Origin of the sequence: Hymenobacter montanus (assembly GCF_014699115.1) — a bacterium.
Taxonomy (GTDB): domain Bacteria; phylum Bacteroidota; class Bacteroidia; order Cytophagales; family Hymenobacteraceae; genus Hymenobacter; species Hymenobacter montanus.
Map to the genome: position 1 here is coordinate 57,672 of NZ_JACXAD010000019.1, position 55,991 is coordinate 113,662.

The window sequence follows — 55,991 nt, forward strand, 5'->3', positions numbered from 1 at the left end:
TTTCCTTGCGTAACAACATTTCTGCTTTTCAGCAAAAGCGTTGTTCTGCCTTTCTGCTTTTCTATTACTTTTGGCTCCACGCCCCGCTGGTCCCTGTGACCGGCCGCTACTCACGCCCTCAACCCCGCACCAACTATGTCCAAGGTTATCAGTTTTGCCACCCAGAAGGGGGGCTCCGGTAAATCCACCCTGGCCCTCGTGCTCGCCGCCCCGCTGGCCACCGAGTACGGCCTGCGCATCGCCGTGCTCGACTGCGACTACCAGCAGAGCATCGTCAAGACCCGCGAGCAGGTCGACGCGGCCAACTTCGCCAAGCTGCGCGAAACCAACCCCGACGCTCAGTACCCCTACGATGTGTACCCGTGGCAGCTGAGCCGGATTTTTGATTTCATCGACAACCCCGAGCACAACTACGACCTGATTATCATCGACGTGCCCGGCCGCGCCGACGGGGACGACGTGTTCAACGCCCTGACGGCCTGCGACGCGGTAATTGTGCCCCTGGTGTCGGACTACCTGGACCGGGCCTCCACGGCCGAGTTCATGACCATCCTGGAAGCCATCAAGAAAGCGGCGGATGATGCGCAGATTGACTTCCAGTACTACGGCCTGCCCACCAAGCGCGTGGCGGGGCAGCGGGAGGAAAAGGAAATGGACGACTACATCGACGGGCTGGGCCTCTCGCGCTTCAATTCCTACCTGGGCCACCGCAAGGCCTACACCCGGGCCTCGACCCTCTACAGCCTGCTCAACCCGGCCTGGGCCCGCTACGCCGGCGGCACCAAGGACACCAGCGACGAAATCCGCCGCGTGTGCGAGGAGCTCATCGAGCGCCTGGGCCTGCCCGACCGCCGCGCCACGGCCGCGGCTTCCGTATCCACCGCTTCAACCTCCGCGAAATAATGGGCTTCGAGAAACCACAAATCACCCCGCGCCGCCGCATTGAAGTGCCCGAAGAAGCCCGCCAGCAGGCGCGGGCAGGAATGGGGGGGGAGGCCACCCGCACGGCCACTGCGCCGCCGGCCCCGGTAGAGCCCATCGCGGCGCCAGCTGCGGTAGCGGCTCCGACTCCAGCGCCCACCCCAGCAGAAGCGCCGGTAGCACCAGCGCCTGCCGCCGCTGCTCCAGCAGTTCCAGCGGCTGCACCCGTACGAGCCTCCACACGGGGACGGAAGCCCGCCGCGGCCGCTGTGCCTGCGCCGGAGGTCGAAGTGCCGCTACACACGGTCCAAATCGCCAAATCCGTGGTGCAGGAGATTAAGATGAGCCTGCTGCTGGCCACACCGGGTCCGGACACGCCCACGACCATCAAGAACTACCTGGAAGCTGCTCACCGGCACTACGACGCGCACCTGCGCAAAACCGGCAAGCTGCCGCCAGCCAAGTAGGGGAGGGGTAGAAAGAGTTGAACCAACAAAGCCAGCCTCTTAGGGGGCTGGCTTTGTTTTTTGGGCAGTGGGGGAGGGGCTAGTGGTGCCCCGATTGAAGTCGCCGCTGGTTATTTTTTGGGATGGGATTACTTGGCCCTTAGGGTTGATAACAGATTCTCCAGGTTGTTCAAGGACATCTTCATGCCCGCGGTGAAGCCCTCGAGGATTCTTTCCATCCGTTCAAGGGATTCATTGTACACCGTGATGCGCACGGTGGTGGTGCCGTTTTGCTCACTGAACGTATGATTCCACTCCGACCCGGGCAGTTCAACGTTTTCGTCTTTGTCGGCAAACGCATTGTACATGCTAAAGTGGGTCTTGGGCGTAATGGCAGTGTATTCCTGCACGGCCCAGCGCTCCTCGCCTGCGGGGGTGACCATCGCATAAAACCGCTTTCCGCCCACGCGGAAGTTCTGGTATCTGGTTTTGGCGGTCATGGGGTGCGGGGGCAGCCATTGGTCCAATAGGTCGGCCCTGGTGAACGCGTCCCAGACCAAGGACAGGTCCGCGTCAAATTCCCGGGTGATGGTGACGGTGTGGGCGGCTTTGTCAACTGCAAAATCAAAGGCTACCGTGTCGCTCATTTTTTCTGGTTTTTAAGGGTTGATAATACCTGGTCTAGTTGCGTGAACCGCGTTTCCCACAGCTTTCGGTACTGGCTCAGCCAGTGGTCCACTTCCTGCAGCCGTTCCAGCTGCAGGGAGTAGTGAATCTCGCGGCCGTGTTGCTGCTGGGTGACCAGTTCACATTCCGTTAGAACCCGAAGGTGTTTGGACACCGCTTGCCGGCTGGTCTGGAAGTGTTCGGCAATGGCGTTGGGGGTCAGTGCCTGCAAGGCAATCAAGGCGATGATAGCCCGCCGGGTCGGGTCGGCGATGGCTTGGAAGATATCTCTGCGCATGGGGCCAGGAAATTTTTATGAAACCGATTGGTTGCAAATTTATGTGCAACCAATCGGTTTCGCAAATAGCTTCGCAATCATTTTTTCCGAACTTGTCTAAACAAGTGGCTGGCGCACGGTGAAAACTGGACGCCCCTACAAAAGCGACACAGTCAGGCAATAGAGAACAGCCGGCAATACACTTATAAAAGCCATCTCTCACATTTTATAAGCGAGGTTACCGAAGCCGCTCTCTGCAGCAGTGCGGTTTGCGATTTATTACCTGGGGCTAAAAAATGCAATAAATCTGCCCAGCAGGCCCAAAACGGGGTTTGTAAAGACTAAAACCGATGCTTTACTGCCGTTGCTGAGCTAGGGTTTTGCTTATAAAACGTGCTAGTTTGCCCTTTACCGGGCTTGGTCTGCTTATAAAACGTGGTAATTCACTATTAGTCAAAAGTTAGTATAAAGTTAGTAACATTAGCCGAGTCCGTGAAAAAAGTCGAAATGACTTATAAAAAGTGGTGCAAGGCTTTCAGACGTCCATGGCTCAGTGGCAACTGAGGTTACTTATAAAACGTGGTTTTAAGCGGCTATTATGCTGTGTTCACTTAGAATAGTGCAATCCCTGTGGCCATCAGGCCCGCCTGCTTTTTTTGTTGTTTTCTTGTTTGTCCTGGCCCGAGGTTTGAATCATCTCCCTAAAAGCTATTCCGGTTGCGCATCAACAATCTTTGTGAGTTTATTTGTTTTTCCTTGTTTATTTGTAGGGCTCACAAGTACCTGATAATCAATAGTATATAATGATATAAAACCACTTTTTATAAGCGAAAAACCACTTTTTATACCTTTTATTACCACGTTTTATAAGTCAACTCTCACGTTTTATAAGTCTATGGACCACGTTTTATAAGTAAAAAACCACGCCTAACTACCACTGTGGTTTTTTATCTGCCGGCAACTTACATTTGCTTTATCCCGCGTCCTTATGTCCTAGTCTATGAAGCCTGAAGATACTGCCGTTGTACTTGTGGAGCCGGCCCCGGTGCCCGTTGTCCGCCAGCACAACGCCATCACGCAGGCCCGCTACGACTACACGGCGTGTCAGCTGGACATCTTCTTCTACCTGCTCTCCCGGCTGCGCCGGGATGACACGCCGGACCAGGAGTACACCATCTACGTGAAGGACGTGGAAGCCCTGACCGGGCGGCAATGGAATTACCAGCAGCTGCGCGAGGCGACGGCCGATATGGGCTCGCGTATGTTCGAGGTGGAAAACGAGCGCACCTACCAGCAGCTCTGGATGTTTCAGCGGGTGGAATACATCAAGGGTAAGGGCTGCCTGCAGATTCAGCTGGCGGCGCCCATCCGGCCTTTCCTGTTCAACCTCAAGGAAAACTTCACCTCCTACCAACTGCACTCGGCCCTGAAGCTGAGCAGTAAGTATGCCAAGCGCATCTACCAGCTCGTGAGCCAGTGGAAGGACAAGACGTCGACGCGGACCTACCCGCTGGACGAGTTCAAGCAGATGCTCCACCTGAAAGACCCCAAGGGCAAGGAGCCAGAGCTATTTCAGAACATCAGCCAGCTCAAGGCCCGGGTACTCGACATCGCCGTGCGCCAGGTCAGCGAGCATACCGACCTCAAGATTGACTACGAGCTGGTGAAGAAGGGGCGGGCCTACGATGCCGTGCGCTTTACCATCGCCCGCCAGCAGCCCCAGCAGCTACCCATTCCCTTTGAGCAGCCGGCGGAGGACGCCCGTGCACACGCGGCCCGGCAGCACCTGGAGGCCCTCGGCATCAATCAACCGCAGCTGGTGGCCACCATCCTCGGCGACCCCAAGCACCTGGACCAGCTCTTCAAATTCACGTACCAGCTGAAAACCGATAAGGTCAAGGCGACGAAGAACCCCGGGGGGCTGTTCCTGAAAATCTGCGGCCTGCGTTAGGGTTGTGCTATGCCTTCTCCCTACACCTACCGGGGCATCAGCTCCCGCGCGTATGCAGACCTTAACGGCGGCATAGTAGCTGACCGGCTTGGCGTACCTGCTGGTTTGAGAGGCAGCCTGCTGACCTTTCTGCACCGGGGCATGGGGGTGATGAACTTCACCTGTTTGGGCGGCGAAATCACCTATTCTGTAGGCCCGCTGCCGGCTGGCTACCACTTTGCGGTGCGCTGGCCCGTTTCCACGGTTAAGGCCAACCTGGTCTCGACCTGGCTCGGTGAACTGCACCAGGAGCAACAGCCGGCGCCCGGTGCCACGCAATGGAAGCAGGTCGTATGCACGTACCTGGCAGGGTTGCTAAGCAGTGGCGCAGCGGTTCAGGTAAGCTACGAGCCGGGCGATGCGCAGACCGGCTACGGCAACCTGAACCTGACGGCGGAAATCACCACCGAGGCGCTGACCGCCGCGGCGACCCAGGAAGATACTGGCCCGCCTCCGCAGCTGCCTGACTTGTTGCCGGCTCCATTTCTGGTACCCTATGAGCTGGTGGCGGGCGTGATTGGCGAGAACCTGGCCGCCGCACGGGCCGTGTACGGCCAGGACCATACCGCCTTACTAGCGCTGCTTTTACCCCTGACCGGGCGCGAGCTGATGGCTGACGTGCTGGTGGGGTTTACCTATCACATTTACCTGAAGCAGCCCAACCGGGCCTACCCGTTTCTGCGGCGCGCGGCGGACAACATCCGGCTCCTGGACCGGCGGGTGGCCAAGTGGGTGTTGGACCTGGTGGGCAGCATTGAATTCCAGCACCTGCGCTGGCCGGAGCAGGCCGAAGCCACCCTGGTACAAAGCATGACCGTTGGCAATGAGTACGCCCTGCTAAAGCTGGCGTACCTCTACCTGCAGCAGGCCAGTGCCGTGAATCGCAAGCAGGCGCACGAACTGGCCCGGTACGGTGAGTTGCTGCTCTCCGTCTCTCAGCCCGACAAAGGTGGCCTTGGTTAAAAGTTTGGTACAAAGGTTAAACGAGCGGGGCCGCTGGAGACTTCCAGTCGAAGGCAAAAAGTGCCTCCACGTCGAAGCGGAGGGAATCTTTCAGGGCGTCTTCCGAGAAATCGAACTCGCCGTGCAGGTTGACGTGCTGCCAGCTCACGGGCGAGCTGGCGGCGATGGCATCGGCCACGGCTTGGTGCTCGTTTAACCTTTGTACCCACCTTTTAACCAAGGCCAAAATCGGTTAGCTGCCGACCTCAGCTACGATGTAGCTTCCAGGGGCACCATAAGCAACGACTGGCATCATGCTGGTCTATTTCCAGAAGGGTTTTGCCTTAATCCGGGCCGTGGGCCATTGCCACGCGTGTCGCAGGAGCCGGTACCCCGCGGCGCAGGTGGCCGCCGGCCCGCCCCAATACACGTGGGCCCCGGCCAGGCGGCGCAGGCCCTGCGCTTCCGCTGCCTGCAGGTACTGCGCCGCCGAGAAGGAATCCACGACCTCCACCCGCAGGGGCAAGCCGCCGTCCAAGTCGGCAAACACGTCGTTGCGGTGCCGGGCGTGGATGACGCTGATGCAGGGCACCGCGGGCGGCAGCTGCCGGCGCAGCGCGTAGAAGTGCGCCAGGCAGGACACGTCCCCGAGAAACACGTGCGCGGGGGCGGCGGGGTCGAGGAGAAACTTGCCGCCCGGTCCGTAGAAATGCACTGCGTCACCGGGACGGCACTGCGCGGCCCATTGCGCGCCCGGCCCGTCGGAGAAAGTGCAGACCGCCAACTCCAGTTCGTGCCGCCCCGCGTCGTGGCCCCATACGGAATACGTGCGCTTGCGCAGGTTGGCCGCGTCACCGGCCGCAGCCAAGCCAAAGAAGACGTTCAGGGTCTGGCCGGGGATGTAAGCCCAGTGCTCCAATGCCGGCCCGGTGAGGGTGATGCGGTAGGTGTGGGTAGCTATGCGCTCGGCGCGCCGAACGGTCGCTTGCTGGGTCACCTGCCGGGCCAGGGACGTGAAAATGCTCATGGACTACTAAAGGGTTACCCGCTAGTCGAATAGCGGGCCGTGAGACCGTATCCATCGGCCTGGCCCCGTCGCAATTCGGCGCCATTTTGCCTTCGGCACCTAAATACTGGCCTCGTGCGCATTCGACACTTATGCGACGCCCCATATCCGGCTTCATTCGGCCACCTCATTTCAGCAAGTTTAGCACCAGGACGGCGCACGCACTTACCGGAAGGTCTCAATGGTTCGCTCCGGCCGGCCCAGTTCGGCCCACGTTTCTTCGGCAATGAATTCTTCTTTAAAATCCTGAAAATAATCGCCCATCATGCCCAGCAGCTTGAATTGCGGGACAACAATTCCTATCGCTTTGATGAGGCGGATGGGAAATTCTGAGACCTTCAGCACCGGGCGGAACAACCGGCTGTACCGAACCAGCGCCTCGTGCATGGTCACCGCTTCCGGTCCTTGCATGACGTAGTCTTTGTTGCCCTCGGCGTTGCTGGCCATGGCCTTGCTCACCATGCGGGCATAATCCTTTCCCGCTATCCAGTAGAGGGGATGGCGGATGGGTTTGAATCCCTTCAACGCCGACCCTTTGTGAAACATGAATTCCAGGCTTTCCATAAACCACGACGGGTGAAAGAAGCTGTACGCGATGCCAGATGCTTTTACCAGTTCGTGCCCTTTTCCGCGGATTTCGTTCACGAAAATGGTTTTGCCCGGTGCGAAGTCCCGGCGGTAGGCGCCCAGGCCGGATATCTTAAAAATGCGCGCTACCCGGTTGCGTTGACACGCCTCGATTATGTTTTTCACCCCGTCCAGTTCCGGTTGGAATCGGGCATTGGGGGTTGCCGTGGATAAATTGAGGTACACCGCTTCCACCCCTTGCAAGCCTTTTACCAGGCTATCTACCTGTTCCAAATCCGCCCTCACCAACTCGACTTGGGCCGGTAGCAGCCGTTTGGCTTTGACAACGTCCCGGACCAGTGCCTTTACTGCGAAGCCATCGGCGACCAGTTGGCGGATGACGAGGGGGGCGAGATTACCGGTGGCCCCGATGACCGCTATGTTTTTCATATCACTCGCTTAGGTTTGTTTACCGGTTTATTTAGCGCTTCCCGTTATCACCAGCTGCCCGCCAGCGGGCAGCACCACCCCGTTGCCCCCCGCGGCCCGGAACGCCTCCGAAAAGGCCTGCGCCGTGCCGTGGTGCGACACCACGAATGTTTCCCAGAGCCACGATGACCGGTACATGTAATGGTCGGGGATGGCCAGGGGAGCGCCGGCCGCACGGGCCACTTCCGCGGCTTCCGCGGGCGAGAGGCTGAGTTGCTTGAACACGGGCTTGATGCGCAGGTCGTTGACGGGCAACAGGGCGATGTCCACCGGACCGGCCGCACGGGCGAGGCTGGTTGAAATGCGATGGCCGACCACCAAAATCTTCCAGTCGCCCGCTTCGATTTTCCAGGCCGTCTCGTAATCAAAGGCGGTCGGTTTCGTGTTGTCCCGGGCCTTCACCGCCGTGATTTTGAATACGCCAATGGTCACCGTTTCTCCCTCGTTGACGGCCCGGACATCGCTCAGGCCTGCCGCCAGCGCCTTGGCGTGCTGCTTGGTGCCGCTGGGGATGACGAGGGGTACCTTCGTAAGCGCGGAGTTTTTGATGCCTTCCAGGTCAAAATGGTCGTAATGGTCCATCGTCGAGGTGATGGCCGTGAGGGCCGGCAGGGCGTTCAAGGCAAGGCCCAGTTTTTCGGATGGCGGGTACTCTTTGGTTTCGGTAAACCACGGGTCGGTGAGCAGGGCCTGCCCGCCGTATTCGATGAGCACCGAGGCGTGCACGACACGGGTGATGGTTATTTCGGCGGTATGCTTGGCCGGAATGGCGACGGAAAGCGGCAGTTGCCGGTTACCCGTTTGGGTCATCTTAAGAGTCGGGCTACAGCCGGTGAGCACGGCTACGATGCCCAGCACCAACAGAGAAGGTGCCGTTGACGAAACGATGGATGGCTTACGGAGTTGCATGATTTTCAATTGGTCATGCAAACCTAGCGGGCGTCGCTGGCCCTCAAATTGACCTATGGTAAGAAATGCGTTAGCCGTGGACCATCTCTTTGCGGATGCGGCTCAGGCTTTCGGGCGTGATTCCCAGGTACGAGGCTATCATGAACTGCGGCACCCGTTGCACCAGGCCTGGCCGCTCTTTCATGAAATCGGCATAGCGCTTTTTCGCATCGTCCTTTACCAGCGAGACGCTGCGCCGGATGAGGCTTATGGCCGACTGGTCGGCTAGTGTTTTCCCCAGCTTCATGAAATGAAACGAGGACTCAAAAAGCATATTGAGGTTGTCAAAGCTAATGGCCAACGCCGCGGTGTCTTCGAGCGCTTGGATGAAGAAGGAGGTCTTTTGCCGGGATAAAAAGCTCTGTAAGTCAACGATAAAATCGTTTTCAGCCGCGAATTGCCGAATATGTTCTTTGCCGTCCTGTAACAGATAAGATTTTACAAGCCCCGAGTTAATAAAATACAACTGGTTGGAAACCTGGTCCTGCGATAAAAGATACTCTGTTTTCTTAAAGAAGACTGGCGTAAAAAAAAGCAGGGCACGCGCAAGGTCATCTTCCGGAACACGAACGAGGCCTTTGAGTCTTGTTTCAAGTTGGGAGCTTTCGGCAATCAAAGGGTTGAACAGCTAGGAGGCAAAAAATTGCCGGGTACATGATGTATAAAGGGTGGCTGAGTCGGCCCGGGTACCGTCTGCGGGTAGTTGCTTTTGGGCGTCGCGCCGGCCGCTGCCGGCGCGCAGGTGCTGGATTCGAGGTTCAGGGGCAGCTAATGAATGAGGTTGCGGGCGCGCCGGCTTGTTGTTTCTACCCCGCAACATTGGTATTAGTCAAAAGTTTGGCCCAAAAGGTAATCGGATTGGGCAATACCAGGTTGTATGGTAGAATTGCTGTTATCTCAACAAATCCATGCTCTGGGCCCCAGCGGACCGCCTCGTTTAACTTTTGTACCAAACTTTTAACCAAGGCCAAAGGTCCCTCCCCGCACGATGCTGACCACAGCCGGGCCGGCTACCACATCGTGGCGTCGGTGTACCTGTGGAATGTCGACCTGGAAGCCGCGACGCGCACTCACGCCCCCTTTTTAGGGGATACAAACTGGTGTCTTCGACACCGCAAGCTGGTCGAGGCCTACCTGCTGCTGGCTTTAGTCCTCAACGACGGCGATTTCATCAACAACCTCGTGCTTGATTACCCCATTGTTCGGCAGGAATTCGCGCTGGTGCTCGGGGCTTGGCAGCACAATGAGCAGCGACCGGAAGTGCAGGGGTTCAGCATGGCCATGATACCCTACATCAATCAGATTCGGGGAGCTCGTCGCCGGTATTACGACTAATTTTTGCCGCCACTAAGCCCGGAAACGGGTGGCTGACCTGAGAAGTTAATGCGCAATATGCTGGACGCAACGCGGCATTATTGCGCATTATATTGCGCCTTATGGCCAAAGAACCCGTCGTCCTGCTACCTCGCCTAGTGCAGCTGCTGGCCCAATCGGGTGAGAACATCCGACTGGCCCGTCTGCGCCGCAAGCTCAGCGCGGCGCTCGTAGCCGAGCGCGCGGGCATCAGCCGTAACACGCTGCATGCCATTGAGCAGGGGAGTTCCACAGTGAGCATGGGCGGCTACCTGCAGGTGTTGTTCGTGCTGGGGCTGGAACAAACCATTCTGGAGCTAGCCGCCGACGATGTGCTGGGCCGTAAGCTGCGGGACGCCGGGCTGCATGTTCGGGCGCGGGCTCCCAAACAGCCTGCTCAACAGTAACTTTTGACCCAATAGGTCTGCCATTGGCATGCCTCATGTTATACCTTCTCGGGTATAATTTATTCTAAATTGCGTAATTTTATACCCGTTCGGGTGTTAAATTTTTCTTTACATTCGTGATTACCCCCGAACGGGTATAGCCTATGACCTCTCCGCTGGCCGCCTTCGTTAAGCAGCGCCGCAAGCTGCTGCAGTTGTCCCAGCCCGACCTGGCCGCGAAAGCGGGGGTGGGGCTGCGCTTCGTGCGCGAGCTGGAGCAGGGCAAAGCCACCCTACGGCTGGACAAGGTCAATCTGGTACTGCGCCTGTTTGGCCATGAACTGGCGCCCGCCCCGCTGGACCGCGCGCACTTGGTAACCGAGCAACCATGAGAAAAGCCGAAGTCTACCTGCACGCGCAACTAGCCGGGCACCTGACGCAGGACGAGCAGGGCTACACCTTCGCCTACGCGCCGGCCTACCTGGCCACGGCCGGCGCGGAGGCCGTCAGCCTGACGCTGCCGCTGCGCCCGGCGCCCTACGTGGAGCGCGTGCTGTTTCCTTTTTTCGACGGGCTCATCCCGGAGGGCTGGCTGCTGGAGGTGGCGGAGAAAAACTGGAAGCTAAACGCCCGCGACCGGATGGGCCTGCTGCTGGCCTGCTGCCGGGACTGCATCGGCGCCGTGAGCATTCTCCCGCTGGAAACCGAAGACGAGTCATGAGCCGCTGCCTGTCCTGCTATCAGACCCTGCCGGAAGGCGCCGGCCCGGACTACCACCCGGCCTGCAGCCGCCGCCTGTTCGGGAAGTCCGTGCCGCCCGTCTTTCCCTACACCGAGGCCGAGATGCTGGCTTTGGCTGAGGCCGTCGTGCGCCAGCACATCACCGTGACGGGCGTGCAGCCTAAGCTGTCACTGACTATTGCGCCGGCGGGCACGGCCGGGCAGCCCCCACGCTTTACCATTGTGGGGGCGCTGAACGGCGAGTACATCCTCAAGCCGCCGACGCCCCGTTACCCGCATTTGCCGGAAGTAGAAGACCTGACCATGCACCTGGCGTCGCTGGCCAAACTGCCCACGGTGCCCCACGGCCTGCTGCGCCTCGAAGGCGGCGCCCTGGCCTACGTCACGCGCCGCGTCGACCGGGTGAAGGGACAGAAGCGGGCCATGGAAGATATGTGCCAGCTCACCGGGCGGCTGACGGAAAATAAGTACGACGGCTCCCACGAGCAGGTGGCCAAGGCCATTCTGCAGTACTCGGCCAATCCTGGCCTGGACGTGGTCAACTACTACGAGCTGGTGCTGTTCAGCTTTCTGACCGGCAACGCCGACATGCACCTGAAGAATTTTTCGCTGCTGCAGACGCCCGGTCTGGGCTACGGCCTGGCGCCGGCCTACGACCTGGTGGCCACGGCCCTGGTGAACCCCGCTGACACCGAGGAACTGGCCCTGACGCTCAACGGCAAGAAACGGCGACTGCGGCAAGTCGACTTCCGCCAGGCCGCCGCGAGGGCGGGCATCGACGAGAAGGTAGTGACAGGCATGCTCACGCGCTTCGTCAGGGCCCGGGCGGCCTGGGAGTTGTTTATCGACCAGAGCTTTCTGCCTGTGGCCCTGCAGGAGCAGTTTCATGCCTTGCTGGCGCAGCGGTTCGCGCAGCTGGACCTGACGTAGGGGCGGACTTGGTAACGCCGGTCAAGCGGATGCGGTATCGTCTTCCGCCGTCCGGGCGGCCTCAGCGCGCACCACGGCAAACAACTCTTCTTCCGACACCTGGAGCACCCGCGCCAGCTGCTGCAGCTCGCCGACGGTGCAGGTGCCGGGGCTGCGCTTGCGGGTGTCGTAGGTGCGGGCCGACACGCCCCAGGCTTCCACGATGCGCTTGCGGGTGCCGGCTACTTCCAGCAGCTCAGCTAGCGTGACAGGATAGTGCACGCGGGGCGGACTGGTCAGGGGTTCAGTGAAGGCAACGGTAGGAGGGGGTATTTTAGACATCAGGGCTAAGCTAAAAAGGCACAGAATAGAGTGCCTAATGTAGCTCTACGTTGTCCTTCGCCTGTATGGCCAAGTATGCCGGGCTGAATCAGTTGGTTACACATCGACAATGCCGCCCAGCTTTTTGTATGGCTCGTTCTGCATGATTCGGCAGCCTTCTATGATGTTCTCTACTTCGGCTTGGTACGCAGTGCCGGCGTAAGCCAGATTACGGGCAGCCAGTAACACCTCTCGTGCCTTCTCCTGCACTAGCTGTTCCTGATGAGCGTGGTTTGCGTGACGTGGACGCTTGGAGGGAAGCGACTGCTGCAGCCTGGCAATCTCGTTGTAGTGCCGGTGTAAGGCCATTACTTGTTCGTGAAGAGTGGTGCTCATAATGAGTGCATAAGGGCAAAAGCGCGGAGCGGCCACCAAATCTACCCATTCGCACGCACGGCAGCAGGCTTGGCGCTTTAAATCATCTTGATAATTTCCGAAACCGGGTCATATCCTTCGTCTGTGAAAGCTAGTATAGCACCCGAAACGGCCCCTTCTTGCGTTACCAAGCACTGCAATGCCGCCTCGACATCCAAGCCATCCGGGAAATCACGCTCAGCTATCTGCACTACTCTGGTCGCCCCATCGGGCATGGTCAACTCCCAGATATAGACAATGAAATACTCCTGCTCATCGACCAACCCGGCCCAACTTAGTTCCGGTCCTGAATGGGTGTCCTGGTAGTCCTTCCACCTGACCAGCCAGTAAGGGTCCTGCACCAGCTTCTCCTCGAAAAGCATGCTCATCCCTAGCTGTCGCATCATGTGCGAGAAAACATCCCGCGGCCCAAAGCTATGGAGGCGTCCACCCAGGGGGGTATTTTCATAAGCTTCACGGCTGGCCATGCCTTTGGCAGCCAGCATCTTCAACTGCGGAAAAGTCAAGTCGTCGTAGGGAACGGCCGTCAGGCGTTCGTAGGACAGTGTATTTTCTACCAGATGTAGCATCAGGGAGAGTCGGTCATCAATCCACTGAACGTACTGGCTGCCGTCTTCCTGCATGAGGTCGTACACCGACACCCGTAGGATGGATGCAATTTTGACCAGCGTCTCCACGGGCATTGCCGTGACCCCGGACTCAAGCTTGCTGTATGTGGAGCGGGCCATGCAGAGCTGCTCGGCCATGTGCTCCTGCCTGATATTTTGCTGCTTGCGCAGCTGCTTGATAGTGGCGTGTAGTTTCATACCGGAAAATGTTTTGGGCAAAGCAAGCGGGTAGTAAACGCCCTACCCAAAATGTTCCGTTATGTCACCTTTTTCTGCGCTTATCGGGAAAACGGCGGCTAATCAGGCAGGATTTGCGAGTGCATTCGTGCCCCTGAAAGAGTAGCGGCTCGCTGAGCTGCTTCTCTCGCTAAGGCTTTCTCTTCCCAGCACCCGCACTCGGCCACCACCAGGGCCAGCCACTGCCTAAGCCGGAACGTGTCTGTGGCCTGGCAGATAAGCGACTCGGCCGCCTGTCGCCGTTGCGGCGTAAATGCCGGATGTTGCAGAATGCAGCGCAATTCCACGCGAATCGCCTCTAACTCACGGCTACGTTCTGCAAGCGAGGAACCGGGAAAACGGGACTTACCGGGCATGGGTTGAGGGTTAATAACCGATGAGGAAAACCGAAAGCTAGGAGCCGCGCAGCTGCTCCGGTGCTGAAGCAACTGCGCGAAAACTAGCGCATCATCTGGGACTTCATCAGCAGCACCGGCCCAGCCACCACGTCCACGGGCGCGTAGTGCTCCAGTGGGTAGGTTTCATACCACGCGGCCGTGGCCAGCGGGTTGATGGGGCGCCGGCGGTCTTTGCCTTCGTCGTCGAACACCAGAATTTAGCCCTCATAGGGTCCGTGCTGCGGGCAGTGCACGTCGATGTAGTTGGCTTCCAGCGCGGCGTACAGTTGAGCCAGGCCAAAGCTTTTGCGGCCCTTCTCGGGGCGCACCTCGCGGGTGCTGCCGTCCACGCCCAGCAGCGTGGCAGCGCCCGCGGCGGGCAGCATGCCCGCGTGCTGGGTCTGGAAGAAGGTCCCCAGGGCCTGCCGGGTAGCGTAGGCATCGCCGCCCACTACCTGAAACGGGCCGCCGTCGTAGCTCGTCGTCGGAAAGAGTTTGCCCGTGGTGCCACACACGGCGACAATCAGCGCGGGCTGCTCGGGCGCGGTACGCAGAAACAGGCGGGGCGGTAGCTGGAAGTTGGCGCCCTCGGGCTTTACCAGTTCGGTGTTATGCAAGCTGAAGAGTAGCGGCTTTACGACGATTGAACGGATGGCTTTTCCCATAATACAGAGCTGATTTATTGAGCGTTGCTTCTGTATATAAAACGCAAAACACACTTTCCTCGTTCTCTTTTTTAGCTAGATTATATTCCTTTTTGCTCCTTTTATTTTACTTTCTTTGCCCCACTGCCCCCCTGTACAACATGTTAAAAGCGCAGCCACCGGATACGGCGGCTGCACTTAGATGGCACATGACCAGGGCTTATAACTGCCCGGGGCCAGAGGCAAGCGGCTCCCCGGGAGGGCACCGGCGGAGGGTACGGCTGGTAGCAGGAGCTTCGGGCAGCGGCTCAAACCAGTCCCGGTAGGCCGTCGTCAACCGGTCGGCCACGATGGCTAGGCGCTGCGGCTCGCCGGCACGTTGCACCCAGATATGAGCGCTGCCGCAGCCAACCTCGTAGCCGGAACCCAAGAGCTTCTTCACCGCCCCCGCCAGCCCGCGCAAATCGGTAGTGTGGGGTGAGCCTGCACGTGGCGGCGCAAGACCAGCAGGCGTCGTTTTTCGGCCCTGTCTGCGGGCGGCAGCTCAATTGCCAGGTAGGCCTGCTGCGGCGGAAACGGGTTGGATGGGGTGGCGGAGTCGGTTCGCTGATGCATGGGGAAAGAGTAAGCGGTAAGGGAAAGCGCGGCAACCGGGGCCGCTCAGGGCACGTCCAGGTAGCGCGGGTCCTGGAAGCGGGCCAGCAGCCGGGCCCTGGCGAAGGCGGCGGCAAAGTGGCCGCGGTGGTAGTCGGCATGCAGCTGGCCCACGTGGGTGAATTCGTAGCACAGGCCCGTATGGCCCAGGGGCTGCAGGAACCGGTCGGCCTCCTCGGCGCTGAAGCCGCTCAGTTCGCGCCCGTCGCTGAGCAGCAGCTGCACGCCGGGCCGCTCGCCCGGGCCCCGCTCGTACACCTCATAAATCAGGCCCACCGCCCGCTCGCGCGAGTACAGCACGGTCTCGCCGACGGTTAGCTGGGGGAAGTTGGTCATGGCAGGAAATCGAAAGCAAAGAGAGTTAAATCAGCAGCAGGTAGTACTGCCCGGCCTGTTCCTCGCGGGTGGCGCGCACTGCCTCCCGGGCCACGGGCAGCAGGGCTTTTACCAATGCTTCGAGCACCTCAAAGTCCTCGGCAGTGGCCACGCCCAGCTGCAGGCGCTCGGCGACTTCCAGCGTAAGGCCTTCGCAGTTGAGCCCGTAGCCGCGCTGCTGCATGTCGGCTTCGACGTCGGTCAGCGCGGCGGCTACCCGGGCGCGGTACTGGTTCCAATCGGCATCGCCGAAAACGGGGGCTTCGCTTGCATTCATGGGCGGTAGGGAGAAATAATGAAAACAACAGCTGGCGGGCCGCCGGAGACAGCGGCCCGCGGCACCGACCTAGGCAGCAGCCAACCAGCTGAGTTCAGCTTCCCGGTACTGCCGGCTGACTTCGTCTTCTTCGGGGACGAATTCCAGCGCGCGGGCAGGAGCGGGGGCAGCCTCTTCCTCCTCCGGTACCCCCAGAATGAACTTGGCCGCGCGCTGGGCCTTGCTGGCAGCCTGCAGCACCAGCCTTTTGTCATTTTTTAAGCGCTCCAGCCACGTCTGGATGTAGGCCACGGCATTCTCTTCGGTTTGGTCTGTATCGAGGCCGGCAGCCGCGCAGAGAAACGACGCACCCATTTCCGCCGTCAGCTCCTCGCGGGCGTAGCTGGCCGACTGCTTGCCCTCGCCGGCGGTCAGGTCCGGGCGGTTCAGGCGGGAGGCGTGCCCGGTGCTGTGCGTCAGCTCATGGAACAGGGTAGCGTAGTAGCCCTCGGCCGTGGTGAAGGTGGCCCGCTCGGGCATGTTGACCATATCCAGCGACGGGGAGTAGTACGCCCGCTGGTGCAGGTGCTCAATCACAGGGCGGCCGTCCCAGCCGCTGACAATCGCTTCGGCGGCGGCAATGGGCGTGTGCGCGTGGCGCTCCACCTCGGGCAGCACAAAGTCAATGTTTTCAATGTCCTCCACCGAAAACACGGTATAGTACTTCAGAAAAGGCAACTTTTCCTCCTTGCCGGTCTGCTCGTTCTCGCGCACCGACACATTGTAATACACCACAGGATGCCCTTTGGCGCCCTTGCGCACGTTGCCGCCCAGGGCCAGCGCCTGCTTGAACGTCAGAAAGAAGGGCAGGGCCCCGCTGAAGTGCAGCAGAAAGGCGTTGATGCCCGAGTAAGCGGCACCCGTGGCGTAGTTGCGGGGCAGGCCATAGACGGCGTTCCACGGCTTGCGCCACGGAATGATACCGCCTTCTAGTGCGGCTACAATGCGGTCGGTCACAATCTGGTACACATCGGGGCGGGGAGAGGCACAGGTAGCAGCAGTAAGGGCGGCGGGCTTGCGAGTCTTATTCATGATAAAGCGCTGTTTTTGTGGGCGTTTACTATACTTATTAAACGAAATCAGGCTGCTAATAGTTTACATTTTGCTCTTTATCATGTATCTTTTTGCTCTTTTTATTCAACTTTATCCCCCCACAGCCCCACCTGCAAAAGGGTTTAATCTGCTGCACTCTCAATGCGTTTAGCCTGCGAGCTGCATAGTTGAAAAACCACTTTTCATAAGCGGGCACTGCCCTATAACTGCCCCATAATGGATGCTAAGTCACGATACAATGGTTCGTGTCAGGCAGTCAACAGCTCCTAGTAATGCTGCCCGTAGTAATGCTGCCCGTACCTGCAGCATGGGAGGAAAATGGTCCAAGCCAGCCCAGTAGCGTGTTTGCAACTGGCAGCGAGTGCAGACATGTTACTCGAGGGAGTATTGCTGCACCACAGTCGAATATTTACCCGGTATTGCCACCCCGTGAAAACAAGCTACGGGTGAAAACCCCATGGTCAGATTCTCGTCAGAATCGGCGACTACGTTTGTTTCGCCTCACCCATAGCCGAGTTGGGCCGGGTAAGAATTAGCCCCATTTCCGAGTCCTCAAAGCCCGCTACAAACGACGGCGGGGGTTCCCAAGCTTTCCAATTGCATGAACAAACTGCTCATTTCCTCATTACTGACTTGCAGCTTCGGGGCCGCGCAGGCCCAGCAGGCTGCTCCCTACCACCTACTCCATACCATCCCGATTGGCGGCGAAGGGGGCTGGGACTACCTGACTGTCGACCCGGCCGGGAAGCGCCTCTACGTGTCGCACGGCACCCGGGTAGAAGTGGTGGACCTGCAAACCCGCAAGGTCATCGGCACCATTGCCAACACGCCCGGCGTGCACGGCATCGAGGTGGTGCCGGCGGCCGGGCGCGGCTACATTACCTGCGGACGCACCAACACGTGCGTAGTGTTCGACCTGAAAACTCTGCAGCCCATCGGAGCGCCCATCCCCACGGGGCCCAAGCCGGACGCCCTATTCTATGATGCTTTCTCGAAGCGGGTGTTCCTCTTCAGCAACGCCGGCGGCAACAGCACCGTGCTCGACGGGGCCACCGGCGCCGTGGTCGGCACCGCCGAGCTGGGCGGCGACGTGGAAGCCCCCGCCTCCAACGGCCAGGGCACCATTTTTGTCAACCTCGAAGACAAAGGCGAGGTCATTGCCTTCGACGCCAAAACGCTGGCTGTTAAGGCCCGCCACTCCCTGGCCCCCGGCGAGGAACCCACCGGCCTGGGCTTCGACCCCAGAACGCACCGCCTCTTCAGCGCCTGTGCCAATGAAAAGCTGGTGGTGACCGACAGCAAAACCGGCCAGCAGGTGGCCGTGCTGCCCATCGGCAAAGGGGCCGACGGGGCCGTGTTCGACCCCACCACAGGCAACGTCATCACCTCGAACGGGGCCTCCGGCACTTTCACCGTCATCCACCAAGATTCACCCGTCAAGTACCGCGTGGTAGGCAACCTGACCACGGCCCGCGGGGCCCGCACCATTGCCCTGGACCCGAAAACCCACCACCTGTTTACGTGCACGGCGGACTACGGGCCGGCCCCAGCCCCAACGGCGGAAAACCCGCACCCCCGCCCCAGCATTGTGCCGGGCACATTCCGGGTGCTGGAATACGGAAAATAGCCGCGCGTGCTAGGAGGAACGCTTGGACGCTGCCTGGTGGTTGAGTGTAATGCACACCGCACACCGGGCACGGGTTTCGGCAATGGAATGAGGCTCGTAGTACTTCCAGTCACCGCTTTGCTTTATCTCCTGGCCAATGGGGCACTCGTCGTTGTCGTGAAACGGATACCGCTCCGGTTCCGGGGCTTTTGACTTTATGCCGGTAACGTGCTGGGTATGCTGAAAAAACGGGGGGATTTGCATAAGGTGGGTGGTGCCGGGCAGGCTTTGCGGGAAGCTCGCTGATTTCAGGAGGCGGCAAGCTACCCGGTAAATCTGTGCACAATCGGGAGGACCAGTAGGGAGGCGGGTAGTGACCCGGCAAGGGCTCCGGGCAAGAGCGCTGTGCTGACTTCGGAAAAAGCTGGCAGTTGGTCGGGGATTTCAGGTGGTTGTTCGTGGTTTTGCTTCCTATTAGCGATTCCCGCAAGCAGGTGTTTCATTCTGGTACAGTTTTTTCAATTAGTGCTACCTGCCTGCTGCGAAACGGAGTGCTTTCCCTGGCCATGCTGATAGTCTGCACCAGTCCGGAAGGTGCGTAAGTCCGGGCAATGCCAGGCCTGGGCGCCGTACGGTTATGCGAGCCCGCCTCGGCGGCTTGGTACCCGGCTACGACATTTCCCGAATCAAAGCGCAGCCCTGGGTTGCCGTTTGTGCCGACCCGTCCATTCACTATTACTGTCCTTTATCAATGGAATACCTCTTGCTTTTTGTGGTTGCCTACTTGGCGGCCACGGTTTCTGCCTCGGTCGGCTTTGGTGGGGCACTGATTTTTTTGCCTATCCTGGCCAACATTGTCGGGATTAAAGAGGCGGTTCCGGTGCTCACCGTGGCCCAGATATTCGGCAATGCCTCCCGCTTCTGGTTTGGCCGGCACGAGCTGCAGTGGAAGCCCATACTCTATTTCCTGGCTGGTTCGATTCCCTTCGCCATTCTTTCCAGCAGCCTGTACTCGGGCCTGAACGCCGACTGGGTATTCAAGCTGGTGGGCGGTTTTCTGGTGCTGGTGGTGGTGTATCGCCACCTGAACGTGGCCAAAAAGGTGGAGCTGGGCAACCCCGGCATGGTGCTGGGCGGCACGCTCACCGGCTTCTTGTCGGGCCTGACGGGCAGCGCCGGCCCCACCGGGGCCCTGTTTTTCCTGGGTCTGAACCTGCCGCCGGTGGCCTACGTGGCCAGCGATGCCTTTGCCTCCCTGGTGCTGCACCTCACCAAAATAGTGGTCTATAGCAAGTACTCGCTGGTCACCACCAAGGGGCTGCTGGTGGGCACCTTCGCCGGCGTGGCCATGATTGGCGGCAGCTACACCGGCAAACTGCTGCTGAGCCGCATCTCCAAAGAGAAGTTCCTGATGGTAGTGGAAGGCCTGATTGTGGTTTTCGGGCTGCAGATGATGTTTCTGGCGTAACGAGGCCAGCATGACCGAACCGGGCCTTCGCCACCACGCTGGCGAGGCCCGGATGCCTGGCGGGAAGGTTATCTCGTTGAATTCTGTGCAAACGCTACAAAATTCCTCCAGAATGCTTCCGTACACGGACGTTCCTGGCTGAAAGACTGGCCAGGAGTTAACCGTCTTTCACCGCCTTGCCTTCTTCCTTCATGCACTCCCTTACTATTCGCTTCGCACTGGCCCTGACTTTGGGAACGACTTCCTATGCCACGGTTCAGGCCCAGGTCACCCCGCCGACGGCCCCGGCCGACACCACCAAGAAATACGAAAACCCCGGTGGCGTACCGTCGGCCGTGAAGCAGCCCTTGCTGAAGAGCAAGCTGTTCAAAGCCGTAGCCATTCCGGCCGTGCTCATCACCTACGGCGCCATCACGGCGCAGGGCGACGCGGGCATCAACCACCGCGAGCGGACGTTTGTGCAGCAGCAGTTTCGACCCGTCAACACCATGATTGACAACACGGTCATTTTCCTGCCCTACCTGGAGCTGGGCGCCGTGGCACTGGCCGGCGTTGAGTCGCGCAACGACCGCATCAACACGCTGCTCATCATTGCCAAGGGCGAGGCCATCATGCTGGCGTCCACGTTCGCCGTGAAGTACCTGGCGGGCGAAACCCGGCCCAACGGCTCCGACAACCTGTCGTTTCCCTCGGGCCACACGGCCCAGGCGTTTCTGGCGGCCAGCATCGTGCACACCGAATTCCGCGACAAAAGCCAGTGGTACGGCGTGGGCGCCTACACCATTGCCACGAGCGTGGCCGCCCTGCGCATGATAAACGACAAGCACTGGCAGAGTGACGTGGTGGCCGGGGCAGGCTTTGGCATCCTCTCGGCCCACCTGGCCTACCTCACCCACCGCAACCGCTGGGGCCGCAAGTCCATCGGCCGCGACATTGGCATGGCGCCCGCCTATTTTGGCAGCGGTGCCTCGGGCCTCACCCTCAGCTGGCACCCCAGCAAGTAGGTGCTGTTCAGGCCACCGGCGTCAACGGGGCCGGCGCTACGGGGGCGGGCTCGTTCTTATACGCCAGGCGCAGCAGGCTAGGCAGCACCACCAGCAGCAAGGGCAGGGCCAGGAGCAGCCCGCCAATTACGGCAATGGCCAGCGGCTGGTGCAGCTGCGCGCCCGCCCCGAGGCCCAGCGCCAGCGGCAGCAGCGCCGCAATGGCCGCCAGCGCCGTCATCAGCTTGGGACGCAGGCGGGCGGCAATGGCGTAGCCGATGGCCTGCTCCACGGGCGCTTCGGCACGGGCCTCGTTGAACTGCTGGAAAGTGAAAATGGCATTCTCGCCGATGATGCCCACTACCATAATAAGGCCGGTGTAGGAGCCTACGTTCAGCGGCGTATTGGTGAGGAAAAGGGCGAGGCTGCCGCCGGCCGGCCCCAGCACGGCCACCAGCAGAATCAGGCCCGCCGCTTTCAAATCCCGGAACAGAAACAGGCCCACGGCAAACACCAGCAGGCAGGCCGTGCCCAGAATGGTGAGCAGTTCCTGAAACGACTGCTGTTGCTCGGCATACGAGCCCCCGTACTGGATGAAGTAGCCCGGGGGCAGCGGCACTTCCTTTTCCAGCTTTTGCTTGATTTCGGCCATGGCGCTGCCCAGGTCGCGGTTGTCGAGGCGGGCGGTGACGGCGGTCATGGCCTGCAGGTTTTCGCGCTCCAGCTCGGCTTCGCTGGGCGTCACGCGCACGGTGGCCAGCTCGTCGAGGCGGCGGCGCTGGCCGTTGGGCAGAAACACGGGCTCGCCGCTCATCTGGGTCAGGTTGGCCTGGGCGGCGTTGGGGTAGCGCAGGCGGATGTTAAGCAGCTGCTCGCCTTCGAGCACCGAGCCGGCCGTGGTGCCCTGCAGTTGGGTTTGCAACTGGGTCTGGAAGTCGGTGGCGGTGAGGCCGAACTGGGCCAGGCGGCGCGGGTCGGGGCGCACGTCCACGCTGGGACCCATGCGCACGATGCCGTTGAACACGTCGGCCGTACCCCGCACCTTTTCCACCACCGCCGTTACCTGGTCGGCCAGGGCGTAGCGCTTGGTGGCGTCGGGCCCGAAAACCTTGATTTCGATGGGCTGCACGGTACTCATCAAGTCGCCGAGCATATCGCCAATCACCTGGCCGAAGTCGATGGTGAGGGCCGGCTGGGTGCTTTCGATGCGCTCGCGGATGTCGGCAATCACGTCTTCGGTGCTACGCTGGCGGTCGGTTTTCAGGCGGATGAGGTAGTCGCCGCTGTTGGGCTCGGTGATGAAAAAGCCCATTTGGGTGCCGGTGCGGCGGGAGTAGCTGGCCACCTCGGGCACCTGCACGATGAGCTTTTCGGCCTGGCGCAGCATGCGGTCGGTTTCTTCGAGGCTGGTGCCGGGTGGCGAGTTATAGTCAAGCACGATGGCGCCCTCGTCCATGTCGGGCAGAAAGCCCGTGGCCAGGCGCGGAATGATAAACCAGATGACCCCAATTAGCACCAGAATGCCCATGACCGAATAGGCCGGGTGGCGAATGACCGAGCGCACCCAGGGGATTTCGTGGTGGTTGGAATCTACTGTGGGCGTCACTTCCGCGCTGCCATCCGTCGCCACTTTCGAGGGCGAATCAAGGGCATCCGCCCTTTCGGGAGTGGGCTTTTTCTTTCCGCTGAGCAGCAGGTAAATCACCGGCAGCCCCAGCCACGCCACCAGAAACGAGCACAGCAGCGCCACTACCATCGTAGTAGCCAGCACTTTGAAATAGGCCCCGGCTACGCCGCCGAGCAGCGCAAAGGGCAGGAAGATGACAATGGTGCTCAGCGAGGAGCCGATGAGGGCCGGCAACAGGTGGCCCACCGAGCGGCGCACCACTTCGCCGGGCGCTGCCTCCGGGTGGTCTTCGCCCACGCGGTGCAGCTGCTCTACCATCACCACGGCGTCGTCTATCATCAGGCCGATGGCCGCGGCGATGGCGCCCAGCGTCATGATGTTGAAGGAGTAGCCCAGGCCAAAGTACAGCACCGCTATGGTGAGGGCCAGGGCCACTGGAATGGCCCCGAGAATGGTGAGCGTGGCTTTCAATGAGCGTAGGAACAAGGCCGTCACGATTAGCGCCAGCGCCAGGCCTATCCACAGCGCGTCCTGCACCGAGCGCACCACCTCGGAGACGAAATCGGCCTGGTCGTAATAGGTGGCCAGTCGCACGCCGCGCGGCAACCCGGCGCGCAGGGCTGCTACTTTGGCGCGCACGCCGTCGGACACCTGCACCACGTTGGCGTCGGGCTGGCGCAGGATGGAGACGAGCACGGCGTCGGAGCCGTTGGCGTTGATGCGGGTGTACTCCTGCTGCTCGCCCAGGGCTACGGTGGCCACGTCGGCGAGGCGCACAATGCGGCGGCCGTCGTTGCGCAGCACGATGTTTTCGAGGTCCTCTTTCTGCAGGATGGTGGCGTCGGTGACGGTCAGGTAGAGGCGGCGGTAGTCGCTCAGGTAGCCGTTGCTTTGCACGAAGTTAGTGGCGTTGAGCGCCGTGGCCACATCATCAGGCCCCAGGCCGAGGGCGGCCAGCTGGTCGGGCAGCAGCTGCACCTGAAACTCCTTGGTGCGCCCGCCCTGCACCTCCACCGACGACACGCCCTCGACCTGGGAGATAAAGGGCTTGATGGTGTACAAGGCCAGCTTGCGCAGCTCCAACGCCGACTTGCCGGGGGCCTCCAGCGTGTAGCCCATCACCGGCAGAATGGCCGGGTTCATGCGCTCGACGGAGATTTGCACAGTAGGCGGCAGGTCGCCCCGAATCTGGTTCAGGCGCGACTCAATCAGGCTCTGGCTTTTGGCCACGTCCACGTTCCAGTCCAGGAAGGCCGAGATTTCGCAACTGCCGCGGCTGGTGGTGCTGCGCAGCAGCTTCAGGCCGGGCACGCGCTTCATGGCGTCTTCCATGGGTTTGGTCACGGTCACCATCATGCGGTCCACGGGCTGCAAGCCGTTCTCGGCAATCACCTTCACCTTCGGAAACGTCACCTCCGGAAACAGAGCCACATTGATGCGCCGGTAGGCCACCGTGCCCAGGGCCAGGGCCAGCGCCAGCAGCACCGCAATGGGCGCCTTGTAGGCTTGGAAGGGAGAAAAGCGGGGCATAGTAGCGGGAATCAAGGGGTGGGAGGACGGCCGGGGCGTCGCGAGGCATCTCTACCGCATCCGTTGCAGCGAATCGGAAGCTTTCACTCGGGGTGCTTCCGTGGTAGAGATGCTTTGCGGCGCCCGCCGGCAGCTCTGGTCGGGTTCGGGGTGGGCGCTACGGCCCCGTCACTCCGGTTCGGCCGCGGCCGGCCGGGTCACTTTCACGGCTGCCGTGTCGTCGAGGCCGAAGTTGCCGCTGACCAGAATTCGGTCGCGGGAGGAGAAGCGGGGCTGCTTGATTTCGATGTGGTCCTTTTCCTGGGTGCCCACCGTCACGGGCACTTTCACGGCGGTGGAATCATTGAGCAGCTTCATCACCCAAAACTCGGTCTGGGTTTCGTCGGTGAGCACGGCGCCGCGCGGCAGGGTGTTGGCTAGGTGGGGCGCCGTGCGGTCGAGCTCGACTTGTACGGTCAGGTTTTCGGGTAAGTCCGGTACGGCCCCTACCGGCCGGATAGTGTAGCGCTGGGTTTGAATGCTCACGTCGGCCGTGGGCAGCACCTCGGCCACGCGGCCACTGAGCACGCGGCCGTCGGGCAGGAAAATGCGGCAGCTCTGGCCCGTGTGCACGTAGCGCAACTGGGTCACGGGCACGTCGAGCACGAAGCCGAAACGGCTTTTGTCGTAGGTGAGGCCCAGCTGCTCGCCGTCCTGCACGTAGTCGCCGGCCAGCTTGTCCACCGTGGCCAGAATGCCGCTTCGGGCCGACTTAATGGGGATGATGCCGCTGAATTTCAGCCGCGGGTCGCCGGTGAGCTTATCCAAATGCAGCGTCTTCGACTCCTTGGTTTGGATGGTGAACACCGTTTGGCCGGCGCGCACTTGTTGCCCCACCACGGGCGTGGGCGCCAGCACGTAGCCGGTGGTGGTGGCCCGTAGCGCATCCTTGGCCGGAAAGGCCGACACGGCGCTGAGCCGCAACACGTCCGTCAGCGTATCGGTCTGCACGGTGCCCACCGTAACCAGCGCCCGGGGCTTCACGGTGGATTCTTCCTCGTCAGCCGCCGGCGCATCGGCTTTCGCGTCGGCCGGGTCTTTGGAGCCGCAAGCCACCAGGCCGGCGAGAAAAGCGAAGAAAAGCAAGCGGGGAAGTTGCGTCATGGCATAAAAATGGAACGTTGGCCAGCTTAGGCGTGGAGTTGGCCAACCGGGTGGTTACTGTTCGGCCAGGTAGTCCAGGGCAAACCGGCTACGCAGCTGGTCGGTCTGGGCCTGGGTCAGGCTGAACTGCAGGGTGCGGTAGCTGGTCACCAGGTTCAGGTAGTCGAGGATGGCCACGTCGCCGGTGGCCAGTTGCTGCCGGGCAGCACCCACCAGCGCATCGGCCACCTTCACCTGCTCCCGGATGCGCCCCAGCAGCGCATCCGAGGCCCGAATCAGGCCTTCTAGCTGCTCGTACTGCTGCCGCCGCTGCACCGTGAGGAACTGCCGGTAGCCGCGCCGGCTCTGCTCGCTCAGGTCGAGGCGCTGGTACTGCAGCTGGCGCTGGTGGCCGTCGAAAATGGGCAACGAGAGCTGCAAGCCGCCCCCAAACCCTACGCTGTGGGCCAGCGCCACGGGCAGGTAAGACGACGACTGCAAGCCTGCGTCGAGCACGGCACTCAGCTTGGGCCGGTAGGCCGCGTCCACGGCCCGGCGGTCGAGGCGCAGGCGCAGGCTGTCGAGCGTGTATTGCCGCTGGGCGGGGGCCAGCAGGCCGGCCAGGGGCCGCCGCGTGGGCGGCACGGGGGCTTCCAGCGTCACGAGGGCCGTGTCGGCCACACCGGCCAGCGCCCGCAGCGTGCCAAGCTCGCGGCGATAGGCCAGCCGGTCCTGCTCCACGGTCACCTCCTGGGTGCGCACCGAGAGGTAAAAGCTTAGGTATTGCGTCTGCTTGAAGATGCCGCCGTTCACCAGCTGGCGCAGCTGCGCGTCCTGCTGCCGCAGCAGCGTCAGTAGCGAGCGGCTGAAGGTGAGCTGGGCTTCGGCGGCATAAGCGGTGAGGAACTGGTCGGTGATGCTGCGGCGTAAATCCAGCGCCGAGAGGCGGCCGGTGTTGCGCAGCACCTGCCCCTGGCTGGCCAGAATCTGGTAGTCGGTTTGCAGCTGAAACCGGTTGAGGATGGGCTTGGTGGCCTGAGCAATGGCGGCGTAGTTGCCGCCGTTGGAAATGGCCTCGTCGTAGCCCAGCACATTTTCGCCCCGGCTGTTCGTCACCGAGGGGTAGTACAGCGCCGAGCCGATGCCGGCTACCTGCACGCCGTTCTGGCGGGCGCGCACCAGGCTGTCGAGTCGGTTTTGCGCGACTTGGTTGGCGGTTTCACGCAGCAGGGGGCTGTTTTGGCGGGCCACCAGCAGAAAGTCCTCCAACCGGCGCGGGCTGGCGGGCGGCGCGAGGGCCGGGGCCGGGCTGAGCACCGCCGGGGCGCCGGGCTCCTGGCCCCGGGTGGACAGGGCCAGGCCCGGGAGCAACAGCAGGGCGATGGATAGCAGGGTTGAACGCAAGGCACTTGGGGTCAAGTGAAGGATAAGCCAAAGCTCCCGTCGAAATCTGGGGTAAATCTGGACCAGCGCCGGGGAGTGCCGCTGGCGTCGGGCGCGGCGTTGCTGGCAGTACGCCGAAATGGCTTGCCCCGTTTGGAGCGGATTTGCTACAGATTTACCCCAGATTTTTGTACCTACTTGCCGCCCCTGCGGCCAGCCGCTGCCGCGGTCGTATTTCCCTATTCCGTGAAGATTCTCATTGTTGAAGACGAAGCCCCGTTGCGGACCACCTTGCTGGATTTTCTCCGGCACGGCGGCTACATCTGCGAAATCGCGGAGAACTACGAGCAGGCCCATGAGAAAATCAAGCTCTACCAGTACGACTGTGTGCTGGTGGACCTGACCCTGCCCGACGGCTCGGGGCTTGATTTGGTGCGCACCCTCAAAGCCGACCACAGCCTGGCCGGCGTGCTCATCATCTCGGCCCGCGGCTCGCTCGACGACAAGGTGCAGGGTTTGGAGCTGGGCGCCGACGACTACCTGCAAAAGCCCTTTCACCTGGCCGAGCTCAACGCTCGGCTACGGTCCATCATCCGGCGGCGCCAGTTTCAGGGGCAGCGCCATATTATGTTCCGGGACCTGACCATCTTTCCCGACCAGACCCTGGTGCTGGTGAAGGACCAGCCCCTGACGCTCACGCGTCGCGAGTACGACCTGCTGCTCTTTTTGCTGGCCAACCCCAACCGCGTGCTCACCAAGGAAGCCATCGCCGAGCACATCTGGGGCGACGACGCCGACATGGCCGACTCGTTCGACTTTATTTACACCCACTTTAAAAACCTGCGCAAAAAGCTGCAGGAGCACGGCGCCGACAATTACATCCGCACCGTCTACGGACTGGGCTACAAGCTCGAAACGGCGTGAAGCTCCTCGCCCGCACCAACCGCTACTACCTGGGCTTGAGCGCCCTGCTCTTCGTGCTGGGCACCGGCGTGCTGTACACCGGCCTGCAGCATGCCTTGGCCCACGAGGTGGACGAGCAGCTGCAGCAGCAGCGCACCTACCTCACCGAACGCATCCGGGTCACGGGGGCCTTGCCCACCATCACCATGCCGCAGGAGCTCACCATTGACGGCCCTACCCGGTCCGAAAGCCTGCGGGACACCGTCATTTTTGACCCCGTGGAGCACGAGGCGGTTCCCTTCCGCGTCATCTCGTTTCCGGTAACGGTGCAGGGGCAGCGCCATTGGCTGACGCTGCGCAAATCGCTGCTCGAAACCGAGGACATCCTCAAGGTTATCCTGACGGTCATGCTCGCCGTGATGGCGCTGCTCTTTGGCAGCCTGCTGCTGCTCAACCAGTGGCTCTCGCGCTGGCTGTGGGCCCCGTTTCGGCACACGCTCAAGGCCCTGCGCGGCTACCAGCTGCAGCAACCGCAGTCGCTGGTACTGCCCGCTACGCCCATCGACGAGTTCAGCGAGCTGAATCAGGCCGTCGCCCAGCTCACCCAGCGCGTGGCCGCTGACTACCGCGCCCTTAAAGAATTCACCGAAAATGCGGCCCACGAAACCCAGACGCCGCTGGCCATTATGCAGGCCCAACTGGAGCAGCTGGTGCAGGACCCCGAGCTGCCCGAACGGGCGGTGGGGGCGGTGCAGCACGTGTACCGGGCCGCGCTGCGCCTCTCGCGCCTGCACCAGGCCCTCACCCTGCTCAGCAAGATTGAGAACCGGCAGTTTACGGACGGCGTGCCCGTGCAGCTGGACGCGGTGGTGCAGGAGAAGCTGCGCCAGCTTCACGACTTCATGGAAGCCAAGGAGTTGCGACTGGAAGTAGGAACACTGGCGCCGGTGTCGGCGGTGATGCATCCCGGATTGGCCGAGTCATTAATCGGCAACCTGTTGCAAAACGCGGTGAAGCACAACCTGCCCGGCGGCCTGCTCCGGGTGCACCTTCGGGCGGCTGCTCTGGAAATTACCAACACCGGCCCCGAGCTGCGCACCGACCCCATGCTGCTGCTGGGCCGCTTCCGCAAGCACAACGCCGCCTCCGAATCGCCCGGCCTGGGCCTGTCCATCGCCGAGCAAATCTGCACCTACTACGGCTTTCGGTTGAGCTACTCGTTTATACCGGCAGGGGCGCTGCACACGCTGCGGGTGACGTTTTAGCCCGGTGGCGTCAGATTCTCCCCAGAATTGCCACGTACACTGCCACTCGCAGGACCGGGCAGTGGTCCGGCGCAGCAGAAACATGAGGCAGCAAATGATTGGTCCGGGAGGCGGAATGCGCGGGGTGCTGGCCCTGGTGTGGGCGCTGACGCTGCTGGCTGGACCGGCCGTGCGGGCCCAAACCCGCTGGCCCGCTGATACCCAGGCCGCTGGCGCCGTGCCGCCAACCCGTCCGTTGCGACCGGACTCGCTGCGGGTGTTTACGCCCGGTCGTCTGTATCGCCTCACCGGTAGCCCGGCTTTTCGGCGCACCGTGGTTCCTGCCACGCTGCTCACCCTGGCCGTGCTGGGTACTGAAAAGGTCGACGTCTTCGAAACCGACGAAGCCCTGCGCCGGGAAGTCACCGCGCGGGTGCACCTGCAAACCAGCCTGGATGACCAGCTGCGGCACGTGCCCGCGCTGGCCAGCCTTGGCCTGAGCCTGGTGGGCGTCAAAGGCCGCCATAACACCTTGAACCAGGCGTTGCTCTTCGGGCTTGCCTACACCATCAACAACACCCTTACCAGCAACTTAAAGCAGCTCACCCACGTCGAGCGGCCACAGGGCAACAGCTTCGATTCTTTTCCGAGCCAGCACACCAGCGCGGCCTTTTCGGCGGCCCGCCTGCTCGACAAGGAGTACGGCGGGCGCAGCGGCTGGTACCGCGTGGGCGGCTACACGGTGGCCACGGCCACCGGCGCGTTGCGCATCGCCAAAGACAACCACTGGCTGTCCGACGTGCTGGCAGGCGCGGGCGTGGGCCTGCTTTCCACGGAGCTGGCTTATTGGGTGTACCCGTGGCTGCACCGCCAGTTGGTGAAGGGCCTCGGCGACCGGGCCGTGGTGCTGCCCCTGTACCTGGACGGCAGCGTGGGCGTCACGGCCGTGGTCCTGCTGTAATAGCGTTGCCCGACCTGGAAAAGTGGCTATTTCCCCGGCGTCCATCCGAAATGTTCGGGTCCAGATTAGCTCCAGAATCGGCCGGTAGGTTTGCCGTGCACTTTCACTTTACACCTCATTCGCCCATGAAAACCGTGTTGATGTTCGCCGTAGCCGCCCTGCTGGCCGGTTCCGCCCACGCCCAGAAAGTGGCCGCGGCCCAGGTGCCCGCCGCCGCGAAAGCCACGTTCCAAGCCAAATTCCCGGCGGTGAAAACCGTGGCCTGGGAAAAAGAAGGGACCGACTACGAAGCCGGTTTCAAGCAGAACGGCAAAACCATGTCGGCCGTGATAACGCCCGCCGGGGTGCTGCAGGAAACCGAAACCGACATGAAAGTTGCCGAGTTGCCCGCCGCCGTGCGCGCTACCCTGGCTCGCGACTACAAAGCCTACCAGGTGAAGGAAGCCGCCACCATCGCCAAAGCCGACGGCCGCACCGTGTACGAAGCCGAAGTGAGCAAAGGCGGCAAGGAGCAGGACGTGCTGTTCACGGCCGACGGCAAGGTTGTCACCCAGTAAAATCTACCCATTTCCCCCGTGCCCTGCCGGCCCCCGTGCCTGGCGGGGCATTTTATGCCCAGCCGGTAAGTCGGCGGTTTTGCCTTGTTAATTAGAAGAATGTTGCGTAAAAGGATGATGCCCCGGCTGGGGCTTTTGCTGGGATTGTGGTGGGGAATGTGGCTGGCCGCGCACGCGCAGGCCCAGCCGGGCTCGGTGCGGGGCACCTTGCTGGAAGTGGGCACCGGCAATCCCGTGTCGTTTGCCAGCGTGGTGCTGCTGCGCGCCGCCGATTCCACCTTCGTGGCCGGCACCCAGGCCAGCGAGGTGGGCGCCTTCGAGCTGGCGCCGCTGCCCTTGGGCCAGTACGTGCTGCGGGCCACGGCGGTGGGCTACCGCACCGGCCGGCGCGTCATCAGCCTCACGGCCGGCGGCGCCGTGCTGGCGCTGGGCACGCTAAGGCTGCGCACGGCGGCCACGCAGCTCACTGACGTGGTGGTGACCGCCGAGCGGGCCGTGGTAACCGGCGGCCTCGACAAAAAGGTCGTCGACGTGAGCAAGGACCTGACTGTGAGCGGCGGCACGGCCATCGACGTGCTGCAGAACGTGCCCTCCGTCACCGTCGACCAAACCGGGGCCGTGAGCATCCGCGGCTCCAGCGGGGTCACCATTTTCATCGACGGCAAACCCACGGGCACCACGCTCGACCAGATTCCGGCCAGCAGCATCCAGAGCGTGGAGGTGGTAACTAACCCCTCGGCGCGCTACGATGCCAGCGGGGCAAGCGGCATCCTCAACATCGTCCTCAAGAAAGAGCAGCGCGACGGCCTCAACGGGCAGGCCACGGCCCTGGTGGGCACCGGCGACAAGTACAACGCGGCCCTGAGCCTGAACTACCGCAAAGGCAACCTCAACTGGTTCGGCTCTTATGACTTTCGCCGCGACCACCGCCGCATCAACGGCACGCTGGACCAGACCACCCGCGCCGGCGCCGACAACCTGGTGCTGCACCAGGACCGCAGCGGCACCAACCTGCAGACTTCGCACGCCGCCCGTTTGGGCTTCGACTACGCCCTGACGCCCGAGCAAACCCTCACGCTGGCCGTGCAGCCGCGTTTCAACCCGCTGGCCAACGACGAAACCCTGGACTCGCGCCAGGTAAACGCCGCCCTGGGCAACCAAGTGGTGCCGGCTGGCACCAGCCGCCGCACCAACGCCAGCACCGGCACCTTCCGCTCAGCCGACGTGACGGCCGACTACCGCCGCGTGTGGGAGCAGCACAAGGGCCGCGAGCTGACCGCCAGCGCCATCTACACGCCCCTGCTGGCCGACAACGACGTGGTCTCTAGCATCCTGTACGCCGACAACCGGCTGATGCAACAGCAGCAGCGCACCACCACCCGCACGCAGCAGGGCACGGCCCAAGTTGACTACGTGCACCCGCTGGGCGAGAAAAGCCGCTTCGAAGTGGGGGCGCGCAGCAGCCTGCGGCAGTACGACATCGACTACCACTTCAGCAGCGTACCCACGTTGGGTTTCGACCCCTCGAATCGCTTCATCTACAACCAGTACGTGCAGGCCGCCTACGGCATCTACGCCGGGTCCAAAGGAAACTTCAGCTACCAGGCGGGCCTACGCGCCGAGCAAACCAACCTCGACGGCAACCAGGTGGCCACCAGTGAAAAGTTCACACAGCAGTACCTGGCCTGGTTCCCGAGCGCGGTGCTGGCCTACGAGCTGCCCCACGAGCAGCGCGTGCAGGCCAGCTACTCCAAGCGCATCCAGCGGCCCGACGCGGGCGAGCTCAACCCCTTCACCGACCGCTCCGACCAGCTGAACCTGGTGACCGGCAACCCGCAGTTACTGCCCGAGTACGTGCATTCGGTGGAACTGGGCCACGAAATCAGCTTCGCCAGCGGCCGCAGCCTGAACACGACGGCCTTCTACCGCGTCGAAACCAACACGGCCCAGGGCTTCCGCCGGGTCATTACCGACCCGCTGACGGGCAACCTCGTCACGAGCACCACCCGCCAGAACCTGGGTACCGAAACCACCTACGGCTTGGAGCTGGTGGGCGCCAGCCCGCTCACCACTTGGTGGAAGGCCAACGCCACGGCTTCCACGTTTCGCCGGCTCATTGTGGGCGCCTCGCTCGACGGCACGCCCATCAACACGGCCAGCCAGGTCTTTACCACGCGGCTCAACAACGTGTTCACGCTCGGCAAGCGCCTGGATGCGCAGGTGGCCCTCAACTACCGCTCGCCCATCAATTCGGCCCAGGGCACGCGCAGCGGCAACTTCAACGTGGACTTCGCCACCAAGTACAACGTGCTCGGCGACCGGGGTACCCTCACGCTACGGGTGGCCGATATTTTCAACACCCTGCACTTCGATTTCACGGCCTACGGCACCGATTTGGCTACGGCCAGCCATTTCAAGCGCGAGTCGCGCATTGCTTTCCTGGGCTTCACTTACCGCTTCGGCCAAAACCGCAACGCCAAACCGGACAAGAAGCAGCGGGAGGACGAGGGCGGCGGCTTCGAATAAGCAAGCGCATGGGCTTACTACTCGTATTTGCGGCGGCGCTGCTTGCCTTTGCGCTGAGCACCGTGAGCGGCGGGGGCGCCGGCCTGTTGCTGCTGCCCGTTCTGGCGCGGGTGCTGCCGGCTTCCGTTGTGCCTGCCGCGCTGACGGTGGGCACGGCCACCAGCACGGCGTCGAAGCTCGGCTTGTTCTGGCGGCACATCAACTGGTCCATTTCGCGGCGCTTTGTGCCGGGCGCGGTGCCGGGCGTGCTGCTCGGGGCGTATCTGCTGAAGTACCTCAACCCGTTGTACCTGGAGGTAGTCATCGGGCTGTTTTTGCTGTCGAACCTGACCATGCTCTGGCGAAAGGACGCCGCCGTGGCCGAGCCGGCAGTGGCAGCAAGCGGCCTGAAGCTGGGGGTGCTGGGCTTCTTGGCCGGCTTCCTCTCGGACCTGACCGGGGCGGTGGGGTTGCTGTTCAACAAGTTTTACTTTCGCCATGGCCTGAGCCGGGACGCGGTAATTGCCACCCGGGCAGCTAATGAACTGTTGCTGCACTTCATCAAGCTGGCCCTCTACCTGTGGCTGGGACTGCTCACCACCGCTGCCTGGCAGGCAGGGGCAAGTGTGGCGGTAGGCGCGGTACTGGCCACGGCCGGCACCAAGCGCCTCGTTCGCTACCTGCCCGAGCAGGCGTTCCGGCGCATTGGGTACGCGGCGATGGTGCTGAGCGGCGCGTTCATGCTCTCCTCGGCGGGCGCGGAACTGCGCGAAACCCAAAACCTGCGCGCCAGCGCGGCCCTGCTGGGCGATGATTTGGAAATCACCGGGTGGTGGCACAGTGGCAGCCTTACCCTGGAACTGGAACTGGACGAGAGTCCCGCCATCGAGCAGCCCGTGGCCCTGGCCGACTTGCCCCCGGATGTGCAAGCGGCCATTGCCCGGCTCCGGCATGGCCGGCCCGTTCTCAAAATTGAGGAAGTGTGGAAGCTGCACACCCATTACTACGAATTGTACCTCAACGACGGCGGCCGGGTGCGCGCGCTGAACGTACCCCACTAACGCCGTTACTCTACGCCATGCTTACCCGCATTTCGCAACTTATTGCCTTGCTACTGGCCCGCAAGCGCCGCCTGCTATGGCTGCTGCTCTTGGGTGTGGTGCTGCCTTGGGGCATTTTCTTAAAAGCTAGTTCCGAAATCGAGGAGGGCGAAGGCTTTTACGGCGACCTTCAACTCCTCCGCTGGGCCCACGTGCACGCCACGCCCGCGTTCGACTCTTTTTTTCTGTTTTGCTCCGCCATCGGCGGGCCCGTGCCGATGACGGTAGCGGCCGTCCTGTTCACCGGTGTGTTGGTGTGGCGCCAGCAGCCCCGCTACGCGTGGTTTTTTGGGCTGGCCGTGGGCGGGGCTGCCGCCCTGAACCTGCTGGCCAAGGCCATCCTGGGCCGGCCCCGGCCGGCGTTCTGGTTGTCGCTGGCCCCGGAAACGTCGTTCAGCTTCCCCAGTGGGCACGCCATGGGCTCGGCCGCGGTGGTGCTGGCACTGGGCCTGCTGCTGGCCCGGGGGCGCTGGCGGGTGTGGCTGCCCGGGGCCCTGTTTGTGCTGGCCGTGGGCTTTTCGCGCGTGTACCTGGGCGTGCACTACCCCAGCGACGTGCTCTCGGGCTGGATAGCCTCGCTGGGTTGGGTCACGGGCGTGTACATGTTGTTGCCGCCCAGCCGGCTCAACCCCTAAACCAGGAAATTATTGCCCCATAGTTTCTCTGTCCAACTGTCCTTGCTACATGAGGTAGTAGCTCCGGCAAAGGCTTAAGCTGCAAGTCATGTTTACGCCCTTCCGTATGCCATAGATGTGACGGACTGCTACACTCGTTTGTGCAGTAAGTCCCGTGAAAAAACCTGCCCAATCCATCCCACACACGTCACACCAAGTAAGAATCGATAGGTTGCCGGCTCTTTGGCTTTACTTGCCAGTGGTATTTGCGTAAGCAGACCGACACAATAACCCTATGGCCCAGACACTCGACGCTGACTCCCCATCCAAGACCAGTAGCCACGCCCATACCGCCATTTCCACGGCTGGCCTGCTCATTGCCTTGGGCATCATCTACGGCGACATCGGCACCTCGCCGCTGTACGTGATGTCGGCCATTCTCAAAAGCGCCCGGGTACCGGGCCTGATTGAGCCGGCACTGATTCTGGGTGCCATTTCGTGCGTCATCTGGACCCTGACGCTACAGACGACGATTAAGTACGTCATCGTCACGCTCAATGCCGACAACAACGGCGAAGGCGGCATTTTCTCGCTCTACGCCCTGGTGCGGCGGCGCGGAGCCTGGCTTTCGGCCATTGCCATTGTAGGCGGGGCGGCCCTGCTCGCCGACGGCGTGATTACACCGCCTATTTCCGTGTCGTCGGCCATCGAAGGCCTGCGGGCGGTGTACCCCGACATTCCCACCGTTCCCATTGTCATCGGCATCATTGCGGGCCTGTTCCTGCTGCAGAGCTTCGGCACCCAGATTGTGGGCAAGGCCTTCGGCCCCATCATGTTCCTGTGGTTTACCATGCTGGCGGTGCTAGGCGGGAGCTGGATTGTGCAGAACCCCACCATTCTGCGGGCTTTCAACCCCTATTACGCCTACGAGCTGCTGGTCAAATACCCCGGCGGCTTTTGGCTGCTGGGCTCGGTGTTTCTCTGCACCACCGGGGCCGAAGCCCTCTACTCCGACCTGGGCCACTGCGGCAAGGGCAACATCCGCATCAGCTGGGTGTTTGTCAAAACCACGCTGGTGCTCAACTACCTGGGCCAGGGCGCTTGGCTGCTGGCGCACCAGGGCCAGAACCTGGACGGCCGTAACCCCTTCTATGCCCTCATGCCCGAATGGTTCCTGCTCATCGGCATTGGCGTGGCCACCATCGCGGCCATCATTGCCTCGCAGGCCCTGATTACGGGCTCGTTCACGCTCGTAGCCGAAGCCATCCGGCTGAACATGTGGCCCAAGGTGAAGCTCAACTACCCTACCGACGTGAAGGGCCAGCTCTACGTGCCCAGCATGAACCGGCTGCTGCTGCTGGGCTGCATCGGGGTGGTGCTCTACTTCCGCGAATCCAGCAACATGGAAGCAGCTTACGGGCTGGCCATTACCATCACCATGCTCATGACCACGGTGCTGCTGACCATGTGGTTGCGGTTGAAACGGGTAAATCCGGTACTAATTGGCCTTTTTGTGGCGGTGTATGTGAGCATTGAAGGCTCCTTCCTGGTGGCCAACCTCATTAAGTTTCCGCACGGCGGCTGGGTGTCGCTGGTCATCGGGTCCTCGCTCATGGCCGTGATGTACGTGTGGCTGCGGGCCCACTTCATCAAGCGCCGCCTGACGGACATGGTCAAGCTGGAACCCTACGCCGAACAGCTCATTGCCCTGAGCAACGACGAGAGCGTGCCCAAGTACTCGACCCACCTTGTGTTTCTAAGCGGGGCCGAACGGGCCTCGGAAATCGAGCAGAAAATCATCTACTCCATCTTTCAGAAGCGCCCCAAGCGGGCCGACATCTACTGGTTTGTGCACGTGAACACGACCGACGAGCCCTACACGATGGAGTACAAAGTGACGGAAATTGCGCCCAACGACGTGCTGCGCATCACCTTCCGCCTGGGCTTCCGCGTCGAGCAGCGCATCAACCTGTATTTCCGCAAAGTCATCGAGGAGCTCGTGCTCAACAAGGAAGTGGACATCACCTCCCGCTACGAGTCGCTGAGCAAGCAGCACGTGACCGGCGACTTCCGCTTCGTGGTGCTGGAAAAATTCCTCTCCGTGGAAAATGACCTGCCCTGGGTTGAGAGGATGGTCATGCAGGCCTACTTCTACATCAAGCAGTTCATTGCCTCCGAAGTCCAGTACTTTGGCCTCGATACCAGTTCGGTAAAAGTGGAGAAGGTACCCCTGATTATTTCCGCCCCGCAGGATATTTCCCTCAATCGCATCTACTAGCCGGCGTGCTCGTTTGTCTCCATGCCGCTTATTTACCTGCCTATCCATGCCCCACGGCACGATTTTACTTATTGACGACGAGGCCATGCTGCGCCAGGCCGTGGCCCGCACCCTGGAGCTGGAAGGCTACACCGTGGTGCAGGCCCCCGACGCCCACCGCGGGCTGCAGGCCCTGCGCGAGCAGGCCGACAGCATCGGCGTGGTGCTGAGCGACGTGAAGCTGCCCGACGGCCGCGGCCTCGACTTGCTGCCCCGCTATAAGGCCCTGGCCCCGCTGGCTGAAGTCATCCTGATGACGGCCTACGGCACGATTCCCGACAGCGTGCGCGCCATGAAGGAAGGGGCATTCGACTACCTGACCAAGGGCGACTCCGACGATCAGTTGCTGGTGGTCGTGGAGCGGGCCATGGACCGGTTCCGCCTGCAGCAGCGCGTGGCCCAGCTGGAGCGCAAAGTCGACACCCAGTACAGCTTCGAGAGCATGGTGGGCCACTCCCCGGCCCTGGAAAAAGCCAAGGCCACGGCCCGGCAGGTGGCCCCCACTGATGCCACCGTGCTACTCGAAGGGCCCACCGGCGCCGGCAAGGAGCTCTTTGCCCAGGCCATTCACTACGGCAGCGAGCGGCGCCGCAAGCCCTTCGTGGCCGTCAACTGCTCGGCTTTTCCGCGCGAGCTGATGGAATCCGAGCTGTTTGGCTACAAGAAAGGCGCTTTCACCGGCGCGCAGGCCGACAAGAAAGGGCTGTTCGAGGAAGCCCACGGCGGCACGCTCTTTCTCGACGAAATCGGGGAGTTGGAGCCCGGCGTGCAGGCCAAACTGCTGCGGGTGCTCGAAGCCCAGGAGTTTACCAAAGTCGGCGACACCCGGCCCACCCGGGCCAACGTGCGCATCATTGCCGCCACCAACCGCAACCTGCGCCAGGAAGCCGACCAGGGCCACTTCCGGGCCGACTTGTACTACCGCCTCTCGGTGGTGGTGGTGCCCGTGCCCGCCCTGAGCGCCCGTCGGGCCGACGTGGCGCCGCTCACCGCGCATTTCCTCCAGCACTTCGCCGTCAAGCTGCGCCAGCGCCCGCTGACCGTCACGCCCGACGCCCTGCGCATTCTGGAGCACTACCCCTGGCCGGGCAACGTGCGCGAGCTGAAGAACGTGCTCGAGCGCGCCTCCATCCTCACGCCGGTTGACCAACCGCTGACCGTGGAAGGACTGCCACATGAGCTGCAGCTCTTTGCCCTGGTGGGCTCGCCGGCCTCCTCGGCACAGGACGAGCGCAGCCTGCGCAGCGCCGAAAAGCAGCACATCCAGCGCATCCTGCTCGAATGCGGAGGCAACAAGACGGAAGCGGCCCGGGTGCTGGGCATTGCCATTACCACGCTCTACCGCAAAATCCAGGAGTACGGGCTGTAACCGACTGCTGCCCCACGGCGCCTTTGGCTTACCGGGCAATACCGTTCGGCGGCAGGTCGCCGTTGAATTGCCCGTTGGCTTCCCACAGGGCAAACGCCGCCAGGCTCAGCCGGGCGGCCATGAACCCCCACATATCGTAGCCGCGCCACTCCAGGCAGTAGCGCAGGAAAGCCGGCTCGGCCTGCGCAGCCACGAAACCCTGCCGGCGCACCGCGGCCTGCCGATTAATCGGCAACGTGGCTACCCAATCGAGAAAGTCGGTTTGCGTGAGCCCCAGCGCCGGGGCCTGGGCGTAGTAGGCCTTGGCGGCGCGGGTAATTTCGGTGAGCAGGTCGGGTATGGCAGCAAACAGGAGGCCCGTGAATCCGGGGCTCTGCGGCCTCGTCAACTTTGGGCCCAGGCCGGAAAATGCCGGAAACGCGGCCCTGCGGCCGCATCTACCAATAGCGGACCGTAGCGTTTCACTAACTACCCCTAGCAAAACGCTACGGTGCCGCATACGCCAAAACCCTTGGGCAGGGGAGAGGGGCAAGTGCAACCCATTGCAGTTAAAGCAATTATCCCGCACGCGACCCCAGACCGGCCAGCGTGGTGCCGGCCTTGTACCCCGGTAAGCAGGCCAACTGACTGGCTTGTCTTACCCCTACGCCTATGAGCCCACTTGAAACGGCCGCCCTGCTGACGAGTGAATTTCCCGAGCTGAAGCAGGCCCCGCACGCGCCGAAGATGAGCGGCAGCCTTTACCGCCAGCTCGACTGCTTTGCCGACTTCACCCGCCGCGCCGCGGACGCCGGCCGCCTCGACGTGCTGCAGCACTGCTTTGCCGTGGCCGACCGCCTGCTGCACCACGCCGACCACTGCCTGCGGACCGCCATCGAAACCGGGTACCTGCACGGCCTGCACCTCGACGGCAGCACCCGCGGCAACCAGTTGGCCCGCCAGCTCATGCCCGCTGCGCTGTACCAGTCCTTCGCCCGGCCCCACACCACTATGCTTCCCTAGCCAGTTGGCCGTAGCGCTTCGCTACGGTGCCCTAGCAAAACGCTACGGCCGGATACGGGGCAATGAGTACGCCTATGTCCCCGTGCAAATTATTTATCGTTGACCTACTGCTAGTTACAACAAAAACAGCCGACTGCTTGCCAAACCGGGCCTGGGCTTGCTGCCTGCCAGCCCATCCACCAAATGCTACTAGCCCCGGTCCCTATGTCCTCCTTTCTGATGATTCCCTTGCTCACGGCCGCCGGCCTGGCCGGCTTCTGGCTCTTCTACAAATCGGTCGACTTTTTCGACCACATCTAGCCCCGCCCTGCCATGATGATTGCGCTTTTTATCCTCTCGCTGGCCGTGTTCGGCTACCTGGTCTACGTGCTGCTCAGGCCCGAGCGCTTCTAAGGGCCGGCTTTTCCCCTCCTGACTTATGACCACTGAACTACTCGGCATCGCGGGCCTGTACCTGCTCACGCTGGGGCTGGCCCTGCCGCTGGGCCACTACCTGGCCCGCGTCTTCCAGGGCGAGCGAAGCCTGCTCGACTTCCTGGCGCCCGTGGAGCGCGGCATCTTCCGGGCCGCGGGCCTCGACGCAACGCGCGAAATGAGCTGGCAGCAGCACATGGTGGCGATGCTCACCATCAACGGCGTGTGGTTCCTGCTAGCCATGGGCATTCTCTGCACCCAGGGCAGCCTGCCGCTCAACCCCGACCACAACCCCTCAATGGCGCCGGATTTGGCCTTTAACACGGCCATTTCTTTTCTGGTGAACTGCAACCTGCAGCACTACTCCGGCGAGTCGGGTCTCTCGTACCTCTCGCAACTGGTGGTCATCACCTTTCTGCAGTTTGTGAGCGCCGCCACCGGCATTGCGGCGGCCGTCGTCGTCTTCAACGCCCTGCAAACCCGCACCAGCGAGAAGATGGGCAACTTCTACAACTACTTCGTCAAGAGCCTGACCCGTCTGCTCATTCCCGGCTCCATCGCGCTGGCCCTCATTCTCGTGTTCAACGGCTCGCCGATGACCCTGCAGGGCAAGCAGGCCCTGGTAACAATGCAGGGCGACTCGGTCCAGGTGAGCCGCGGGCCAGTAGCGGCCATGGTGGCCATCAAGGAGCTGGGTACGAATGGCGGCGGCTTTTTCGGGGCCAATTCGGCCCACCCGCTGGAAAACCCCAACTACCTCACCAACGCTGCCGAGAACCTGGCCTTGGTCGTCATTCCCCTGGCCATGATTTTCGCCCTGGGCTTCTACCTGAAGCGCCGCCGGCTGTCCTACATGATTTTTGGGGTGATGACGGTGGGCTTTTTGGCCCTGCTGGCGCCGGCGGTGTACTACGAGCTGCACGGCAACCCTGCCATCAGCCAGATGGGCGTGGACCAGCATCTGGGGGCGATGGAAGGCAAGGAAGTGCGCTTCGGCGCGGCGGCCTCGGCCTACTGGTCCATCACCAACACCGTCATCAGCTGCGGCTCGGTAAACTCCATGCACGACTCGTTCATGCCCTTGTCCGGGATGACGCAGCTGCTGGGTATGATGACCAACGCCTTTTACGGCGGTTGCGGGGTGGGCCTGCTCAACTTCTTTGCCTACCTGATTATCGCCGTCTTCATCGCCGGGCTGATGGTGGGCCGCACGCCCGAGTTTCTGGGCAAGAAAATCGAGGCCCGCGAGATGAAAATTGCCGTCATCGTCACCCTGCTGCACCCGCTGCTGATTCTGGCCGGCACGGCCCTGGCGGCGCACACCTACGTGGGCAACCCCAGCGAGTACGCCAGCTGGCTGGCCAACCCGGGCTACCACGGCTTTTCGGAAATGCTGTATGAGTTCACCTCCGCGGCCGCCAACAACGGCTCGGGCTTCGAGGGCCTGGGAGACAACACGGCCTTCTGGAACATCAGCACTGGCGTGGTGCTGCTGCTCGCGCGCTTCCTGCCCATCATCGGCCCGGTGGCCATTGCTGGCCTGTTGGCCCGCAAGAAATACATCCCCGAGGGTGCCGGCACGTTGCCCGCCGACACGGCCACCTTCGGCGTGATGGTGCTGGCCGTGATTTTTATCATCGCCGCCCTGGCCTTTTTCCCCGCCCTGGCGCTGGGCCCCATTGCCGAGCATTTCTCGCTCTACTAAGCCCGCTGCCGGTTGCCTCACTCGCTCCCGCCTTCCAACTCCAATCATGGCCCAGTCCCCTTCCTTATTTCAACCCGCGCTGGTCGCCCAGGCCGTCAAGCAGGCCTTCGTCAAGCTCGACCCGCGCCTCATGTTCCGCAACCCGGTGATGTTTACCGTGGAGCTGGGCACGGCGGTAATGCTCCTGGTCACCCTGGGCCTGCTGGTCCACCCTGACCCCGCGCAGGGCTCCTTTGGCTACAACTTCACCGTCTTGGTGGTGCTGTTTCTCACCCTGGTGTTTGCCAACTTCGCCGAGGCCATTGCCGAGGCGCGCGGCAAGGCCCAGGCCGACTCGCTGCGCAAAACCCGCCAGGATACGCCCGCCAACGTGCGTCTGGACAACGGGCAAATGGAGGTTGTCAGCTCGGCCCGGCTGCAAAAGGGACAGGTGTTCGTGGTGGAGGCCGGCGAAATCATTCCCACCGACGGCGAAATCATCGAGGGCCTGGCCACCATCGACGAGTCGGCCATCACGGGCGAATCGGCCCCGGTGATTCGGGAAGCCGGCGGCGACAAATCCAGCGTGACGGGCGGCACCAAGGTGCTCTCCGACCGCATCGTGGTGCAGGTGACCACGGCGCCTGGCGAGTCGTTTCTCGACAAGATGATTGCGCTGGTGGAAGGTGCCTCCCGGCAGAAAACGCCTAATGAAATTGCGCTCACCATCCTGCTGGCCGGCTTCACGCTGGTGTTCGTGATTGTGTGCGTCACGCTGCAGCCCTTTGCCGAATATTCCAAAACGCCCATTGCCATTTCGGCCTTCATTGCCCTGTTTGTCTGCTTGATTCCGACCACCATCGGCGGGCTGCTCTCGGCCATCGGCATCGCGGGCATGGACCGGGCCCTGCGCGCCAACGTCATCACCAAGAGCGGCAAGGCCGTGGAAACGGCCGGCGACATCGATGTGCTGCTGCTCGATAAAACCGGTACCATCACCATCGGCAACCGCAAGGCCACGCACTTCTGGCCGGCCCCGGGCGTGCCCATGGTGCAGTTTCTGGATTATGCCACCCTCAGCTCACTCACCGATGAGACGCCCGAGGGCAAAAGCATCGTGGAATTGGCCCGCGACAACAAGGTCGATACCCAGCAGCTGCACACCTGGCTGCAGGGTGCCGAGCTCATCAAGTTCACGGCCGAGACGCGCAGCAGCGGCGTGACACTGCCCGACGGCACCCGCATCCGCAAGGGCGCATCGGACGCCATGCGCAACCTCTCGAATGCCGCCGGCTTCTCCTTCCCAACCGAGACGGCCGACCAGGTGGTGAAAATCTCCAGCAACGGCGGCACTCCGCTGGTGCTGAGCGAAAACGACCGGGTCATGGGCGTGGTCGAGCTGCAGGACATCATCAAGCCCGGCATTCAGGAGCGGTTTGAGCGCCTGCGCGCCATGGGCATTAAAACGGTGATGGTGACCGGCGACAACCCGCTCACGGCCAAATTCATTGCCGAAAAGGCCGGCGTCGACGACTTCATTGCCGAAGCCAAGCCCGAGGACAAGATGCTCTACATCCGCCACGAGCAGCAGCAGGGCAAGCTGGTGGCCATGATGGGCGACGGCACCAACGACGCCCCCGCCCTGGCCCAGGCCGACGTGGGCGTGGCCATGAACTCAGGCACCCAGGCCGCCAAGGAAGCCGGCAACATGGTGGACTTGGACAACGACCCCACCAAGCTCATCGAGGTGGTGGAAATCGGCAAGCAGCTGCTCATGACCCGCGGCACGCTCACCACCTTCTCCATTGCCAACGACGTGGCCAAGTACTTCGCCATCGTACCGGCGCTGTTCATGGTGGGCATCCCGGCCCTGGGGGCGCTGAACGTGATGGGCCTGAAGTCGCCGCAGTCAGCCATCCTCTCGGCCGTCATCTTCAACGCTCTGATTATTCCCGCCCTGGTGCCACTGGCGCTGCGCGGCGTGCCTTACAAAGCCATCGGCGCCTCGGCCCTGCTACGCCGCAATCTGCTCCTCTACGGCCTGGGCGGGGTCATCGTCCCCTTCATCGGCATCAAGCTCATCGACCTGCTGGTCGGCCTGTTTCTGTAGCCGCCACCCTGCATTCCCATGAAAAACAACCTCCTTCCTGCTTTTCGCCTCACGCTGGTGCTGCTGGTGCTCTGCGCCGGGCTCTACCCAGCCCTTATCTGGGCGGCCGCGCAGCTCGCACCCAATGGTGGCCGCGGCGAAACCGTGCGCCAGAACGGGCGCGTGGTGGGCTACGCCAACGTGGGCCAGAAATTCGACCGTCCTGAGTACTTCCACGGCCGTCCGTCGGCGGTGGACTACAACGCGACCGGCTCGGCGGGCTCCAACAAGGGCCCGAGCAACCCGGAATACCTGGCTGCTGTGCGCGCCCGACTCGACACCTTTTTGCGGCAAAACCCCGGCGTGCGCAAAGAGCAGGTGCCCGCTGAATTGCTTACCGCTTCCGGCTCCGGCCTCGACCCGCACCTCTCGCCCCGGGGCGTGGCTGTGCAGGTGGCCCGCATTGCCAAAGCCCGTAACCTGGCCGTGGCCGACGTGCAAAGCCTGGTGCGGCAACACACCGAAACCAGCTTCCTAGCCCCCGCCCGGGTCAACGTGCTGCAGCTAAACCTGGCCCTGGACCAGGTAACAGTCCGCCGCTAGCGCCCCGGCCATGCCTACTGCTCCTTACCGCCGCCTGCGCGCCCGCCTGCGCCACGCACGCCTATCCCAGCTGGCTTACGCCCTCCTGTTGCTGGGCCTGCTGTGGCGCTTGATTGAGGCTGCTTCCTGAGTGCCCACCCCCGCTTCTTTTTCGCTTACCCATTTCCCACCCCTCTATTTCGATGAGCTTTACTTCTGCCCGCCGCGCCGGCCTGACCGCTGCGGCCCTGCTGACCCTTACTACTTCGGCTGCCCTAGCCCAGACCACCGAAACCGGTGCTGCCCACAACCCCGCTGCCAAGCCCGACAGCAGTGCTACCGGCGCCAAAGTGCCCTTCGACGGCATGGATTTGACTTGGATAAACGGTCAGAACCGCCAGACCACTTTTCCGCTCGTGCTCAAGGACCAGAACGGCGAAACCGTGCTGACCGGCACGGCCTTGCTCGACGGCTACTTCAACTACAACTTCGCCCGGCCCGTCGACCACACCCAAACTATTTCGGCGGTGACGGGGCGCACCAACGAGTTTTCCCTGGCCCTGGCCTCGGCCGGCATCGAATCAAACTACAAAAACATCATCGGGCGGCTGTGGGTACAGACCGGCTCCATGCTGCACGTGATTCAGGAAACCGACGGCTCGGTGCTGCGCGGGCGCAACGCGGGTACTGGCAACCTTAAGTTCATCCGCGAAGCCGCCGCCGGCTACCATTTTAACAAGGCCTACGGGCTGAACGTGGAGCTGGGCATCTTCATGAGCTACATCGGGCTGGAAAGCTACGTGATGCAGGAAAACTGGAGCTACCAGCGCAGCCTGGTCTGCGACTTCACCCCCTTTTACTTTCAAGGAGCCCGGGTGCAGTTTTACCCCAGCCGCAAGTTCAAGACCGAGCTGTGGCTGATGAACGGCTGGCAGACCTACAACAGCTTCAACCGGCAGCCCGCTATCGGCAACTCCAATTACTTCCGTCCCTCGGAGAACCTGCAGCTGGTGGCCAACTTTTACTACGGCAACGACTCGCGCCCCGGCACGGACAGCCTGGCCGTGGGCCGCGCCGGCTACCCCGACGTTATCCGCTTCCACCACGACAACTCCATCGTGGCCCGCTACTACCACAAGCCCAAGATGGGGCCGCTACGCGGCATCACCCAGGCCGCCTTCAGCCTGAACACGCACTACGGCTTCCAGAGCGGCGAGGGTGTGAAGGCGGCCCACAACTACATGGTGGGCTCCTCGCTTGCCAACCGGGTGTGGTTCAACCAGAACAAGATGGCCTTCACCGCCCGCGCCGGCTTCGTAAAAAATCCCTCGCGCTACCTGAGCTTCTCGCCCTCGGTAGTGGGCTTCACCGACCCCGACGCCAGCAAGCTCACGGCCAAAGAGCTGACGGGCACCTTCGATTACATGCCCTCGGACTTTGTGACCTTCCGGGTGGAATACTTGCACCGCTCGGCCAACGTGCCCTACTTCGCCGGGCCGGGCGGCACCACCTCGCCCTCGGGCTACGCCGACCAGCCCCTGCCCGCCGGTTACACCCCCGACCTGCGCAAGACGGAAGACCGGGCCATCCTCTCGGTCAACTTCCGCCTGTAGCTTGTCCTCTTTTCCAGACCCCGAAACCGGGCGGCTTCCTGGCCGACCGGTTTCCATTTTCCTGCTCAGCCTCATGAAAATCCACCTGCTTTCGGGAGTCTTGGTGAGTCTGCTGCCCGTGACGAACCTGCACGCCCAAACCGCGCCGCTTGCCCCGACGACCACCACGGCCCCCGCTCCAACTGCCGCACCCAGCACCTTGGGCGTCTCAGCCACGACCGGCGCGGCGCCTGATACGGCCGCAGCCGACCCTAAGCCGGAGTTTTTCGGGTACGTGGGCGTGTACTACGGCTACGACTTCAACAACCCGGCGGGGCTGACACGGCCGGGCTTTATCTACTCCGAGAACCTGCACAACCAGATTGCGGTCAACATTGCCCTGCTCGGGGCCCGCTACGTGGGCGAGCGGGCCCGGGGCACCTTTGCTATTCAGACCGGCACCTACCCCGACGCTAACTACGCCGCCGAGCCTGCCATTTTCAAAAATATCTACGAGGCCTGGGGCGGCGTGCGCCTGGCCCCCAAGCTCTGGCTCGACGCCGGCATCTTCCTCTCCCACATCGGGCTGGAAGGACCCATTTCCCGTGATGACCTGACGCTGACCCGCTCCATCATGGCCGACAACTCGCCCTACTACGAGGCCGGCGCCAAGCTCACCTACGATATGGGTCGGAAGTGGCTGTTTTCGGCCCTGGCCGTCAACGGCTGGCAGGTCATCCGCGACCGGAACCAGAACGAGGCCCTCGGCACCCAAATCCAGTTCCGGCCTACAGCCAAGTGGCTGCTCAACTCCAGCACCTTCCTGGGCGAAGGGGCTAACCGGCCCGACTCCGTGGGCCGGCAACTGCGCTACTTCCATGACTTCTACCTGACCTACGACCCCTCGCCGAAGTGGAAGATTGCCGCGGCCTTTGATACCGGCTGGGAAGAGCGTGCCGCCGGCCATAGCGGCTATGACAGCTGGCAGGGCGCGGCGCTCATCGTGCGGCGCCGCCTGTGGGCGCGGGCCGGGGTGGTCGGGCGCGTGGAGTACTTCCGCGACCCGGCCGGCGTGCTGGCCGCCACCCGCGCTGGCGGCTTGCGCACCGTGGGCTACTCGCTGGGCTTCGACTACAACCCCATCCCCCGCGTGATTCTGCGGGGCGAAGCCAAGCAGTTTCGTGACCAGAATGACGTGTACCTGCAGGACCGGACCCCGCGCCGCACCAATGGCGTGGCCACCGTGCTGCTGGGCCTCACGTTTTAACCTCTGCCGCTTATTCCAACTGCTATGAGTCCCGCCGAGCAAGAACTGCGCGATACCTCCGCCGAGCGGTTTCTGCGCCTGGTGCAGGCCAAGCGGCGCGGCACGCTCAAGGTGTACCTGGGCCTGGCCGCCGGCGTGGGCAAAACCTACCGCATGCTGCAGGAAGCCCAGGACCTGCACCGCCACGGCGTGAGCGTGCTGCTGGGCTACGTGGAAACGCACGGGCGCGCCGAAACCGTGGCCCAGCTGCCGGGCGTGCCGCTGTTGCCGCGCAAGCACGTCTTCTACAAGGGCCGGGCGCTGGAGGAAATGGATTTGGAAGGCATCGAGAAGCAGCGCCCGCAGGTGGTCATCGTCGACGAGCTGGCTCACTCCAACGTGCCGGGCTCCCGCCACGAAAAGCGCTGGCAGGATGTGGAATACCTCGTCAGCCAGGGCATTTCGGTGATTACGGCCGTCAACGTGCAGCACCTGGAAAGCCTCCACGACCAAGTGCTTAAAATCACGGGCACCGACGTCACGGAGCGCATTCCCGACCGGCTGCTCCGCCAGGCGGACGAGGTGGTGAACGTGGACCTGACGGTAGGAGAGCTGCGCCGCCGGCTGGAGGAAGGCAAGATTTACGACCCGGCTAAGGTGCCCACCGCCCTGGCCAACTTCTTCCAGGCCGAAAACCTGCTGCAGCTGCGGCGGCTGGCCGTGCGCGAGGTGGCCCAGCTGCTGGGCCGGCAGGTAGAAACCGAGGCCGGCGGCGCCCCCGCCGTGCTGCCCGCCCGCCGCAACGACGACCGCCTGCTGGCCTGCATCAACGCCAACGACCGGGCCGCCAAGGAAATCATCCGCAAGACCTCGCGCCTGGCCGACCGGTTTTCGGCCGCCGCCTGGTACGTGCTCTACGTGCAGACCGGCCGCGAAACCGCCGACCGCATCGGGCTGGCCACCCAGCGCCACCTGCTCCGTAACCTGCAGCTGGCCACCGAGCTGGGCGCCCAGATTCTGCGGGTCAAGGACGACGACATCGTAGGTGCCATCCAGCGGGTAGCGGCCGAGAAAAACGCCACGCTGCTGGTATGCGGCATTACCTCCGAAAAGGGCCTGTGGGGCCGGCTTTCCCGCCGCGGCGTCACCAACGACTTGCTGCGCGCCGTAGCCCGCAGCAACCCGGACCTGGACCTCTACCTGGTCACCTACTAAGAGCATCCCGCCTACTACTTGCAGCTACCTTTTATGTCCATAAAAACGAAAATCACCCTCGGTTTGCTGGCTATGCTGGCCCTGGTGAGCGTGCTTGGCGGCTACGCCTTCTATACCGTGCAGCGCCTCGACCGCGGCTCGCGCAACATCCTACGGGACAACTTCTACTCCGTGGAGCTAGGCCAGCAGATGCTGCAGGCCCTGGACGGGGTAGAAGCCACGCCCGCTCGGCTCGACGTGTTTCGCCGCAGCCTGACCCGGGAGGCCGGCAACATCACCGAGCCCGGCGAGCGGGAAATCGTCGACAGCCTGACCCAGAACCTGGCTGCCTACCAGGGCCTGCTGGATGCGAATGCCCCGGTGGCCGCCCGGCATACCGCCTTGAGCCTGCTCCGGGCCCAGACCCACCGCATGGTCCGGCTAAACACCGACGCGCTGGCTCGCAAAAACGGGCAGGCCAACCGCAGCGCCGAGCGGGTGGGCCGCTACCTGCTTACGTTCATCGTCATCAGCCTGCTGCTGGGCCTGATGCTGGTGCTGAGCGTGCCCGAAGCAGCCGTGGGGCCGGTGCGCAAGCTGCAAAGCAGCCTGCAGCATGCCGCCGACCACGACTTCCGGGCCACCATCCCCTTGGAAAGCCACGACGAGTTCGGACAGCTGGGCCGGGTCTTCAACCGCATGCTGGTGCAGCTGCAGGAATACCGCCGCTCCACCCTGGCCGAGCTGCTGACCGAGCGCAACCGCGTGGCCAGCATCGTCAGCGGCCTCGACGAGGGCCTGCTGCTGCTGGACGAAAACCGTCGGGTGCTGCTGGCTAACCCCGTAGCCTGCGAGCTGCTGAGCCTGCCGGCCGAGCGGCTGGTGGGCCGGCCGGCGGCCGAAGTGGCCCTGGAAAACGATTTGCTGCGCGAAATCCTTAACCCGCTGGACGTGGACGCCGCCCGCCGCGAGCAGGCCGTGGCCGACGCGCCGTTGCTGCGCATCGCCCAGCACGGCGAAGAAGCGTTTTACCGGCTGGCCGTGCAGGAACTCGTCAGTTACAACGAAGTACTGGACAAGATGGAGTTTGTGGGCCAGATACTGACGCTGCGCAACGTGTCGGACTTCAAAAAGCTCGACCAGGTCAAGTCCAACTTCCTGGCTACCGTTTCGCACGAGTTGAAGACCCCGCTTTCCAGCATCCACCTCAACGCCAAGCTGCTGCAGGACGAGCGCCTGCCCGCCGACGAGCGGGTGCGGGTGGCGGGCTTCATCCGCCAGGAAACCCAGCGCCTGCAGCGCATGGTGGCCGAGCTGCTCGACGTCTCCCGCCTCGACGCTGGTGCCGGCATCCAGCTCGACGTGCAGGCCACCAGCCTCGCGGACGTCATCGGCTACGCCACGGCCACGGTGCAGGCCCAGCTCACCGACCGGCAGCTGCGCCTGGACGTGCAGCTGCCCGCCGACCTGCCGCTGGCCCGGGCCGACGTGGAAAAAACCACCTGGGTGCTCATCAACCTGCTGGCCAATGCCATCCGCTACTCGCCGGTGGGCGAAACCCTGACGGTGCGGGCCCAGACCGTGGGCCCGCAGGTGCGCGTGAGCGTGCAGGACCGGGGCCCCGGCATTGCCGCCGAGCACCACGACAAAATCTTTCAGCGCTTCGCCCAGATTCCCGATAAGGCCGGCTACCGCGGGGGCTCGGGCCTGGGCCTGAGCATTGCCCGCGAGTTCATCACCACCCAGGGCGGGCGGCTGTGGGTGGAGAGCGAGTTGGGCAGCGGTAGCACGTTCCTGTTCACGCTGCCGGCCGCGGTCTGATTTTTCCATGTCTGTTACGCTCCGATGCTCTCCCTAAAAAAGCTATTTCCTTCCCGCACGGCCCACCGGGCTCACTATTATAGCCTTGGCCAGCCTGGCCCGCGCATTCGCCACGTGTGGCTGTGCTTGCACGGGCACCAGCAGCCGGTGCAGGCGCTGGCCGCGCAGCTGGTGAATCTGGACACGCCCGAGCGCCTGCTGATTCTGCCCCAGGCCCTCGCGCCCGACTCGGCCGCTGTCGACCAGGCCCTGTGGTTTCGACCGGGCAGCCTGGGTCCGGACCTGGCGTTGGTCCGGGCCTACTTGGATGAGTTGGTTACCTCCGTGCTGGTGGAATGCCCGGCTGGCACGCCGCTGACGGTGCTGGGCTATGGGGAAGGAGCGGCGGCGGCCGTCACCTGGCTGGCCGGCAACCGGTTTCCCTATGAGCGCCTGCTGCTCTACGCCGCCGTGTTTCCGCCCCAGCTCAGCCGCACCCGGCTGTTTGCCGATTTGCCCCGCTCCCCGGTGGTCGTCATCGCCACCTCGGCGGCGGAGTTCACGCCCGAAGCCCATGGCGAAGGGCTGCTGCTGGACCTGCGGGCGGCCGGGCTGCCCGTGCGCCTGAGCCAGGTAGAAAGCGGGCCGCTGACGCTCGCGGCGCTGGGGGCGGGCCGGGAGTCCGGCGGACTGCGCACTTCTTTGTAGTCACTACTTTTTCCTGCTGCCTGTATGACCCAAACCGTCTCTTCGCATTCCCGGGCCACGGCCACCGGCACGCTCATCGCCCTGGGCATCGTGTACGGCGACATCGGCACCTCGCCGCTCTACACCGTACGCGGGGTGTTTGCCCACCGGCCCGTGACGGAAGAAGTGGTGCTGGGGACCATCTCCTGCGTGCTCTGGACGCTTACGCTGCTGACCACCGTCAAGTATGTCTTCATTGCGCTCAAGGCCGACAACAACGGCGAGGGCGGCATCCTGGCCTTGTTTGCCCGGCTGCGGCGCCTGCCGGTGCGCTGGCTCTACGTGCCAGCCATTGTCGGGGCGGCGGCCCTGCTGGCCGACGGCATCATCACGCCACCCATCTCCGTGTCCTCGGCCATTGAGGGGCTGCGCATGCTCAAGCCCGACCTGGACACGGTGCCCATCGTGGTGGTGATTCTGCTGGCCTTGTTTGCCTTTCAGCAGTTCGGCACGGCTATCATCGGCAAGTTTTTCGGGCCCGTCATGCTGCTGTTTTTCTCCATGCTGGCCGTGCTCGGGGTGGTGCACCTGGTGCAGACGCCCGGCATTCTGCGCGCCCTGAACCCGTACTACGCCCTACACATGGTGACGCAGGTGCCGGGCGCGTTCTGGCTGCTGGGCTCCATCTTTCTGTGCAGCACGGGGGCCGAGGCCCTGTACGCCGACATGGGCCACGTGGGCCGGCCCAACATCTACCTCTCCTGGACCTTCGTCAAATTTTGCCTCGTGCTCAACTACCTGGGGCAGGGCGCTTGGCTGCTGCGGCACCTGGGGCCGGAGCTCGGCGAGCAGAACCTGTTTTTTCTCATGATTCCGCCGGCGCTGCTGCTGCCGGCCATTGCCCTGTGCACGCTGGCGACCATCATTGCCTCGCAGGCCCTGATTTCGGGCTCGTTCACGCTGGTGGTGGAAGCGCTGCGGCTCAACTTCTGGCCCAAGGTGCGCATTTCCTACCCCACCGAGTTGCGCGGGCAGAGCTACGTGGCTTCGCTGAACTGGCTGCTGTGCGCCGGCTGCATCGGGGTGGTGCTTTACTTCCGCGAGTCGGGCCGGATGGAAGCCGCCTTTGGGCTGGCCGTCACCATCACCATGCTGATGACCACGCTGCTACTGGCCTATTACCTGCGCCAGCGGCGCGTCAGTGCGTGGCTGCGTGGGCTCCTTATCGGCACCTATGTGGTGGTGGAGGGTGCTTACCTGGTGGCCAACCTGCGCAAATTTCCCGAGGGCGGCTGGCTGAGCGTGGCCCTGAGCCTAGTCATCCTGGTGGTCATCGTGGCCTGGATTCAGGGCCAGCGCATCCGCCGCGACCTGACGGAGTTCGTGCCCGTTACTGACTGGCTGCCGCTGCTGCAGACCCTGAGCAATGATACTTCGGTGCCCAAATACGCCACCCACCTGGTGTACCTGACCAAGTCCACCGACCCCGGGCTGATTGAGAACGGCATCATCCACAGCATCTTCAAGAAGAATCCCAAGCGGGCCGACGTGTACTACTTCGTGCACGTGCACACCGACGACGACCCCTACACCCGCACTTTCCACGTCGAGCACGTGGTGCCGCAGGAGTTGGTGCGCATCGACTTCCGCTTGGGCTTCCGCGTGGACCACGCCATCAACTACATGTTCCGGCAGGTGGTGACGGACCTGGTGAAAAACGGCGAAATCGACATCACCTCGCGCTACGCCTCCCTGCGCGAGCAGGACATCGTGGGCGACTTTCAGTTTGTACTACTCAACAAAACCCTGCCCTACGAGCATTTGCTGCGCGGGTGGAAGCGCGTGGCCCTGCGCCTGCACGGTTGGCTGAAGTGGTTGGGCGTATCCGACCAAGAAAGCTTCGGGCTCGACAACAGCACCTACACCGTGGAAAACGTGCCCCTGCAGATGCCCGCCCGGCCGGAGCTGCAGCTAGTGCGGGTGTAGTTCGGGCTAGGGACCTCCGCCCGGCGGTCAGGATGTACCTGTCGGGGCTGAAAAAGGCGCAGCACTGACGCTCGGTTTTAACCAACTCGGCCAGCTTGTTCATCCTCGCGTCGAAATCCGGAATGTGGAAGGCAAACCCGGTGGACACTTCCTGCCGAGTTAGTGCCTTCCTTTTCAGCGACGCGAGGATAGTTGCATTGCGCTGCCGCATAGCCGCCGAGGTGAGCTGGCAAGCCATGGCAAGGGGCAGCCCGGTGCCAGGCCGAGCCCATCCGTATTAATGCGCCGGCGTTCTACGTAGCGTGGATGCTAAAATCCGTATTTACTTCGGCATCGATTTGGTCCAGGCTACGTTTTATAGTCAGGCTTTTGGTTCCTGTATAGGTAACCCTGATGTACATACTTCTCACTCGCTGAGTGACCCTTGGCTGCGGCAGCGAGCCGTCGCTTTTGCCTTGAACCTGGCGCAGAACACCTTTCTAGAACCCGGGGAGCAAGAACGGGCACTGCTGCGCCAGTTTGAGGCCGGAGAGCTGAGCGTAGACCAACTGGAAGCTCAACTCGATAAGTTAACGCCTTCCCGCCGCGAAGAACAGTCCGTTTCTGGTAGAGCCACGCACTAGCGCTCCAACTGCTGAGCGGGTTGCTGGCCCTGCTGGCTATGGCGGGCCGCCTCGTGCCGTTCCACCCGGTCACTGCCATGTTCAATCAGTTGACTCCCATGCTGCTTCCCTACGGCATCGAGCGTCTGGCTTATCTGTGTTATTTCGGGCTGGTCGGTGCGGTACGACACCTTCATTTCCGAGTGCCGGATGCCTTGCTCGTCGGTAGTGCTATGCGAGTCACCGACTTTGGCCCCGCTGGCTGCAACAGCAGCTTGCACGGCTTCGGCTTGGCCTCGCTCGCCGGTGGCCAGCGCCGGCTCGTCAATCCGAATAACCAACTGCTTCTCGCTGCCCGCCGTGTCGGTGCTACCCGCAGCCAGCGCCCCTGCACCAATTGCCGCGTCTGGCTTGGCAGCCACATCCAGGCTTCGGTCCCGATTGTGAGGCTGAATGGCGGCCGCTTCGGCGGCGAGTTGCCGGAGGGCCCGGTCTTCATCGCGCTCCACGACACTTACCCCGGCGTACTGTTCTTTGCCAGCAGTAGCGCGGGCATTAGTGTTGGTTACGATGGCGTGAATGATGGCAATATCGGGCTGGTCGTTCCGGTACGTCATATCGAATTCAGCCCGCCGGATGCCCTGCTCATCCACGGAGCTGCGCACTTCGCTGGTCTGCATAGAGTAGCCCGAATTATCCAGAATGGCTTTCCAAGCCTCCGCGCGGCCGGTGGTGCTGGGCTCCAGCTCATCGACCTTCCATGTTGCAGTTCTCTCCCCGGTGTCTGAGGGGGTGGGTAAGCTTACGCCCGCGGAGGTCTCGGCGTGACGGGCCCGGGCGCGCAGCTCTTCCCGCTCGGCTTCGTCGACTTTACGACCGGCCGGCGGGGGATTGTCATGGATGTATTCTTTGAGCAGCACCAGCCCGGCATCGCGGGCGTGCACGAACTGCGCGGTGTGCTCCGCCGCTTCCTGCTCACTACGGTAGGAGCGGGGGGCTCGCTCTTCCTGGGCAGCAGTTTCCGCGACGGCCTGCGTAAACCGCTGGTCCGCCTGCGCCCGCTCTTGTTGCGCTTCGGGGGTGTTTTCCCGCTCGCGCCGGGCCTGACGCTCGGCTTCCCGCTGTTCCCTTTCCTGGCGCTGGGCATCGGCCAGCCGCTGCTGGCGCTCCGACTCGCGCTGCTGCTCCTCGCGCTGGGCGGCGGCGCGAATCTGCTCGGCGCTCAGCCCCTGCGCAGTGTATTCCAATTCCTTGTTGAAGTCCTTGGCCAGCGGGTAGTCCACCCGCAGAAAGGCTTCCCGCTGGCGCTCGGCTTCAGCTCGCAGCTGCTCGCGCTGCCGGTAGAGTTCCTGGGCCACTACTTCCAGCTGGGCCGTGTCGGCGCGGGCCACGGTCAGGCGCACGATGGTGGCCTGCTCGGTGCTGCGCTGCACTTCTACGGTAAGCGAGGGGCCGGCCTCCTGGGTACTGTTAATTTTCTCCACCCGCTCGCTGAGCTGCTGCACCTGGCTAGCGCCCTGCTCGGCCGAGTCGTGGTGAAACGTCACCTTCAGGCTGGTGTGGTACTTGTCGCTGGTGGCATGCCACTCCACGGGCCGGGAGGCCTCGCGGTAGGCTTCCTGCTCGGCCACCGGCACCAGCGGGCGGGCCGGCTGCAGCTCGTTGAGGTAATTGATGTTGAACTGCCGGCCCCCGGCGTCGCGGTCGTTGGCCAGCACCACCTCCTGGGGCTGCTGCTTGTCGATGACTCGCTGAATCAGGGCAATCTGCGCCTCGGTTGGCGTGCCGCTGGTGGCAATGTAGAGCGTGTTCTTCGGGTCCTGCCCGTGCTTGAGCTGGAAATGGGACAGTGAGTCGATGGCTGATTCGCTCACCACCACGCGCGCCACCGGCGTGTCTTTGCCGTCGGTCGGGTGGGAGACCCAGATGCCGTTTTTGGGCAGCGGCAGCAGGCTTTTGTAGTGCTCGTTCTTCTGCTCCACGCTGGCCAGCCCGTGCTCGTTGTAGAGCGGAAAGGCCGTGTTCTTGTGCTCGTTCTGCTGCGCCGTGAAGATGCGGCCCTGGAAGGCCGGGCTGTCGAGCGTGGCATCGGTGATGCCCCGCCCGTGCAGGTAGCTGCGGTCAGTGAGCTCCTTCTTGACGCCCAGCACCTCGGAAATCAGGCGGGTGCGGCGCTCTTCCTCGGCCTGCCGGGCCTGCTCCGGGTCGCCCACGGGCAGGCTGCTCAGGCGGGCGGTTTCGGGTGGGGTGGCGTACACCCGCGCCGGGGCCGGCGCGCCGTCGAGGTACTCGCGCAGCTGCTGGCGTACCTGGCCCAGGTTAAGGCCGTGGCCGTCGCCGCCTCTTGTCTTGGCGAAGTCGATGATGGAGCCCGCGTCGCGGTCGTCGCCGGTATTCAGGTACACCTGGTGGTCGCCCTTGCGGGTAACGATGACATGCTCATCGTCCTTGACCAGGTGGTGCCAGTCGCCGCGGCGGCTTTCCTTCTTGATGGTGTAGCCCTGGCGCTGGGCGTAGTCAACCAGGTCAATGTCGCGCTTGAAGCGGTCGAGTTCGGTGGGGTCGTTTTTCCGGGGTGCGTTCATAGGGTGGGCTGGGGGAGTGGAGCCGGACAGCTCCATCTCCTTGCCAGCACCCGGCGGCCGGGCCCCAAGCAGGAAAGCTATCCGGGGTTAGGTGGTCGGCGGCGAACTGCCGGCCCGCTGCGCGGCCGCGTCGAAGAAGGCCAGCTGCTCGCGGAATTGTGCTAGTAGCTCGGAGCTGCCGAACACGTACTGGTTGGCGCCGCTGCCGATGTCGATGCGCACGATTTCCGTGGTCACGCCCAGCGCGCGCAGCACCTTTTGCACGAGGCGCGGCTCGTCGCGCTTGAGCTTGCCGTTCTTCAGGTTGACGACGTTGGTATAGGTCAGGCCATGCTGGGCACAAAAAGCGGTTAAATCGCCCTGGGGCAGGGCTTTCAGGCGAAACTGAACGTAGCGAAGGCACTCGGCATAGGGTGCGGACAGGCTAAGGTCAGGAAACCCCAACGGGGCGGAAACGTGGTCGGATGGTACCATGCAAAGAAGGGCACACTGCTGGGGCAGTGGGGGTGAAGTATCGG

Annotated in this window: 56 protein-coding genes; 33 read left to right on the forward strand and 23 right to left on the reverse strand. The window is 62.7% G+C overall.

Annotation, left to right across the window (positions count from 1 at the left end; genetic code table 11):
- Positions 1 to 135: 135 nt before the first annotated feature.
- Together IC235_RS16010 and IC235_RS16015 are read left to right on the forward strand one after the other, a co-directional pair.
- Entirely contained in the window at positions 136 to 903 is a 768-nt protein-coding gene (locus IC235_RS16010) for a ParA family protein (RefSeq protein WP_191006204.1), read from the forward strand.
- Positions 903 to 1,388, forward strand: a complete 486-nt coding sequence (locus IC235_RS16015; RefSeq protein ID WP_191006205.1) for a hypothetical protein — start codon at positions 903 to 905, stop codon at positions 1,386 to 1,388. Before IC235_RS16010 ends, IC235_RS16015 begins: the two co-directional genes overlap by 1 nt.
- A gap of 128 nt (positions 1,389 to 1,516) precedes the next feature.
- Here the strand turns inward: IC235_RS16015 and IC235_RS16020 are convergent, their stop codons facing one another.
- Together IC235_RS16020 and IC235_RS16025 are read right to left on the reverse strand one after the other, a co-directional pair.
- On the reverse strand, positions 1,517 to 2,014 hold the full coding sequence (locus IC235_RS16020) for an SRPBCC family protein (RefSeq protein ID WP_191006206.1): 498 nt from the start codon (positions 2,012 to 2,014) through the stop codon (positions 1,517 to 1,519).
- A complete protein-coding gene (locus tag IC235_RS16025) occupies positions 2,011 to 2,331 on the reverse strand; it encodes an ArsR/SmtB family transcription factor (protein WP_191006207.1) in 321 nt (106 codons plus the stop codon). The genes IC235_RS16020 and IC235_RS16025 overlap by 4 nt, the downstream gene beginning before the upstream one ends.
- Before the next feature lie 979 nt (positions 2,332 to 3,310).
- Here IC235_RS16025 and IC235_RS16030 point away from each other — a divergent pair.
- Together IC235_RS16030 and IC235_RS16035 are read left to right on the forward strand one after the other, a co-directional pair.
- Complete coding sequence (locus tag IC235_RS16030; RefSeq protein WP_223847352.1) at positions 3,311 to 4,261, forward strand: replication initiation protein; 951 nt, start codon at positions 3,311 to 3,313, stop codon at positions 4,259 to 4,261.
- A gap of 9 nt (positions 4,262 to 4,270) precedes the next feature.
- Positions 4,271 to 5,263 (forward strand): hypothetical protein, encoded by a 993-nt coding sequence (locus IC235_RS16035; protein ID WP_191006208.1) that lies wholly within the window; start codon positions 4,271 to 4,273, stop codon positions 5,261 to 5,263.
- A 16-nt stretch (positions 5,264 to 5,279) separates the two neighbouring features.
- Here IC235_RS16035 and IC235_RS16040 read toward each other — a convergent pair whose 3' ends face one another.
- From IC235_RS16040 to IC235_RS16060, 5 genes are all read right to left on the reverse strand, one after another.
- A complete protein-coding gene (locus IC235_RS16040) occupies positions 5,280 to 5,441 on the reverse strand; it encodes a hypothetical protein (protein WP_191006262.1) in 162 nt (53 codons plus the stop codon).
- Positions 5,442 to 5,564: 123 nt separating this feature from the next.
- Positions 5,565 to 6,269, reverse strand: coding sequence for a siderophore-interacting protein (locus tag IC235_RS16045; protein WP_191006209.1), 705 nt, complete (start codon positions 6,267 to 6,269; stop codon positions 5,565 to 5,567).
- A 204-nt stretch (positions 6,270 to 6,473) separates the two neighbouring features.
- On the reverse strand, positions 6,474 to 7,325 hold the full coding sequence (locus IC235_RS16050) for an SDR family oxidoreductase (RefSeq protein WP_191006210.1): 852 nt from the start codon (positions 7,323 to 7,325) through the stop codon (positions 6,474 to 6,476).
- Positions 7,326 to 7,352: 27 nt separating this feature from the next.
- Positions 7,353 to 8,273 (reverse strand): MBL fold metallo-hydrolase, encoded by a 921-nt coding sequence (locus IC235_RS16055; protein ID WP_191006211.1) that lies wholly within the window; start codon positions 8,271 to 8,273, stop codon positions 7,353 to 7,355.
- 70 nt (positions 8,274 to 8,343) lie between these two features.
- Entirely contained in the window at positions 8,344 to 8,928 is a 585-nt protein-coding gene (locus tag IC235_RS16060) for a Crp/Fnr family transcriptional regulator (protein ID WP_191006212.1), read from the reverse strand.
- A 404-nt stretch (positions 8,929 to 9,332) separates the two neighbouring features.
- On the opposite strand from IC235_RS16060, the gene IC235_RS16065 reads away from it, so the two are divergent.
- The 5 genes from IC235_RS16065 to IC235_RS16085 all read left to right on the forward strand — a co-directional run bounded on the left by IC235_RS16065 (position 9,333) and on the right by IC235_RS16085 (position 11,722).
- On the forward strand, positions 9,333 to 9,647 hold the full coding sequence (locus tag IC235_RS16065; RefSeq protein WP_191006213.1) for a hypothetical protein: 315 nt from the start codon (positions 9,333 to 9,335) through the stop codon (positions 9,645 to 9,647).
- A gap of 101 nt (positions 9,648 to 9,748) precedes the next feature.
- A complete protein-coding gene (locus IC235_RS16070; protein ID WP_191006214.1) occupies positions 9,749 to 10,072 on the forward strand; it encodes a helix-turn-helix transcriptional regulator in 324 nt (107 codons plus the stop codon).
- Between the two features lie 143 nt (positions 10,073 to 10,215).
- Positions 10,216 to 10,443, forward strand: a complete 228-nt coding sequence (locus IC235_RS16075) for a helix-turn-helix transcriptional regulator (protein ID WP_191006215.1) — start codon at positions 10,216 to 10,218, stop codon at positions 10,441 to 10,443.
- On the forward strand, positions 10,440 to 10,772 hold the full coding sequence (locus tag IC235_RS16080) for a HipA N-terminal domain-containing protein (protein WP_191006216.1): 333 nt from the start codon (positions 10,440 to 10,442) through the stop codon (positions 10,770 to 10,772). Before IC235_RS16075 ends, IC235_RS16080 begins: the two co-directional genes overlap by 4 nt.
- Positions 10,769 to 11,722 carry a HipA domain-containing protein gene (locus IC235_RS16085; RefSeq protein ID WP_191006217.1) on the forward strand — a complete coding sequence of 318 codons (954 nt, stop codon included), beginning with the start codon at positions 10,769 to 10,771 and terminating at the stop codon, positions 11,720 to 11,722. Before IC235_RS16080 ends, IC235_RS16085 begins: the two co-directional genes overlap by 4 nt.
- Positions 11,723 to 11,743: 21 nt before the next feature.
- Here the strand turns inward: IC235_RS16085 and IC235_RS16090 are convergent, their stop codons facing one another.
- The 9 genes from IC235_RS16090 to IC235_RS16130 form a co-directional block, all read right to left on the reverse strand.
- Positions 11,744 to 12,043 carry a hypothetical protein gene (locus IC235_RS16090; RefSeq protein ID WP_191006218.1) on the reverse strand — a complete coding sequence of 100 codons (300 nt, stop codon included), beginning with the start codon at positions 12,041 to 12,043 and terminating at the stop codon, positions 11,744 to 11,746.
- Positions 12,044 to 12,139: 96 nt separating this feature from the next.
- The gene (locus tag IC235_RS16095) at positions 12,140 to 12,418 is read right to left on the reverse strand and encodes a hypothetical protein (RefSeq protein WP_191006219.1); all 279 of its coding nucleotides are present in this window, start codon (positions 12,416 to 12,418) and stop codon (positions 12,140 to 12,142) included.
- A 77-nt stretch (positions 12,419 to 12,495) separates the two neighbouring features.
- Entirely contained in the window at positions 12,496 to 13,263 is a 768-nt protein-coding gene (locus IC235_RS16100) for a helix-turn-helix domain-containing protein (RefSeq protein ID WP_223847353.1), read from the reverse strand.
- Positions 13,264 to 13,741: 478 nt separating this feature from the next.
- Positions 13,742 to 13,891, reverse strand: coding sequence for a hypothetical protein (locus IC235_RS16105; RefSeq protein ID WP_191006221.1), 150 nt, complete (start codon positions 13,889 to 13,891; stop codon positions 13,742 to 13,744).
- Positions 13,892 to 13,897: 6 nt separating this feature from the next.
- A complete protein-coding gene (locus IC235_RS16110) occupies positions 13,898 to 14,296 on the reverse strand; it encodes a hypothetical protein (protein ID WP_191006222.1) in 399 nt (132 codons plus the stop codon).
- A 465-nt stretch (positions 14,297 to 14,761) separates the two neighbouring features.
- Entirely contained in the window at positions 14,762 to 14,938 is a 177-nt protein-coding gene (locus IC235_RS16115; RefSeq protein WP_191006223.1) for a hypothetical protein, read from the reverse strand.
- A 45-nt stretch (positions 14,939 to 14,983) separates the two neighbouring features.
- Positions 14,984 to 15,313 carry a hypothetical protein gene (locus IC235_RS16120; protein ID WP_191006224.1) on the reverse strand — a complete coding sequence of 110 codons (330 nt, stop codon included), beginning with the start codon at positions 15,311 to 15,313 and terminating at the stop codon, positions 14,984 to 14,986.
- A gap of 25 nt (positions 15,314 to 15,338) precedes the next feature.
- A complete protein-coding gene (locus IC235_RS16125; RefSeq protein WP_191006225.1) occupies positions 15,339 to 15,629 on the reverse strand; it encodes a hypothetical protein in 291 nt (96 codons plus the stop codon).
- Between the two features lie 69 nt (positions 15,630 to 15,698).
- Positions 15,699 to 16,700 carry an ArdC family protein gene (locus tag IC235_RS16130; RefSeq protein WP_191006226.1) on the reverse strand — a complete coding sequence of 334 codons (1,002 nt, stop codon included), beginning with the start codon at positions 16,698 to 16,700 and terminating at the stop codon, positions 15,699 to 15,701.
- A 622-nt stretch (positions 16,701 to 17,322) separates the two neighbouring features.
- Here IC235_RS16130 and IC235_RS16135 point away from each other — a divergent pair.
- Positions 17,323 to 18,348, forward strand: coding sequence for a YncE family protein (locus IC235_RS16135; RefSeq protein WP_191006227.1), 1,026 nt, complete (start codon positions 17,323 to 17,325; stop codon positions 18,346 to 18,348).
- 9 nt (positions 18,349 to 18,357) lie between these two features.
- Here the strand turns inward: IC235_RS16135 and IC235_RS16140 are convergent, their stop codons facing one another.
- Positions 18,358 to 18,591: a hypothetical protein gene (locus IC235_RS16140; protein WP_191006228.1), complete on the reverse strand. Its 234-nt coding sequence runs from the start codon at positions 18,589 to 18,591 to the stop codon at positions 18,358 to 18,360.
- Between the two features lie 487 nt (positions 18,592 to 19,078).
- Between IC235_RS16140 and IC235_RS16145 the strand changes: the two genes are divergently transcribed.
- Positions 19,079 to 19,795 carry a sulfite exporter TauE/SafE family protein gene (locus IC235_RS16145; RefSeq protein ID WP_191006229.1) on the forward strand — a complete coding sequence of 239 codons (717 nt, stop codon included), beginning with the start codon at positions 19,079 to 19,081 and terminating at the stop codon, positions 19,793 to 19,795.
- 191 nt (positions 19,796 to 19,986) lie between these two features.
- On the forward strand, positions 19,987 to 20,799 hold the full coding sequence (locus IC235_RS16150; protein WP_191006230.1) for a phosphatase PAP2 family protein: 813 nt from the start codon (positions 19,987 to 19,989) through the stop codon (positions 20,797 to 20,799).
- A 7-nt stretch (positions 20,800 to 20,806) separates the two neighbouring features.
- Here the strand turns inward: IC235_RS16150 and IC235_RS16155 are convergent, their stop codons facing one another.
- The 3 genes from IC235_RS16155 to IC235_RS16165 form a co-directional block, all read right to left on the reverse strand.
- Positions 20,807 to 23,935 (reverse strand): efflux RND transporter permease subunit, encoded by a 3,129-nt coding sequence (locus IC235_RS16155; RefSeq protein ID WP_191006231.1) that lies wholly within the window; start codon positions 23,933 to 23,935, stop codon positions 20,807 to 20,809.
- A 168-nt stretch (positions 23,936 to 24,103) separates the two neighbouring features.
- Positions 24,104 to 25,078 (reverse strand): efflux RND transporter periplasmic adaptor subunit, encoded by a 975-nt coding sequence (locus IC235_RS16160; protein WP_191006232.1) that lies wholly within the window; start codon positions 25,076 to 25,078, stop codon positions 24,104 to 24,106.
- A 54-nt stretch (positions 25,079 to 25,132) separates the two neighbouring features.
- On the reverse strand, positions 25,133 to 26,461 hold the full coding sequence (locus IC235_RS16165) for a TolC family protein (RefSeq protein WP_191006233.1): 1,329 nt from the start codon (positions 26,459 to 26,461) through the stop codon (positions 25,133 to 25,135).
- A gap of 225 nt (positions 26,462 to 26,686) precedes the next feature.
- Here IC235_RS16165 and IC235_RS16170 point away from each other — a divergent pair, with 225 nt between their 5' ends.
- From IC235_RS16170 to IC235_RS16210, 9 genes are all read left to right on the forward strand, one after another.
- Complete coding sequence (locus IC235_RS16170) at positions 26,687 to 27,364, forward strand: response regulator transcription factor (protein ID WP_191006234.1); 678 nt, start codon at positions 26,687 to 26,689, stop codon at positions 27,362 to 27,364.
- Complete coding sequence (locus tag IC235_RS16175; RefSeq protein ID WP_191006235.1) at positions 27,361 to 28,608, forward strand: sensor histidine kinase; 1,248 nt, start codon at positions 27,361 to 27,363, stop codon at positions 28,606 to 28,608. Before IC235_RS16170 ends, IC235_RS16175 begins: the two co-directional genes overlap by 4 nt.
- A gap of 94 nt (positions 28,609 to 28,702) precedes the next feature.
- Positions 28,703 to 29,548 carry a phosphatase PAP2 family protein gene (locus IC235_RS16180; protein ID WP_191006236.1) on the forward strand — a complete coding sequence of 282 codons (846 nt, stop codon included), beginning with the start codon at positions 28,703 to 28,705 and terminating at the stop codon, positions 29,546 to 29,548.
- Positions 29,549 to 29,673: 125 nt separating this feature from the next.
- Positions 29,674 to 30,105: a PepSY-like domain-containing protein gene (locus IC235_RS16185; protein WP_191006237.1), complete on the forward strand. Its 432-nt coding sequence runs from the start codon at positions 29,674 to 29,676 to the stop codon at positions 30,103 to 30,105.
- Between the two features lie 99 nt (positions 30,106 to 30,204).
- Complete coding sequence (locus IC235_RS16190) at positions 30,205 to 32,631, forward strand: TonB-dependent receptor domain-containing protein (protein ID WP_191006238.1); 2,427 nt, start codon at positions 30,205 to 30,207, stop codon at positions 32,629 to 32,631.
- An 8-nt stretch (positions 32,632 to 32,639) separates the two neighbouring features.
- Positions 32,640 to 33,671 carry a sulfite exporter TauE/SafE family protein gene (locus IC235_RS16195; RefSeq protein WP_191006239.1) on the forward strand — a complete coding sequence of 344 codons (1,032 nt, stop codon included), beginning with the start codon at positions 32,640 to 32,642 and terminating at the stop codon, positions 33,669 to 33,671.
- A 17-nt stretch (positions 33,672 to 33,688) separates the two neighbouring features.
- A complete protein-coding gene (locus IC235_RS16200) occupies positions 33,689 to 34,345 on the forward strand; it encodes a phosphatase PAP2 family protein (protein WP_191006240.1) in 657 nt (218 codons plus the stop codon).
- 274 nt (positions 34,346 to 34,619) lie between these two features.
- A complete protein-coding gene (locus IC235_RS16205; protein ID WP_191006241.1) occupies positions 34,620 to 36,602 on the forward strand; it encodes a KUP/HAK/KT family potassium transporter in 1,983 nt (660 codons plus the stop codon).
- Between the two features lie 46 nt (positions 36,603 to 36,648).
- Positions 36,649 to 38,010 (forward strand): sigma-54-dependent transcriptional regulator, encoded by a 1,362-nt coding sequence (locus IC235_RS16210; protein WP_191006242.1) that lies wholly within the window; start codon positions 36,649 to 36,651, stop codon positions 38,008 to 38,010.
- 28 nt (positions 38,011 to 38,038) lie between these two features.
- Here the strand turns inward: IC235_RS16210 and IC235_RS16215 are convergent, their stop codons facing one another.
- Complete coding sequence (locus IC235_RS16215) at positions 38,039 to 38,398, reverse strand: hypothetical protein (protein WP_191006243.1); 360 nt, start codon at positions 38,396 to 38,398, stop codon at positions 38,039 to 38,041.
- Positions 38,399 to 38,661: 263 nt separating this feature from the next.
- Here IC235_RS16215 and IC235_RS16220 point away from each other — a divergent pair, with 263 nt between their 5' ends.
- The 12 genes from IC235_RS16220 (at position 38,662) to IC235_RS16275 (ending at position 52,909) form a co-directional block, all read left to right on the forward strand.
- Positions 38,662 to 39,012 (forward strand): DUF7674 family protein, encoded by a 351-nt coding sequence (locus tag IC235_RS16220; RefSeq protein WP_191006244.1) that lies wholly within the window; start codon positions 38,662 to 38,664, stop codon positions 39,010 to 39,012.
- Positions 39,013 to 39,327: 315 nt separating this feature from the next.
- Positions 39,328 to 39,405, forward strand: a complete 78-nt coding sequence (gene kdpF / locus IC235_RS22875) for a K(+)-transporting ATPase subunit F (RefSeq protein WP_223847360.1) — start codon at positions 39,328 to 39,330, stop codon at positions 39,403 to 39,405.
- A gap of 25 nt (positions 39,406 to 39,430) precedes the next feature.
- Positions 39,431 to 41,131: a potassium-transporting ATPase subunit KdpA gene (gene kdpA / locus IC235_RS16230; protein WP_191006245.1), complete on the forward strand. Its 1,701-nt coding sequence runs from the start codon at positions 39,431 to 39,433 to the stop codon at positions 41,129 to 41,131.
- A gap of 46 nt (positions 41,132 to 41,177) precedes the next feature.
- Entirely contained in the window at positions 41,178 to 43,220 is a 2,043-nt protein-coding gene (kdpB, locus tag IC235_RS16235; RefSeq protein ID WP_191006246.1) for a potassium-transporting ATPase subunit KdpB, read from the forward strand.
- Between the two features lie 18 nt (positions 43,221 to 43,238).
- Positions 43,239 to 43,802, forward strand: coding sequence for a potassium-transporting ATPase subunit KdpC (gene kdpC / locus IC235_RS16240; RefSeq protein WP_191006247.1), 564 nt, complete (start codon positions 43,239 to 43,241; stop codon positions 43,800 to 43,802).
- 182 nt (positions 43,803 to 43,984) lie between these two features.
- On the forward strand, positions 43,985 to 45,394 hold the full coding sequence (locus IC235_RS16245) for an outer membrane beta-barrel protein (RefSeq protein ID WP_191006248.1): 1,410 nt from the start codon (positions 43,985 to 43,987) through the stop codon (positions 45,392 to 45,394).
- Between the two features lie 73 nt (positions 45,395 to 45,467).
- Positions 45,468 to 46,640, forward strand: coding sequence for a porin (locus IC235_RS16250; RefSeq protein WP_191006249.1), 1,173 nt, complete (start codon positions 45,468 to 45,470; stop codon positions 46,638 to 46,640).
- A gap of 24 nt (positions 46,641 to 46,664) precedes the next feature.
- A complete protein-coding gene (locus IC235_RS16255) occupies positions 46,665 to 47,834 on the forward strand; it encodes a sensor protein KdpD (RefSeq protein ID WP_191006250.1) in 1,170 nt (389 codons plus the stop codon).
- A 33-nt stretch (positions 47,835 to 47,867) separates the two neighbouring features.
- The gene (locus IC235_RS16260) at positions 47,868 to 49,634 is read left to right on the forward strand and encodes a HAMP domain-containing sensor histidine kinase (protein ID WP_191006251.1); all 1,767 of its coding nucleotides are present in this window, start codon (positions 47,868 to 47,870) and stop codon (positions 49,632 to 49,634) included.
- A 24-nt stretch (positions 49,635 to 49,658) separates the two neighbouring features.
- Positions 49,659 to 50,321, forward strand: a complete 663-nt coding sequence (locus IC235_RS16265; protein WP_191006252.1) for a hypothetical protein — start codon at positions 49,659 to 49,661, stop codon at positions 50,319 to 50,321.
- Positions 50,322 to 50,345: 24 nt separating this feature from the next.
- Positions 50,346 to 52,286 carry a KUP/HAK/KT family potassium transporter gene (locus IC235_RS16270; protein WP_191006253.1) on the forward strand — a complete coding sequence of 647 codons (1,941 nt, stop codon included), beginning with the start codon at positions 50,346 to 50,348 and terminating at the stop codon, positions 52,284 to 52,286.
- 302 nt (positions 52,287 to 52,588) lie between these two features.
- Positions 52,589 to 52,909 carry a hypothetical protein gene (locus IC235_RS16275; protein ID WP_191006254.1) on the forward strand — a complete coding sequence of 107 codons (321 nt, stop codon included), beginning with the start codon at positions 52,589 to 52,591 and terminating at the stop codon, positions 52,907 to 52,909.
- On the opposite strand, the gene IC235_RS16280 is transcribed toward IC235_RS16275, so the two are convergent.
- A complete protein-coding gene (locus IC235_RS16280; RefSeq protein WP_191006255.1) occupies positions 52,906 to 55,473 on the reverse strand; it encodes a toprim domain-containing protein in 2,568 nt (855 codons plus the stop codon). The two genes, IC235_RS16275 and IC235_RS16280, sit on opposite strands and share 4 nt — an antisense overlap.
- Before the next feature lie 87 nt (positions 55,474 to 55,560).
- A complete protein-coding gene (locus IC235_RS16285) occupies positions 55,561 to 55,947 on the reverse strand; it encodes a hypothetical protein (RefSeq protein WP_191006256.1) in 387 nt (128 codons plus the stop codon).
- Positions 55,948 to 55,991: the final 44 nt, after the last annotated feature.

Coding starts and splice junctions, on each gene's coding strand:
- IC235_RS16010 (WP_191006204.1), top strand. CDS start 136: ATGTCCAAGGTTATCAGTTTTGCCACCCAGAAGGGGGGCTCCGGTAAA.
- IC235_RS16015 (WP_191006205.1), top strand. CDS start 903: ATGGGCTTCGAGAAACCACAAATCACCCCGCGCCGCCGCATTGAAGTG.
- IC235_RS16020 (WP_191006206.1), bottom strand. CDS start 2,014: ATGAGCGACACGGTAGCCTTTGATTTTGCAGTTGACAAAGCCGCCCAC.
- IC235_RS16025 (WP_191006207.1), bottom strand. CDS start 2,331: ATGCGCAGAGATATCTTCCAAGCCATCGCCGACCCGACCCGGCGGGCT.
- IC235_RS16030 (WP_223847352.1), top strand. CDS start 3,311: ATGAAGCCTGAAGATACTGCCGTTGTACTTGTGGAGCCGGCCCCGGTG.
- IC235_RS16035 (WP_191006208.1), top strand. CDS start 4,271: ATGCCTTCTCCCTACACCTACCGGGGCATCAGCTCCCGCGCGTATGCA.
- IC235_RS16045 (WP_191006209.1), bottom strand. CDS start 6,269: ATGAGCATTTTCACGTCCCTGGCCCGGCAGGTGACCCAGCAAGCGACC.
- IC235_RS16050 (WP_191006210.1), bottom strand. CDS start 7,325: ATGAAAAACATAGCGGTCATCGGGGCCACCGGTAATCTCGCCCCCCTC.
- IC235_RS16055 (WP_191006211.1), bottom strand. CDS start 8,273: ATGCAACTCCGTAAGCCATCCATCGTTTCGTCAACGGCACCTTCTCTG.
- IC235_RS16070 (WP_191006214.1), top strand. CDS start 9,749: ATGGCCAAAGAACCCGTCGTCCTGCTACCTCGCCTAGTGCAGCTGCTG.
- IC235_RS16075 (WP_191006215.1), top strand. CDS start 10,216: ATGACCTCTCCGCTGGCCGCCTTCGTTAAGCAGCGCCGCAAGCTGCTG.
- IC235_RS16080 (WP_191006216.1), top strand. CDS start 10,440: ATGAGAAAAGCCGAAGTCTACCTGCACGCGCAACTAGCCGGGCACCTG.
- IC235_RS16085 (WP_191006217.1), top strand. CDS start 10,769: ATGAGCCGCTGCCTGTCCTGCTATCAGACCCTGCCGGAAGGCGCCGGC.
- IC235_RS16090 (WP_191006218.1), bottom strand. CDS start 12,043: ATGTCTAAAATACCCCCTCCTACCGTTGCCTTCACTGAACCCCTGACC.
- IC235_RS16095 (WP_191006219.1), bottom strand. CDS start 12,418: ATGAGCACCACTCTTCACGAACAAGTAATGGCCTTACACCGGCACTAC.
- IC235_RS16100 (WP_223847353.1), bottom strand. CDS start 13,263: ATGAAACTACACGCCACTATCAAGCAGCTGCGCAAGCAGCAAAATATC.
- IC235_RS16115 (WP_191006223.1), bottom strand. CDS start 14,938: ATGCATCAGCGAACCGACTCCGCCACCCCATCCAACCCGTTTCCGCCG.
- IC235_RS16120 (WP_191006224.1), bottom strand. CDS start 15,313: ATGACCAACTTCCCCCAGCTAACCGTCGGCGAGACCGTGCTGTACTCG.
- IC235_RS16125 (WP_191006225.1), bottom strand. CDS start 15,629: ATGAATGCAAGCGAAGCCCCCGTTTTCGGCGATGCCGATTGGAACCAG.
- IC235_RS16130 (WP_191006226.1), bottom strand. CDS start 16,700: ATGAATAAGACTCGCAAGCCCGCCGCCCTTACTGCTGCTACCTGTGCC.
- IC235_RS16135 (WP_191006227.1), top strand. CDS start 17,323: ATGAACAAACTGCTCATTTCCTCATTACTGACTTGCAGCTTCGGGGCC.
- IC235_RS16140 (WP_191006228.1), bottom strand. CDS start 18,591: ATGCAAATCCCCCCGTTTTTTCAGCATACCCAGCACGTTACCGGCATA.
- IC235_RS16145 (WP_191006229.1), top strand. CDS start 19,079: ATGGAATACCTCTTGCTTTTTGTGGTTGCCTACTTGGCGGCCACGGTT.
- IC235_RS16150 (WP_191006230.1), top strand. CDS start 19,987: ATGCACTCCCTTACTATTCGCTTCGCACTGGCCCTGACTTTGGGAACG.
- IC235_RS16155 (WP_191006231.1), bottom strand. CDS start 23,935: ATGCCCCGCTTTTCTCCCTTCCAAGCCTACAAGGCGCCCATTGCGGTG.
- IC235_RS16160 (WP_191006232.1), bottom strand. CDS start 25,078: ATGACGCAACTTCCCCGCTTGCTTTTCTTCGCTTTTCTCGCCGGCCTG.
- IC235_RS16180 (WP_191006236.1), top strand. CDS start 28,703: ATGATTGGTCCGGGAGGCGGAATGCGCGGGGTGCTGGCCCTGGTGTGG.
- IC235_RS16185 (WP_191006237.1), top strand. CDS start 29,674: ATGAAAACCGTGTTGATGTTCGCCGTAGCCGCCCTGCTGGCCGGTTCC.
- IC235_RS16190 (WP_191006238.1), top strand. CDS start 30,205: ATGTTGCGTAAAAGGATGATGCCCCGGCTGGGGCTTTTGCTGGGATTG.
- IC235_RS16195 (WP_191006239.1), top strand. CDS start 32,640: ATGGGCTTACTACTCGTATTTGCGGCGGCGCTGCTTGCCTTTGCGCTG.
- IC235_RS16200 (WP_191006240.1), top strand. CDS start 33,689: ATGCTTACCCGCATTTCGCAACTTATTGCCTTGCTACTGGCCCGCAAG.
- IC235_RS16205 (WP_191006241.1), top strand. CDS start 34,620: ATGGCCCAGACACTCGACGCTGACTCCCCATCCAAGACCAGTAGCCAC.
- IC235_RS16210 (WP_191006242.1), top strand. CDS start 36,649: ATGCCCCACGGCACGATTTTACTTATTGACGACGAGGCCATGCTGCGC.
- IC235_RS16220 (WP_191006244.1), top strand. CDS start 38,662: ATGAGCCCACTTGAAACGGCCGCCCTGCTGACGAGTGAATTTCCCGAG.
- kdpF (WP_223847360.1), top strand. CDS start 39,328: ATGATTGCGCTTTTTATCCTCTCGCTGGCCGTGTTCGGCTACCTGGTC.
- kdpA (WP_191006245.1), top strand. CDS start 39,431: ATGACCACTGAACTACTCGGCATCGCGGGCCTGTACCTGCTCACGCTG.
- kdpB (WP_191006246.1), top strand. CDS start 41,178: ATGGCCCAGTCCCCTTCCTTATTTCAACCCGCGCTGGTCGCCCAGGCC.
- kdpC (WP_191006247.1), top strand. CDS start 43,239: ATGAAAAACAACCTCCTTCCTGCTTTTCGCCTCACGCTGGTGCTGCTG.
- IC235_RS16245 (WP_191006248.1), top strand. CDS start 43,985: ATGAGCTTTACTTCTGCCCGCCGCGCCGGCCTGACCGCTGCGGCCCTG.
- IC235_RS16250 (WP_191006249.1), top strand. CDS start 45,468: ATGAAAATCCACCTGCTTTCGGGAGTCTTGGTGAGTCTGCTGCCCGTG.
- IC235_RS16255 (WP_191006250.1), top strand. CDS start 46,665: ATGAGTCCCGCCGAGCAAGAACTGCGCGATACCTCCGCCGAGCGGTTT.
- IC235_RS16260 (WP_191006251.1), top strand. CDS start 47,868: ATGTCCATAAAAACGAAAATCACCCTCGGTTTGCTGGCTATGCTGGCC.
- IC235_RS16265 (WP_191006252.1), top strand. CDS start 49,659: ATGCTCTCCCTAAAAAAGCTATTTCCTTCCCGCACGGCCCACCGGGCT.
- IC235_RS16270 (WP_191006253.1), top strand. CDS start 50,346: ATGACCCAAACCGTCTCTTCGCATTCCCGGGCCACGGCCACCGGCACG.
- IC235_RS16280 (WP_191006255.1), bottom strand. CDS start 55,473: ATGAACGCACCCCGGAAAAACGACCCCACCGAACTCGACCGCTTCAAG.
- IC235_RS16285 (WP_191006256.1), bottom strand. CDS start 55,947: ATGGTACCATCCGACCACGTTTCCGCCCCGTTGGGGTTTCCTGACCTT.